A 53919-nucleotide genomic window follows, 5' to 3' on the forward strand; every position below is an offset into this window, starting at 1 on the left:
TCTCAATAACCAAAACCCCGCCAAGCAGAAATGCTCAGCGGGGTTTTGGCGTTTGAAGTGAGGCTTTCCGTTGCGCCTCCTGCTGATGGAACGCGGGGCCCCTGCTTTCACCAGGGTGACGGCCAAAGCCGTTTCTGCTAGTCCGAGGACTCCCATGCGCCAGTTGGAGGGTGTCGTGCAGGCCTATCGCTTCGGAGAGTTCGAACTCCGGCCCGGCGCGCGTCAGCTGAGCTGCGGGGGCGAGCCTGTGAGGCTTGGGGCGCGGGCGCTCGATCTCTTGACATATCTGATCGACCACCGTGATCGCGTCGTCGGCAAGGACGAGCTGATGGACCAGGTCTGGCCGGGGATCGCCGTCGAGGAGGCCAACCTCACCGTTCAGGTCTCTGCCTTGCGCAAGGTGCTGGGGCCGAAGGCGCTGTCGACAGTGAACGGGCGCGGCTATCGCTTCGTGCTGCCGATCCGGGTCGCAATAGTGGAGGCGCCCTCTGCCCTGCCGCCGCCGGCGCAGCCGTCGATCGTCATCCTGCCCTTCACCACGCGCGCCGGCGAGGCCGAACAGGACTATCTAGCTGACGGGCTCGCCGAGGAGCTGATCACCGCGCTGTCGAAGATCTCCAGTCTGGTGGTGATCGCGCGCGCCACCAGCTTTGCCTACAAGGGGCAGGAACCCGACGTGCGCGAGGTGGGGCGCGCGCTGGGCGTGCGTTATGTTTTCGAGGGCAGCGTGCGCAGCAGTGCGGGCCGCACGCGGATCGCCGCGAAGCTAATCGATGCGGCAACCGGACAGCATCTGTGGGCCGAGCGCTACGACCGGGCACTTGCCGACATCTTCGCGCTGCAGGACGAGATCACGCTCGCCATCGTCGCCGAACTGGAAGTCCGCCTGACGGAGGGCGAGCAGGCGCGGCTGCGATCCTCCTCGATACGCAATCTCGAAGCCTGGAGCTTCTGGGTGCGCGGACTGGCGCGCTATCATGGCCGCGTGCTGTCACGCGAGGGCCTGACGGCAACCCTGATGGACTGGCAGAAAGCCGCTGGCCTGGACCCTGGCTCGGCCACGATCCAGGCCATGCTCGGCATGCTCTATTACCTCGATGCGCGCTTTGAATTCTGGAACGACCGCGACATGGCGCTGGGCAAGGGCCTGGCACATGTCGAGACCGCCCTCGGCTTCGATGGCGATAGTGCCGACGCCCACATGGTGCGGGGTCTCCTGCTGCTGCTGCAGTTGCGCCATGAGGAGGCGGTTGCCGCCTCGCGGCAATCACTGGTGCTGGGGCCGGGTTCGGCCGATGTCGCGGCTTTCGGCAGCTTCGTGTTGGCCAATGCCGGGCTGGGGGCGGAGGCCGTGCAGCTGATCGAGCGCGCTATTCGCCTGTGCCCGTTCTATCCGCCTTTCTATCTGGGCCATCTCGGCCTCGCCTATCGCGCGGCAGGGCGAGCGAATGAGGCGATTGCGGCGTTCGAGGCCTATGACCGCGGCATCGCAGGGCGTGGCGTGACGGACCTTGCGATCCTCCACGAACAAAGGGGCGATGGGGATGCGGCCAAGGCCTGGGCGGCGAAGCTGATGGCGCAGTTCCCCGGCTTCACCATCAGCGGCTGGCGCAAGACCCAGTTCGGCAGCAATGCCGGTGCGATCGCCCTCGACCTTCGCTCGCTTCAGGCGCTCGGCCTGCCGCAGTAGCGGCGTTTCGCCATCGGATTTGGAACGTTTTGGATCGCTTAAGGACCCCGGGTCCGGCGGCCTGATACCCAGATGGCACGGCGGAAGGGATCGACCTCCGCTTCAACCCGAACCAGAGGAGATTGCCATGACCACCACCAGCTACATCACTGAGAGCGATGCCATCCTGTCGGCCCTGCAGAGTTACATGGACGGGGCCCGCAGCGGCAAGGGCGCCGAGATGAAGCCGGCCTTCCACGCGGATGCGACCATCTACGGCTATGTCGGCTCGGACCTGTTCGGCGGGCCGATCCAGAACCTCTTCGACTGGAATGACAGCAATGGCCCGGCCAAGGAGGTGCAGTTCTGGGTGAGTTCCATGGACATCACCGGCAGCTGCGCCAGCGTGCGGCTCGATGTCGACAACTGGACCGGCCATCGCTTCACCGATTACTTCAACCTGATGAAGTTCGGCACTCAGTGGCAGGTGGTCAGCAAGGTGTTCTACCTCCATCCCTGATCGGCTCACCCACGCCACGAGGTGCTGCCCGGTGAGGGTGGCACCTAAAACTTTGACCATCTGAACAAATCCTGTCATCCTTCCTGAAAAGACCAAGAACACTCAACTTCTGGAGGGAGCGACCATGGCGGATGTGAAGCCCGGCATTGCGGGCCACCGGCTGTCCGTTTCGGACTACGCCGTCAATTTTGGCGACATTCACCCCCCGCTCGATGCGCATGAGGCGCTTGTCGAGTCGGACCGCTGCTACTTCTGCCATGATGCGCCGTGCCAGGTGGCCTGTCCCACGGCGATCGACATTCCGATGTTCATCCGCCAGATCCAGACAGGGCACCCGAAGTCGGCGGCGAAGACCATTTTTGACCAGAACATTTTTGGCGGCATGTGCGCCCGCGTCTGCCCGACGGAGACGCTGTGCGAGGATGCCTGCGTGCGCATGGAGGCGGAAGGAAAGCCGGTGAAGATCGGCCTGCTTCAGCGTTTTGCGACCGATGCCTTCATGACCGACGCCGCCCAGCCCTATCAGCGTGCCAAGCCCACCGGCAAGGTGGTGGCGGTCGTCGGAGCCGGCCCCGCAGGGTTGGCCTGCGCACACCGGCTTGCGATGCATGGCCATGAGGTGACGGTGTTCGAGGCCAGGCGCAAGTCGGGGGGCCTCAATGAATATGGCATCGCCGCCTACAAGAGCACGGATGGCTTCGCGCAGAAGGAAGTGGACTTCATTCTTGGCATCGGCGGCATCACCGTCGAGCACGGCAAGACACTGGGCTCTGGCCTCGATCTCGCGCAGCTGCAGAAGGATTACGACGCCATTTTCCTCGCTGTCGGCTTGCAGGGCGTGAACGCGCTCGGTGCGGCGGGTGATGATGCATCCGGCGTGGAAGACGCCGTCGATTACATCGCCGAACTGCGCCAGGCTTCCGATCTCTCGTCCCTTCCCGTGGGACGCCGCGTCGTCGTCATCGGCGGCGGCATGACGGCGATCGATGCCGCCGTCCAGTCGAAGCTCCTGGGTGCGGAGGACGTGACCATCGTCTATCGCCGCGGACCTGCGCAGATGAAGGCCAGTGCCTATGAACAAGAAGTGGCGCAGACGCGCGGCGTGAAGATCAAGCACTGGGCCATGCCGAAGGCCGTGATCGTGAAGGATGGCAAGGCTGTTGGTCTCACCTGCGAATATACGGCCGAGACCAACGGCAAGCTTTCGGGCACGGGCGAAGCATTTGACGTTCCCGCCGACATGATCTTCCGCGCCATCGGCCAGTCCTACATCGACGTCACCGGCGGCAAGCTCGCTCTTGAAGGCGGACGCATCAAGGTCGATGACGAGAAGCGCACGAGCGTGCGTGGCGTCTGGGCCGGCGGCGATTGCATTGCCGGCGGCCAGGACCTGACGGTTGCCTCCGTCGACGACGGCCGCCGCGCGGCAGAATCCATCAACCTCTTCCTCAAGGCGTAAAGGACGAAGCCATGGCTGACCTTCGCTCGAATTTCATCGGCATCAAGTCTCCCAACCCGTTCTGGCTGGCGTCGGCACCGCCGACCGACAAGGAATACAACGTGGTGCGCGCCTTCAAGGCGGGCTGGGGAGGCGTTGTCTGGAAGACGCTGGGCGAGGAAGGCCCGCCGATCGTCAACGTCAATGGCCCGCGCTATGGCGCGATCCACGGGGCCGACCGCAGGCTGCTCGGCCTCAACAACATCGAGCTCATCACCGACCGGCCGCTGGAGGTGAACCTCCAGGAGATCAGACAAGTGAAGCGCGAATGGCCCGACCGCGCGATGATCGTCTCGATCATGGTGCCCTGCGAGGAGAGCTCGTGGAAGGCCATCCTGCCGCGCGTCGAGGAGACAGGCTGCGACGGCATCGAGCTGAACTTCGGCTGCCCGCATGGCATGAGCGAGCGCGGCATGGGGGCCGCCGTGGGCCAGGTGCCGGAATACATCGAAATGGTCACCCGCTGGTGCAAGCAGTATTCGCGCATGCCGGTGATCGTGAAGCTCACCCCCAACATCACCGACATCCGCTATCCCGCGCGCGCCGCGAAGAAGGGCGGGGCGGATGCGGTGTCCCTCATCAACACGATCTCGTCGATCGTCTCGGTCGACCTCGACAATTTCGCACCCATGCCGACGATCGACGGCAAGGGCAGCCATGGCGGCTATTGCGGACCTGCGGTGAAGCCGATCGCGCTCAACATGGTGGCCGAAATCGCACGCGATCCGGAAACGCGCGGACTTCCGATTTCCGCCATTGGCGGTGTCACCACCTGGCGGGATGCGGCGGAGTTCATCTCGATGTCGGCGGGCACCGTGCAGGTGTGCACGGCAGCCATGACCTATGGCTTCCGCATTGTCGAAGAGATGAAGACGGGACTTGCCCACTGGATGGACGAGAAGGGCTATGCCACCATCGAGGACTTCCGCGGCCGCGCGGTGCCCAATGTCACGGACTGGCAGTATCTCAACCTGAACTACGTGACCAAGGCCCATATCGACCAGGACCTCTGCATCAAGTGCGGCCGCTGCTATGCCGCCTGCGAGGATACCTCGCACCAGGCGATCTTCAAGGAAAAGGACGGCAAGCGCCATTTCGAGGTGAATGATGCCGAATGCGTGGCCTGCAACCTGTGCGTCGAAGTCTGCCCGGTGGACAACTGCATCACCATGGTGCGGCAGACCGAAGGCGTGGACCCGCGCACCGGGCGCAAGATCAACCCGGACTATGCCAACTGGACGACCCACCCCAACAACCCGATGGCGCTGAAGGCTGCAGAATAACCCGAAGCCTCGCCAGGCGAGGACCCACAGGGGTATACAGGCCAGCGGGACGAGCGCTTGCCGCTGCCCCAAAGTCAGGCTAAGTTGACAGTCATGCACGGGACGCCAACCAGCACCCTACCCGACGTGATGCAACGTTGCGACCATTGCGCGGTCAGGCATCAGGCCGTCTGCGGCGCCATGGACGAGGTGCAGGTCAAGAAGCTGGCGCAGATCGCGCACCGCAAGAAAGTGCCCGCCGGCCAAACCATCATCTCGGATGAAGAGCCGGTCGACTTCTTCGCCAACGTCATCTCCGGCACCATCAAGCTGACCAAGACATTGCCCGACGGCCGCCAGCAGATCGTCGGCCTGCTGTTCGCGCCCGATTTCCTGGGCCGGGCCTATTCCAAGAACAATCCGTACACGGCAGAAGCGGCGACCGACGTCGAGATCTGCACCTTCCCCAATGCCGCCTTCGAGCGGCTGGTGGGAGAATATCCCGGCCTGCAGCAGCGCCTGTTCCAGCACACGCTGGACGAACTCGATGCGGCGCGCGACTGGATGCTCCTCCTCGGTCGCAAGACGGCGGAGGAGAAGGTGGCAAGCTTCCTCTACATGCTGGCGCGGCGCAGCCTGCTGACCGGCTGCGTGCACAAGAACACGCTGGGCACCGCAGCCTTCGAGCTGCCGCTGACCCGCTCCGACATGGCGGATTACCTTGGCCTCACCATCGAGACGGTGAGCCGCCAGCTGACCCGCCTCAAGACGTCGAATGTCGTGCGTCTCAGCACCAACCGCCTGATCATGGTGCCGGACCTCGAGCGTCTTGCGCAGTCTGCCGGACAGGACAGCCATCGGCGTTGATCGGGGTCAAAGACCCGTGCTGCCATCCTGCCCATAACTCACACTGAACCGAGAGGATGAAGCGATGAGTTACAAGACAATCCTGGTCTCCCTCAATGAAGTGGGCCGCCTTGCCGAACTCGTTGCCGCCACCGTGACGCTGGCGCGCGAGACGGGTGCGCATGTGTCCGGCCGCTATGTGGTGCCTGCCGTGCAGGTCTATCCGTCGGTCGGCTTCGAGGCGGCACCCCAGGTGTTCGAGGGCAACCGCAGCTTCTTCAAGGACAATGGCGCACGCGTGAAGCAGGCCTTCGAGGCGGCGATGCAGCGCGAGGGTCTGTCGCATGATTTCCATCAGGTTGACGCGCGCACACCGGTGATCGCCGACGAGGTGGTGTCTTCGGGCCGCGTGGCTGACCTCGTGATCGTCTCCGCCACCAATCCGGAAGAGATCACCGGCGTCGAGCGTGACTTCGTCGAACAGACGGTAATGGCGCTGGGCCGCCCGGTCATCGTGCTGCCCTACAAGGGCAATGCCACGCTATCGCTCAACGAGGTGATCATCGGCTGGGACGGCGGGCGGGAGGCGTCGCGCGCTACTTTTGATGCCCTGCCGCTGCTGAAGAAGGCCGCCAAGGTGCGCGTGGTGCGCATCGACCCGCAGAAGGACCCGAGCCTGCGCGGCAGCGTGGCGGGTGCCGATCTTGCGGAGGCCCTGGCGCGCCATGGCGTGAAGGCGGAGGCGCAAGGCTACCCCACCGACGGGCAGGACGAGGGCCAGGCGCTGATGCGCTGTGCCGCGGACTCCGGGGCCGGACTGATCGTCATGGGTGCCTATGGCCACAGCCGGCTGGCCGAATTCATTTTCGGGGGTGCGACGCGCTTCGTGTTAAACCGCCTCGTCTGCCCCGTGCTGATGTCTCATTGAGGAGAAAAGAATGCTGACGAAGATCCGTCTCGAACTGGCCCGCGACCACGATCATCCCGAGGGCTCCCATGCCATCGGCTATGAATTCGCGGCGCCCCTCGACGGGAACGGCAAGATCGACGCCAATGAATGGCACAAGCGCCGCGCGAATTGCCGCGTGGTGCGCTTCCGGCCGGGCGAGGCAGACGACATCGGCCACCTGGTTCGAAAGGGTGGCGGCAGCTGGGCCTTCCACTATGACATCGCCTCCGACGAGGAAGACGACGAGGCGGGCTACCGCTTCGGCGACCATGCCTTCAAGGTGGGTGAATATGTCTCGATCCGCGAGGACGAGGACCTGCGGACCTTTCGCGTGGTGCGCGTCCAGCCCGTCTAATCGGCACTTGCTTCCAAGGTCTTAAGCCGCTACCCATCGCCCCGATTTCAATCCATCGGGGCGTTTTCTCATGGCGAGCTTCAATCTTTTCCTGCTTCCGGGCGACGGCATCGGCCCGGAGGTGATGAAGGAAGTCGAGGCGATCATCGCCTGGTTCAATGCTGAAGGCATTGCCAGGTTCGAGGTCGACCGCGGCCTCGTTGGCGGCTCTGCCTATGACGCGCATGGCCAGGCCATCTCCGACGCCGACATGGCCAAGGCCATGGCCTCCGACGCCGTGCTTTTCGGCGCCGTGGGCGGGCCGAAGTGGGACAAGGTTCCCTATGACGTGCGCCCCGAGGCGGGCCTGCTTCGCCTGCGCAAGGACTTAGGCCTCTTCGCCAACCTGCGCCCGGCCATCTGCTATCCCGCCCTTGCCGATGCCTCCTCGCTCAAGCGCGATGTGGTCGAGGGCCTCGACATCCTGATCGTGCGCGAGCTGACGGGTGGCGTCTATTTCGGCGAGCCCAAGACCATCACCGATCTTGGCAATGGCCAGAAGCGCGGCATCGACACGCAGGTCTACGAGACCTACGAGATCGAGCGCATCGCGCGCGTCGCCTTCGAGCTGTCGAAGACGCGCAAGAAGAAGGTCTCTTCCGCCGAGAAGCGCAACGTGATGAAGACCGGCGTTCTCTGGAACCAGGTGGTCACCCGCATCCATGCCGCAGAATATCCCGAGATCAAGCTCGAGCACGTGCTGGCTGATAACTGCGCCATGCAGCTCGTCCGCTGGCCGAAGCAGTATGACGTAATCGTCACCGACAACCTGTTTGGCGACGTACTCTCCGACGTGGCGGCGATGCTCACGGGTTCGCTCGGCATGCTGCCGTCGGCCTCGCTCGGCGCGCCTGACGCGAAGACGGGCCGCCGCAAGTCGCTCTATGAGCCGGTGCATGGCTCGGCGCCCGACATCGCCGGCACGGGCGCTGCCAACCCCATCGCCATGATCGCCAGCTTCGGCATGGCGCTGCGTTATTCGCTGGGGTTTGGCGAATGGGCCGACAAGCTCGACCAGGCGATCTCGGCCGTGCTGGCCAAGGGCATCCGGACGAAGGACATCGCGGGCGACCAGCCTGCCAATGCCACGACCACCCAGATGGGTGCGGCCATTCTGGCGGAGCTGAAGAAGCTGGCCTGAGGTTCTTCTTTCTCTTCACCTTCATCATCGCCGGGTCACGCCCGGCGATGATGAACATGGGGGTGGCATGATGGTGGAGAGTGAGGTTACTCTCGTTCAAAAATTGGGGGCTTCATGATCGATCTACTGGTGAAGAACGCAGTTCTGGCGGACGGGCGCAAGGTGGACATCGCCTGCGTGGGCGGCAGGATTGCTGAGGTCTCGCCGTCGATCACCGCTGATGCGCGCGAGACCATCGATGCCAAGGGCTACCTCGTGTTGCCGCCCTTCATCGATGCGCATTTCCACATGGATGCGACGCTGTCGCTGGGGATGCCGCGCTACAACCAGTCCGGCACACTGCTCGAAGGCATCAGGCTGTGGGGCGAACTGAAACCGCAGCTGACGCATGAGGCGGTGATCGAGCGGGCCATGCGCTATTGCGACCTCGCGGTCAGCCAAGGCCTGCTCGCCATCCGCACCCATGTGGATGTGTGCGATGATCGCCTGCTCTGCGTCGAGGCGCTGATTGAAGTGAGAAAGCGCATCAAGCCCTATATCGACCTGCAGCTCGTCGCCTTCCCGCAGGATGGCTTCTACCGCGACCCCAATGCCAAGAAGAACCTGCTGCGCGCCCTCGACTTAGGCGTCGATGTGGTGGGCGGCATTCCGCATGGCGAACGCACCATGGCGGATGGCGCGCGCAGCATGACGGAGCTGTGCGAGATCGCGGCGGAGCGCGGGCTTCTCGTCGACATCCACTGCGATGAGACGGATGATCCGCTGTCGCGTCATGTCGAAACCCTCGTCTATGAAACGCAGCGACTGGGGCTGCAGGGGCGCGTCGTCGGCTCGCACCTCACCTCCATGCATTCGATGGACAATTACTATGCCTCGAAGCTGATCGGGCTGATGGCGGAGGCGCGGCTGCATGCAACGCCGAACCCGCTCATCAACATCACGCTGCAGGGGCGACACGACACCTACCCCAAGCGCCGCGGCATGACGCGCGTGCCGGAACTGCGCGCGGCCGGAATCAACGTGTCCTTCGGGCATGATTGCGTGATGGACCCGTGGTACCCGCTGGGCCAGGGCGACATGCTGGAGGCGGCCTCCATGGGTATCCATGTGGGGCTGATGACCAACCAGGAGCAGATGGCCTGGGCCGTCGATGCCGTAACGGTGAACCCCGCCAAGGCCATGCAGCTTGAAGGCTATGGGCTGGAGAAAGGCTGCAATGCCGACTTCGTGGTGCTTCAGGCGAAGAGCCCGGTGGAGGCACTGAGGCTGAAGGCCAACCGGCTGAAGGTGGTAAAGCGGGGGAAGGTGATCGCCGAGACGCCGGAACGGGTGGCTGCACTGCACCTCGACGGGCGGCCGAAGACGGTGAACGGGGCGGATTACGCGCCGAGGGGCTGAGGTGCGTTACCGCGGACGCAGGCCCTCGACGAACAGCTTCGTCAACGTCTCTTCCGCCTTCAACATCACGTCAGGCGCGCTTCCCACCACGGCGTTCACCTGCGGTTCGAAGTCGGCGTAATGCTGGGTGGTGGCCCAGATGGCGAAGATCAGGTGGTGGGGGTCGACCGCGTTCAGTCGCCCGTCGGCGATCCAGCCGCGGATGATGGCGGCCTTCTGGTCGACCAGCTCCTTCAGAGGACCTTTCAGATAGGCGCCGATGGCGGTGGCGCCATGCAGGATCTCGTTGGCGAAGAGGCGCGAGGCCTTGGGGTTGTCGCGCGAAAGCCTGATCTTGGTGCGGATGTAGCGGGCGATCTCGTCGATCGGCTCGCCGGCGGGGTCAAGGCCGCGCAAGGGTTCCAGCCAGTCGTGCAGCGTGTGCTCCAGCACCGCGACGTAGATATCTTCCTTGCGCCGGAAGTAATAGAGCAGGTTGGGCTTGGACAGGCCGCAGCCCGTGGCGATCTGGTCCACCGTGGCGCCACGGAAGCCATAGGCCGAGAACACCTCCAGGGCGGCCTTGAGAATCAGCTCCTCGTTCTGGGCCTGGATGCGGGTTTTCCGTGGGATTGTCTTGGCGTCTCCCATGTCACCACCTTGTTAATTCTTGATCACTTGGTCAAGAGCGGATAGCTTTCGCACAAGCAACAAGATTGAGAGGGGAGGAGCGGAGTTGGCGGGCCCGGTCATTTCGGCGCGCGAGCTGAGCCTCGTATTCCAGACGGCGGACGCGCCGGTCTATGCGCTGTCCAAGGTCAATCTGGAGGTGGAGGACGGCGATTTCGTCTCCTTCATCGGACCCTCGGGCTGCGGCAAGACAACCCTTCTGCGCGTCATCGCCGATCTCGAGCAGGCGACATCCGGCACCATCACCGTCAACGGCATGACGCCGCAGGAGGCCCGCCTCAAGCGTGCCTATGGCTATGTGTTCCAGGCCCCGGCGCTCTACCCCTGGCGCACCGTCGAACGCAACGTCGGGCTACCGCTGGAGATCATGGGGCTGGACCATGCGGCGGAGCGGATTGCGAAGAACCTCGAGCTCGTCAACCTCAAGGGCTTCGAGAAGAAATACCCCTGGCAGCTGTCAGGCGGCATGCAGCAGCGCGTGTCGATCGCGCGTGCGCTGGCCTTCGACCCCAAGCTCCTGCTGATGGACGAACCGTTTGGTGCCCTCGACGAGATCGTGCGCGACAAGCTGAACCAGCAATTGCTGGAACTGTGGGGCCGCACCAAGAAGACCGTGGTGTTCGTCACCCACTCCATTCCGGAAGCGGTGTTCCTGTCCTCCAAGATCGTGGTGATGAGCCCGCGCCCCGGCCGCATCATCGATGTGATCGAAACCAACCTGCCACGCAACCGTACCCTCGACATTCGCGAGACCCCGGAGTTCCTGAAGCTTGCGCACCGGGTGCGCGAAGGGCTGAAGGCCGGCCATAGCTATGAGGACTGAGTGAGCGCTGCACCCGCCATCGCCGCGACGCCTGTGCCCCGCGAGAAGGGCAATGCCTTCCCCGTAACGGTTGTGTGCCTCGGCATCTTGCTTGCGTGGTATCTCGCCGCCATCCCCATGAACTGGGTGATCACCGGGCCGAAGATCGAAGCGGCGGGCGGCGGCCTTTCCAACATCCTCGCCTTCTCGTGGAACGATGCGCGGCCGGTGATCCCGGCACCGCACCAGATTGCGCAGGAGCTGTGGAAGAGCGTGTTCACCTTTGCGCCGTGGATGCCGAAATCGCTGATCTATCACGGGTGGATCACGCTCTCCTCCACGCTCTTGGGCTTCGTTCTGGGTTCGCTTCTGGGCGTGGTGCTGGCCATTGCCATCGTGCATGTGACGTTCCTGGCGAAAAGCCTGATGCCGTGGATCATCGCCTCGCAGACGATCCCCATCCTCGCCATCGCGCCCATGGTCATCGTGGTGCTGGGCTCCATCGGCTTCACAGGGCTGGTGCCGAAGTCGCTGATCTCGATGTATCTGTGCTTCTTCCCCGTCACCATCGGCATGGTGAAGGGCCTGACCTCTCCCGAGACGACACAACTTGACCTGATGCGCACCTATCACGCCTCCACGTCCCAGGTGTTGTGGAAGCTGCGCTTTCCGTCTTCGGTGCCGTTCCTGTTCACCTCGCTGAAGGTGGCAGTGGCCATCGCGCTCACCGGTGCCATCGTGGGTGAATTGCCGACCGGCGCCATCGCCGGCATCGGAGCACGGCTGCTGCAGGGCTCCTATTATGGCCAGACGGTGCAGATCTGGGCGGCGCTGTTCATGGGGAGCTTCCTCGCCGCGGCCCTCGTCTGGCTGGTCGGCGTGGCCGAGCGCTTTACCCTCAAGCGCATGGGGGTGAAGCCGTGACGAAGTCGCGCCTCACCGATATTCTTTATCCCGCCGTGTTCGGCATCGGCGTGCTGATCCTGTGGCAGCTGATCGTCAAGGGCTTCGGGGTTCCCGCCGTGCTGCTGCCCGCACCCTCCGACATCTGGAACAAGCTCATCGCCTCGCTGCCCATCCTGTGGGTGGACTTCATCCAGACGGTGCTGCGCGCCGTCATCCCCGGCTGGATCATTGGCTCGCTCTCGGGCTTCCTCGCGGCGCTGCTGTGCGACCGCATTCCCTTCCTGCAACGCGGGCTTCTGCCGCTGGGCAACCTCGTGGCGGCGCTGCCCATCGTCGGCGTCGCCCCCATCCTGGTCATGTGGTTCGGCTTCGACTGGCCGTCCAAGGCGGCGATGGTCGTGGTCATGACCTTCTTCCCCATGCTCATCAATGCCGTGGCGGGGCTTCAGGCCTCCGGCCACCTGGAGCGCGACCTGATGCGCAGCTATGGCGCCTCCTGGTGGCAGACGCTGGTGAAGCTCAGGCTTCCTGCCGCCATGCCCTTCATCTTCAATGCGCTCAAGATCAATTCCACTCTTGCCATGATCGGCGCCATCGTTGCCGAATTCTTCGGCACGCCCATCGTCGGCATGGGCTTCCGCATCTCGACGGAAGTTGGCAGACTGGGGTTGGACATGGTCTGGGCCGAGATCGTGGTGGCTGCCATCACGGGTTCGGCTTTCTACGGTCTCCTGGTGTTCCTCGAACGCCGGGTGACCTTCTGGCATCCGTCCTACAGAAGGTAGGCGGCGAACGACGTCAACAAAACCGGAGGAGACAGGGACAATGAAGAAATTTCTGATGGCGGCCGCGGCCGCAGGTGCGCTGCTGATGAGCGGCTCGGCCGCCATGGCCGAGGCCGTGAAGCTGCAGCTGAAGTGGGTTACGCAGGCGCAGTTCGCCGGCTACTACGTGGCCGCCGCCAAGGGCTTCTACAAGGACGCCGGCCTCGACGTGACCATCATGCCGGGCGGCCCCGACATCAACCCGCAGCAGGTGCTGGCCGGCGGCGGCGCTGACGTGGTCGTCGACTGGATGCCGTCCGCGCTCGCCACCCGCGAGAAGGGCTCGCCCGTCGTCAACATCGCGCAGCCCTTCGCCAAGTCGGGCATGATGCTCACCTGCCGCGTCGACACCGGCATCAAGACCCCGGCCGACTTCAAGGGCAAGACGCTGGGCGTGTGGTTCTTCGGCAACGAGTACCCCTTCCTGTCGTGGATGAGCCAGCTTGGCCTGCCCACCACCGGTGGTGCTGATGGCGTCACGGTCATCAAGCAGGGCTTCAACGTCGACCCGCTCCTGCAGAAGCAGGCCGACTGCATCTCGACTATGACCTACAACGAGTACTGGCAGCTGATCGAGGCCGGCATGAAGCCGGAAGAGCTCATCACCTTCAAGTATGAGGACCAGGGCGTGGCCACGCTGGAAGACGGCCTCTATGTGCTCGAAGGCAAGCTGGCGGACCCGGCCTTCGTCGAGACCATGGCGAAGTTCGTCAAGGCCTCCGAGAAGGGCTGGGACTATGCCCGCGCCAATGGCGATGAAGCCGCCCAGATCGTTCTCGACAACGACGCGTCTGGCGCCCAGACCATCGATCACCAGAAGCGCATGATGGGAGAGGTGAACAAGCTCACCGCCGGTTCCGACGGCACGCTGGACGTGGCCGCCGCCGACCGCACCGTGGCGACCCTCATGAAGGGCGGTTCCGACCCGGTCATCTCCAAGAAGCCGGAAGGTGCCTGGACCTCTGTCGTGACCGACAAGGCCAAGACGCTGCAGTAATGAGCGGGGCCCTCTCCCTCGTGGAGAGGGCCCTTCTTCTTTTTTGCGTTCGTTGAAGGAGAGAGCAGCCATGAGCACTTTGATCCGCGGCGGCACCGTCGTGAACCATGATCACTCGCAGCGCGCCGACGTGCTGATCGACGGCGGCAAGATCGTCGCCATCGCAACGAAACTCGATGCGCCGACGGGTGCCGAGATCGTCGATGCGGGTGGCTGCTACATCATGCCGGGCGGCATCGACCCGCACACCCACATGGAACTGATGTTCATGGGCAAGGTCTCGGCGGATGATTTCGAATGGGGCACCAAGGCAGGCCTTTCCGGCGGCACCACGATGATCGTCGACTTCTGCATTCCGGCCCCGGGCGAATCGATGCTCGCCGCCTATCAGGCGTGGCGGCACAAGGCCGAGAAGGCCTGCGCGGACTATTCCTTCCACATGGCGGTGACGCAGTGGTCGGCCCAGATCCACGACGAGATGGAAACCGTCGTGAAGACCTATGGCATCAACACCTTCAAGCACTTCATGGCCTACAAGGGCGCCTTGATGGTGAATGACGACGAGCTCTACAATTCCTTCCGCCGCTGCGCCCAGCTGGGCGCACTGCCGCTGGTCCATGCCGAAAACGGCGACGTGGTTGCGCGCATGCAGGCTGACCTTCTCGCGCGCGGCGTCACCGGCCCCGAGGGGCACAGCTATTCGCGCCCGCCGGAAGTGGAAGGCGAGGCCGCGAACCGCGCCATCATGATCGCCGACATGGCGGGCTGCCCGCTCTATATCGTGCACGTCTCCTGCGAGCAGACGCATGATGCGATCCGGCGTGCCAAGCAGGCCGGCCAGCGCGTGTTCGGCGAACCGCTGGTGCAGTATCTCGTGCTGGATGACTCGGAATACCAGAACAAGGACTGGGACTATGCGGCGGGCCGCGTGATGAGCCCGCCCTTCCGCAACAGGAAGCACCAGGATTCGCTGTGGGCGGGGCTGCAGTCCGGCACGCTTTCGGTCGTCGCCACCGATCACTGCTCCTTCACCATCGCGCAGAAGCGCAATGGCATCGGCGACTTCACCAAGATCCCCAATGGCACGGGCGGCCTGGAAGACCGGCTGGCGGTGCTGTGGAACGCCGGCGTGAATACGGGCCGCCTGACCAAGGAGGAATTCGTCGCCGCCACCTCCACCAACATCGCGCGCATCCTCAACATGTATCCGAAGAAGGGTGCCGTCATGGTGGGCTCTGACGCCGACCTCGTGATCTGGGACCCGAAGGCCACCAAGACCATTCGCGCCAAGAATCAGGTGTCGCGCATCGAGTACAACGTGTTCGAGGGCTACACCTGCACCGGCGTGCCGCGCACCGTGTTCTCGCGCGGGCGCATCGCCTGGCATGAGGGCGACATGCGGGCCAAGCCCGGTGACGGCGAGTTCGTCCGCCGCGAACCCAATGCACCCGTGAACGTGGCGAACGCCATCTGGAAGGGGCTGACGCAACCCAAGCCCGTGGCGCGACCCGATATCGTGCCGTGACAGCCTGAGCGTGTAATGGCAGTGTTCGGGTCCGAATCGAAACGGGGAGCTTGATATGCGGCGGATCGTGCTTTGTCTTTTCCTCATGCTGGGACTTGCGGCACCCGTCATGGCGGCCTCCTGCGGCAAGACCGGGGCTGGCTTTGATGCATGGAAAGCCTCCTATGCGGCGGAGGCCCGGGCGCAGGGCGTGGGCCCACGCGGCCTTGCTGCGCTGGCGGATACGAGCTACGCCACCGCCACCATCAAGGCCGACCGCAACATGCATTCCTTCAAGCTCGGGCTTGATGCCTTCATGGAAAAGCGCGGCGCCGCGACCATCGTGTCGCAGGGCCGCAAGAAGAAGGCGGCGAATGCCGCCCTGTTCAAGAAGATCGAGAAGAAATATGGTGTGCCGGCGGGTCCGCTCATTGCCATCTGGGGCATGGAGACGGCGTTCGGCACCTACATGGGCCACCAGAACACCATCTCGGCCGTAGCGACGCTGGCCTATGACTGCCGCCGCCCCGATTACTTCCGCGAGCAGCTGATCGCCGCGCTGACGCTGGTGGACAAGGGCGTGCTGTCATCCTCCTCGACGGGCGCGATGCATGGCGAAGTGGGGCAGACGCAGTTCCTGCCGAAGAACGTCCTTCTCTATGGCTCCTCGCTCAACGGCGGCGGCATCGACCTCAACGAAAAGTCCGACGCGCTGGCCTCCACCGCCAATTACCTGCGCGGTCATGGCTGGCGACCCGGCCTTGGCTATCGGCCGGGCGAGCCGAACTATGCCGCCTTGCAGGAGTGGAACGCCGCCAGCGTCTATCAGCAGGCGCTGGCCATCATGGGCAACGAGATCGACGGCAATTGATGTTCAAGAACGAGCAGAAGCACCCGTTCTACAAGCCGCTATGGGTGCGCGTGGCGATGGTCGTGTCGATCACGCTGTGGCTCGGCTTCGAACTCTGGCAGGCCAATGCCGGCCGCGGCTCCGGCCTGTGGCTGGCGCTCGCGGCAGGCATGCTCGGATATGCGGTCTACACCTTCTTCATCACATGGCCCAAGGACGGGCCGGGGGATGACGCGGCCCCACGCCCCTGATAGCGTGCCGGCCCTCACGAAGGGGTTTTGACATGGAATATCGCCAGCTCGGCCGCTCCGGCCTCAAGGTTTCGCTGCATTCGCTCGGCACGATGAATTTCGCCGGCACCGGCTTCTTCGAGAAGGTGGGAAGCCTCGGCCTGGCCGAAACCACACGCCTTGTCGACGTGGTGCTGGACCATGGCGTCAACCTCATCGACACCTCCAACGTCTATTCGACCGGACGTTCGGAAGAAGCGGTGGGCGAAATCCTGAAGGGCCGCTCGAGCCAAATCCTGGTGGGCACCAAGGTGCGCTTCACCATGGGGCCGGGGCCGAACGAGGTGGGCCTGTCGCGCTTCCACATCATCGAACAGTGCGAGGCAAGCCTGAAGCGCCTCAAGCGCGACCACATCGACATCTATTATCTCCACCAGTGGGACGGGTCGACACCCGTCGAGGAGACGATGGAGGCGCTGGACACGCTGGTGAAGCACGGCAAGGTGCGTTACGTCGCCTGCTCCAACTTCTCCGCCTGGCACATCATGAAGTGCCTGATGGCGTCAGAGCGCCACAACCTGCAGCGCTTCGTCTGCCAGCAGATCCACTACACGGTGGAGGCGCGAGAGGCGGAATATGAGCTGATCCCGCTGGGCCTCGACCAGGGTATCGGCGTGCAGGTTTGGAGCCCGATCGCGGGTGGCCTGCTCTCCGGCAAGTTCCGCCGCAATGCAGCGCCGCCGGATGTCTCGCGCCACCTGAAGGACTGGGGCGAACCGCCGATCCGCGACGAGAACCGGCTCTATGACATCATCGACACGCTGGTGAAGATCGGGCAAGCGCGTGGCGTCTCGGCTGCACAGATCGCGCTGGCGTGGCTCGGCAGCAGGCCCGGTGTTGCCAACATCATCGTCGGCGCGCGCACCGAGGCGCAGCTGAAGGACAATCTCGCCGCCGCCGAGTTGAAGCTTGACGCGGAGGAACTGAAGCTGCTGGACGATGTGAGCCTGCCGCCGCTCATCTATCCCTACTGGCACCAGAACAGCACGGCGTCTTCGCGGCTGGGCGCGGCGGATCTGGCGCTGCATGCAGCCCATCTCGCCCGGTCCAAGCCGCGCATGTGATTTGAAGGAGTTTTCCATGACGTCCCGAACCAACCTCACCATCAACCCGCAGCGCCTGTGGGACAGCCTGATGGAAACTGCGGCCTTCGGCGGCACGCCCAAGGGCGGCATCAAGCGTCTCACCGTCTCGGATGAAGACAAGCGCGTGCGCGACTGGTTCAAGGCCGAGTGCGAGAAGCTGGGCTGCACGGTGGAGGTGGACGAGGTCGGCAACATGTTCGCCACGCGTCCCGGCAAGCGCAAGGACCTGGCGCCCATCGCCATGGGTTCGCACCTCGACACGCAGCCCACGGGCGGCAAGTTCGATGGCGTGCTGGGCGTGCTCGGTGCGTTGGAAGCCATGTGCACGCTGGTCGATATGGGCTATGAGACCAATGCGCCGATCATGATCGTCAACTGGACCAACGAGGAAGGCTCGCGCTTCGCGCCCGCCATGCTGTGCTCGGGCGTCTATGCCGGCGTCTTCACCACGGAGTTCGCCTATTCACGCGAGGACCGGCAGGGCATCAAGCTCGGCGATGAGCTGGCGCGCATCGGCTACAAGGGCAAGGCCAAGGCCGGCGACATCAAGTTCCAGGCGATGTTCGAGCTGCACATCGAGCAGGGCCCGATCCTCGAGGCGGAGGCCAAGATGATCGGCGTCGTTACCGGCGTGCAGGGCATGCGCTGGTATGAAGTCACGGTGACGGGACAGGAGTCGCACACAGGCGCCACCCCCATGGGTCTGCGCAAGAACGCGCTCTTGGGTGCCGCCCGCATGATCGAGGCCATTCATCAGGTGGGCATGAACAACCTTCCCGGCGTTGCCTCGGTGGGCTTGCTGGAGAACCGCCCCAACAGCCGCAACGTGGTGCCGGGCGAGGTGTTCTTCACGGTCGACCTCCGCCACCCGGATGAAAAGGTGCTCGACAAGATGGAAGCGGAATACCAGACGGCACTTCCGAAGATCGCTGCCGAAACCGGCATCACGGTGGAGGAAAAGCGCATCTGGATTTCGCCTGCGGTGAAGTTCGACGCGCCCCTTATCGACTGCGTGCGCGAGGGGGCAGCTCAAGCTGGCTATTCGACGCGCGAGATGGCATCGGGTGCGGGCCATGACGCGGCCTATATCGCGCGCGTTGCCCCCACCACCATGGTCTTCGTGCCGTGCCTCGGCGGCATCTCGCACAACGAGGCGGAATCGACGACGCTGGAAGAATGCGGTGCGGGTTCACAAGTGCTGCTCAACGCCGTGCTCGCCTATGACGGCAAGCTGGCGTGAGGAACGACATTTCGGCGCGGGCGCGCGAGGTCGCGCTCACGCTCACATCATGGCCTTCCGTTACCGGCTCTGCTGACGAAGCCGCCTATGCCGGGAAGCTTGCCCGCTATCTCTCGCAGTTCGACACGGTGTGGACGTCTGCCATTCCCGATGATGCGCGCCGCAATGTCTTCGCGCTGAAGCGTGGGCGAACCCGCCGCACCATCGTTCTCACCGGGCACTTCGACGTGGTGCCGGTCAACGACTATGGCGCGCTGGAGCCCCTGGCCTTCACGCCCGAGCGCCTGCTGCCGGAGATCGTGGCAAGGCTGCGCCGCACGGGTGAAAATCCGCTGGCGCTGGCTGATTTTGAATCGGGCGAATTCCTGCCGGGCCGAGGCTTGCTCGACATGAAGGCCGGGCTTGCCGCGGGCATTGCGGCGATGGAAGCTTATACGGGTGATGCCAGCCTGCTGTTCCTCGGCGTCTCCGACGAAGAGGAACGCTCGGCAGGCGCGCGCGCAGCAGCACCGCTGCTATCCAATATCGCCAAGGAACATGACCTCGATATCGCGCTTGTCATCAACCTCGATGCGATTTCTGACCAGGGCGATGGCGCGGTGGGCCGCAGCGTGGCGCTGGGTTCGGTAGGCAAGCAGCTCGTCACCGCTTTCGTCATCGGCAAGGAAGCGCATGCCTGCTACCCGGAGGATGGAGCGAACGCCGCCTATCTCGCGGCGGAACTGCTCACCGAATTCGAGTTGGCACCTGAACTCGCCGAAACCAGCGGCTCCGAGATCGCGGCACCGCCCACGGCACTCCATGCCAAGGACCTGAAGTCGGGTTACAACGTCACCACGCCTGCGCAGTGCTGGCTTTACTGGAACACGCTGCAGCACCGCCGCTCGGCTGAAGAGGTGTTCGACATCTCGCTGATGCTCGCCCGCCGCGCCATGGCGCGCGCCGCGCACAGGCTCAGCCGCGACATTCCGGTGATGCGCTATGCCGAGCTGGCCGCGCGTGTGCCGCACCATGACGTGATGCGCATCGCCGCCGAGGTGGCAGCACATGAAGGGCTCGACCTTCCCGAGCGCGCCAAACTGGTGACGGCTGCGGTTTGGCAGGCGTCGGGGCTGACTGGACCCGCGGTGATCCTGGGCTTCGGCTCCATCCCCTATCCGGCGGTGTCGTTGTCGGATGCCGCACTGGAAGACGCGATCGTCACTGCCTGCGCGGCGCATGGGCTGGCGAGCCTGCGCTATTTCCCCGGCATTTCGGACATGAGCTTCCTGGGGCAGTCCTCGGGTGACCTCTCGGCCTGCGCCGCCAATACGCCGATCTGGGGGTCGAGTTTCGTGATGCCGGACTCGGCAGGTTATCTTTGCATCAATATCGGGCCCTGGGGCCGGGATTACCATCACTGGCTCGAAAGGCTCAATGCCCCCTATGCCTTCGAGACGCTACCGCGCGTGCTGCTCAGCGTGATTGATGCGGTGGCAAAAGGCCGCTAAACACCCCTCATTCTTAAAGGAGAAAACCACATGGCACTGAAGCGTATCGAACCCGGCAAGCGCATGAGCTCCGCCGTCATCCACGGCAACAAGGTCTATCTCGCCGGCTTCACGCCGGACAAGGCGCTGGGCAAGTCGGTGGCCGAGCAGACCCATGACGTGCTCACCCAGATCGACGCGACGCTCAAGGAAGCGGGCACTGACAAGACCAAGGTCATCAAGGCCAACATCTGGCTCACCGACATCACGACCTTCGCCGAAATGAACTCGGTGTGGGACGCCTGGGTCGTCCCCGGCCAGACCCCGGCGCGCGCCACCGTCGAGGCAGCCCTTGCCGCCCCCGGAATCGACGTCGAGATCATGGTCGAGGCGGCGCTGGACTAACTAGCGGCTATCCTCCCAGCCATACCAGACATAGGCGCCCTTCAAGTAGAGGGGCCGGAAGGCGGGCAGGGGGAAACGTGACAGGCGGCGCGTGAGCACGGGCGTAAGCTCCTCGCGCGCCGACTTTTTTGTGAGAAGGCGCGCGACCGCGCGGCCGCTCCATGAGCCCATGGCCACGCCATTGCCGTGATAGGCGATGGCCGTCCACACCGTCTTTTTCTCATCCAGCGCGCCGATGTAGGGCACGAGGTCGTTGGAGAGACAGACGAAGCCGCGCCAGAAATGGGTAATCTCGACCTCAGCCCAGGCGGGAAAAAGTTCGGCGAAGGCCTTGAGCAGCACGGGGCGATAGGCGTCGCCCCCGCCATCCGAGGCATTGGTGCCGCCGCGTCCGCCGAACAGGAAGCGGCCATTGGGCAGAAGCCGGAAATAATGCAGCAGCTTGCGTGAATCATAGGCCATCAGCGCGGAGGTCCAGCCCTGCGCTTGACGCTCAACTTCGGTGAGGGGGCGTGTCACGGCGATGCTGGAGAGGGCTGGCATGATGCGCCCGGCATGGCGCGTCGAGACGTCCTCCGGCGTATAGCCATTGGTGGCAACGATCACCTGGCCTGCCTTCAGCAGGCCGTCCTTGGTGTGCAGGCGATGGCCGTCGGCGGTCTCCTCCCAGCGGACCAGCTGCGAGCGGCCGTGGATCTTCGCGCCCGCCCCTGCGGCGGCCCGCGCCAGTCCGCGCACATAGTTCAGTGGGTGGACGCCGAAGCCCACGTCGCCCTTGAGGCCCGCGAAGAAGCCCGGGCCATCGAGGCCGCGTGCCTGCAGGTCGTCCTTGGAGAGGAATTCCGTGTCGTCGCCGAAGGTGTTCTTGAGAAAGGCCTGCTCATCGCGCAGCTCCTGCACGCGGCTCGGAAGGTGGGCTAGCGTCACTTCGCCCTCTCCGGTGGCCCAGGCATCGATCTTGAAGCGGTCAATGTTCTCGCGCACCAGCGCCACCGACTGGCGCATGGTCTCGTAATACTGCTTCGTGGCGGCAAGCCCGTAACGGCTGATCATCTTCGGATAGGACAGCTTGTGCGAGCCGATGCAGGCGAAGCCGCCATTGCGGCCCGAGGCGCCCCAGCCCACGTGGCCCGCCTCCAGCACGCGCACGTCGATGCCCTGCTGGGCGAGTTCGAGTGCTGCGGAGAGACCCGTGAAGCCCGCGCCGATCACCGCGACGGCGCAGGATTCCTCGCATTTCAGTGATGGGGTTTCGATGCCCAGCGGGTCGGCGGAAGCCTCCCAATAGCTGTCAACTGCGCGATCGAAATGGAAGGCATGCGGATGTGTGGTGGAAGCCATGATGGTGACTTGCTAGCATTGACCGGACACAAGATCAAAAGGGCGGATGCATGAAGGCGCTGGTGCTGGGAGCGGGGATCGTCGGGATCACCACGGCCTATGAGATGAACCGCGACGGGCACGAGGTGACGGTGATCGACCGGGAGCCGGAACCCGCCAATTTCACGTCCTTTTCAAATGCAGGACTGTTCGCGCCGGGCCATGCTTACGCCTGGTCATCACCCGCTGCGCCCAAGATCCTGCTGCGCTCCCTGTGGCGGGGCGACCAGGCGTTGCGCTTCAAGTTCTCCACCGATCCGCGCTTCTGGAAGTGGATGTGGCGCTTCTGGGGAGAATGCACGCCGGAGCGCGCGGCGCTGAACACCACCCGCAAGGTAAAGCTCTGCACCTACTCGCTCGACGTCTTCCACGACACGGTGAAGCGCACCGGCGTGGACTATGACGGGCGCACCGGCGGGCTGATCTATCTCTACCGTTCGGAAGCTGCACTGAAGGCCGCCTCGGCCAAGTCGCGCATCCTCTCCGACAATGGCTGCCGCATCGAGACGCTGGATCGCGATGGCGTGGCGGCACGCGACCCCGCTTTGGCGCCGGTGAGGGACAAGTTTGCAGGCGCGCTTTATGCCCCTGATGACGAGAGCGGCGACTGCCGACTGTTCGCGCAGAACATGGCGGCCTGGCTGAAGGACAAGGGCGTCACCTTCAAGTACGCGACCACCGTCACCGGTTTCGAGAAGGACGGCGACCGCATCAGTGCCGTCGTCACTGACAAGGGCCGGGAGACGGCAGACGCAGTGGTGCTCTGCCTCGGCGTCTATTCCCCGCATCTGGCGCGCGAACTGGGGCAGGACCTGCCCATCTACCCGGTGAAGGGCTATGCCATCACCGCCCCCATGGCGGGCCGCAACAATCCGCCCACCATCGGCGGCGTCGACGAGGAGACGCTCGTGGCCTATGCCCCCATGGGCGACCGGGTGCGGGTGACGGCGACGGCCGAGTTCTCGGGCTATGGGCGCACTCACAGGCCGCAGGACTTCGAGACCATGCTGGCCACCATGAAAACCCTGTTCCCGGATGGCGCCGACTGGAGCAAGGCCAGCTTCTGGGCGGGACTTCGCCCCATGACGCCGGAGGGCACTCCCATCCTCGGCCCCTCACGCATGAAGAACCTGTGGTTCAACACCGGACAGGGCCACATGGGCTGGACGATGAGCCATGGCGCGGCCCGTATTACCGCCGATCTGGTGGCCGGAAAGCGGCCCGCCATCGCTCTGGACGGTATGGTTGCCGCAACGTAAGCCTTGAACACATTCTCGCCGCTTTTCCGCCTATGGTGCGCCGCCAACGAAACAAGTCGGGTGTGTTGCAGGATGAAGCAGGTGCGTTTTGCCGCTGGGGCGGCTGTTGCCATTGTGATGGGATTGACGATGATGGGTCAGGCCGACGCTGCCCAGACCGGCAAGGCCTCCTACTACAAGCACGGTGCCCGCACGGCGAACGGCGAACGCTTCAACCCCAACGGCTATACGGCCGCCCACCGCACGCTGCCCTTCGGCACCAAGGTGCTGGTGACCAACGTCAAGACCGGCAAGTCGGTCATCGTCCGGATCAACGACCGCGGGCCTTTTATCAAGAGCCGCATCATCGATGTCAGCTATGGCGCCGCCAAGGTGCTGGGCATGACGGGTGCCGGCGTCGCCACGGTGAAGATCGTGCCGCTGAAGAAGTCCGCTGCCGCTCCCGCCGCTGCACCCGCCCCGATCGCCGCCGTCGAGACCGTGGCCGAAAACGTGGGCGAGGTCTTCTCGCTGCGCTAGGCATCTGGGAAATCGCCGCTGAATTGCGATTTCCGATCCTCCGTCATGCGATAATCTATTTCGTCGATCCGCGCGGTGCTGGCATTGTCCGGCGCCGGGATTTCGTTTGGAGGTGACGTTCATGGACAATGGCTCAGGCCCAGCCGGCGGCGCGATGCTGCGCGACCCGCGCTATGACATCCTGTTCGAGCCGGTGAAGATTGGTCCCGTCACCGCCAAGAACCGCTTCTACCAGGTGCCGCACTGCAATGGCGGCGGCTACCGCGACCCGTCGGCTGCGGCCGAGATGCGCCGGGTGAAGTCGGAGGGCGGCTGGGGCGTCATCTTCACCGAGCAGGTGGAAATCCACCACAGTTCCGAGATCACCCCCTTCATCGAACTCCGCATCTGGGACGAGGACGACATGCCGGGCCTCGTGAAGATGGCCGATGCCATCCACACGAATGGCGCGCTGGCGGGAATCGAGCTCGCCTATTCCGGTGCCAATGGTCCCAATCTCTATACGCGCGAGGTGCCGCTTGCGCCCTCGCATACGCCGATCCTCACCTTCACCAGCGACCCCGTGCAGGCGCGCGCCATGGACAAGGAGGATATCCGCAACCTCCGCCACTGGCACAAGCTGGCCTACAAGCGGGCCAAGCGTGCGGGCTACGACATTCTCTGTCTTTATGGCGCACATGGCTTCGGCGTCATCCAGCACTTCCTGTCGCCGCGCACCAACCAGCGGACCGATGAATATGGCGGCTCGCTGGAGAACCGCTCGCGCCTGCTGAAGGAACTGATTTCGGACGCACGCGACGAGGTTGGCGACACCTGCGCCATCGCGGTGCGCCTGTCGCTCGATGAGCTGGCCGGCGAGCAGGGCTTCTCCAACGCCCAGCTGCGCGACATGGTGGCGATGCATGCGGAACTGCCCGACCTGTGGGATTTCGCCCATGGCACCTGGGAAGCCTGTTCCGGCACCTCGCGCTTCAAGCCCGAGGGTGCGCAGGAAGACCTGATCCGTGGGTTGAAGCAATTGACGCCGAAGCCCGTTGTCGGCGTCGGCCGCTTCACCTCCGCCGACATGATGGTGCGGCAGGTGCGCCAGGGGCTGATGGACTTCATCGGCGCCGCACGGCCCTCGATCGCGGACCCGTTCCTGCCGAAGAAGATCGACGAAGGCCGCATCGAGGACATCCGCGAGTGCATCGGCTGCAATATTTGCGTGACGGGTGACATGACCATGTCGCTGTCGCGCTGCACGCAGAACTCGTCCTTCATGGAAGAGTGGCGCAAGGGCTGGCACCCGGAGACGATCAAGCCGAAACAGTCTGACGCCAAGGTTCTTGTCGTCGGTGCAGGCCCTGCTGGCCTCTCCGCTGCGCACAAGGTGGGCCTGCGCGGCTATGAGGTGGCACTCGCCGAAGCCACTGCCGAGCTGGGTGGCCGTGTCACGCGCGAGAGCAAGCTGCCCGGCCTCAATGCCTGGGCGCGCGTGCGCGATTATCGCCATGGCCAGATCGTCAAGATGACCAACGTCAACATTTATCGCGATTCAGCGTTGACGGCGGATGACGTGCTGGGCTTCGGCTTCGAACACATCGCTATCGCCACCGGTGCGCGCTGGCGGCGCGACGGCATCGCGCGTTACAACCTGCTGCCAATCCCGCTGGCGGCATCCACGCCGGTCTTCACGCCGGACGATCTGATGGCGGGCTCGCTGCCTTCTGGCGACGTCGTGGTCTATGACGATGACCATTACTACATGGGCAGCGTGCTGGCGGAACTGCTGGTGCAGAAGGGCTGCAAGGTCACCTTCATCACGCCTGCCTCGCGCGTGGCGGAATGGAGCTTCAATACGCTGGAGCAGGGCACCATCCAGGCGCGGTTGCTCGACATCGGCGTGAATGTGAAGGTGACGCGCGGGCTGGCCTCGGTGGAGGCCGACGGCATCACGGCACTCTGCACCTATACCGGCAGACCTGAGCGCATCGGCTGCGATGCGGTGGTGATGGTCACCGCGCGCCTGCCGGAGGATGGGCTGTTCCTCGCGCTGAAGGCACGCGCAGAAGAGTGGGCCGACAACGGCATCGCCTCCGTCAAGGTCATCGGCGATGCCAATGCACCCGCCGCCATTGCCTGGGCCACCTATGCCGGGCATCGCTATGCAGAAGAACTGGAAGCCCCAGCAATCGGCGATGCGCTGCCGTTCCGCCGCGAAGTCGCTCGCCTGAAGGATTGAACGCCATGACCATGCTCACAGTCGCCATCACCCAGATGGCTTCCGATAACGACTGGACGAAAAATTGCGACAAGGCGGAGCGTCTGGTGCGCGAAGCCGCAGCCAAGGGTGCCAGGCTCATCCTGTTGCAGGAACTTTTCGATGGCGACTACTTCTGCATCGAGCAGCACGCGAAGTTCCTCACGCAGGCGGAGGAGCTTGACCGTCACCCGACGGTGAAGCGCTTCGCGGCATTGGCGAAGGAGCTGGGTGTGGTGCTGCCCGTCAGTGTGTTCGAACGCGCCGGCACCGCGCATTACAACACCACCGTGTTCGTCGATGCCGACGGCCGCGAGCTCGGCATCTATCGCAAGAGCCACATTCCGGATGGTCGCGGCTATCAGGAGAAGTTCTATTTTTCACCCGGCGATACGGGCTTCAAGGTGTGGGACACGGCCGCGGGCCGCATCGGTCTTGGCATCTGCTGGGATCAGTGGTTCCCCGAATGTGCGCGTGCCATGGCGCTGATGGGTGCGGAAATACTGCTCTATCCCACCGCCATTGGCTCTGAGCCGCCGAACCCGGATTATGATTCCTCAAGCCACTGGCAGAACTGCATGCGTGGCCATGCGGCGGCCAACATCATGCCGCTCATGGCATCGAACCGTGTTGGCAAGGAGACCGCACCCGACGGGCGTTCCGACATCTTCTACGGCCGCTCCTTCATCGCCGACTATCAGGGCGAGAAGGTCGAGGAGATGGACCGCACGGAAGAGGGCCTGCGCCTGGCGAGCTTCGACATGGACGCGATCCGCGAGCTTCGGCGTTCATGGGGCGTGTTCCGCGATCGGAGGCCTGAGCTCTATGGTGCACTGATGACGCTGGACGGCAAGACGAAGAGCGCCGCCGTCTAGTCCACCACCACCGCTTCCGCCGCATGCCGCGCCGAGGAGCGCAGAGGCCGCTCCTTCATCCACAGGATGAAGACAAAAGCGATGCAGAAGCCGATCGCCGTGGCGGCGAAGATCGGCGTGAAGCCGCCGGCGGCCACGCTGCCCGCGGTGTGAAGTGCTGCCTCGCTGATGCCGGAGGCATTGAGCAACGCGCCGAAGATCGCCACCGTCACTGCGCTGCCGAGCTGGCGGAAGAAGTTCATCGTGCCGGTGGCGGTGCCGAGCTCATGGACCTCCACGGCGTTCTGGATCGCGACGGTGGTGGTGGGGAGCACGGTACCGAGCCCGATGCTGATGACGGCCAGCACGGTGGCAAACAGCCAAAGCGGCATGGCATCGGCCCACAGCGCCAGTGACGTGGCGCCAAGTGCTGCGAAAAACAGGCCGATCACCGGCACGCGCTTGTAGTGCACGATGCGGCCCATCAACTGCCCCGCGATGGTCGCTCCAATGACGGTTCCGACCATCAGCGGAATGAGGCCGAGGCCTGACTCCGTGGTGCTCATGCCGCGGGCCGACTGGAAATAGACGGGGAGGTAGATCGACAGCCCGATATAGGCGCCCATGCCGCAGGAGGCCGCCACGGTGCCGCGCGCCACCACGTTGTTGTTCAAGACCGAAAGCGGGATCAGCGGTTCATGCGCGGTGCGGATGCGCCAGACGAAGAGCAGCCACAGTGCCAGCGACCCGGCGAACAGGCCGAGGATGCGCGCCGAGGTCCAGGGATAGACGGTCCCGCCGTCATGCAGCGCCAGCATCATCGCCACCGTGGCCGCCACGAGCAGCACGGCGCCCAGCACGTCAAGCTCATGCGGCCGGTCATGGCGGGGCAGGCGTTTGAGGGCATTGTTGCTCATGAAATAGGCAAGGGCGCCCAGCGGCAGGTTGATCCAGAAGATCAGCGTCCAGTGCAGGTGCTGTGTGAAGAAGCCGCCGAGTGTAGGCCCGAGCAGGCTTGCCAGCAGGAAGACGCTGGCGAAATAGATTTGGTAGCGGCCGCGTTCCTTGGGCGCCACGATGTCGGCGACGATTGTCTGGGCAAGCGAGATGAGGCCGCCACCGCCAAGGCCCTGGAGCGCGCGTGCTGCGATCAGCCATCCCATGGAAGGGGCGAGCGCGCAGGCAACGGAGCCAACGACGAAGGTCACGACAGCCAGCGTCATCGCGGTGCGGCGGCCCTTGATGTCGCTGAACTTGCCATAGAGCGGCGTCACTGCCGTGGCGGTGAGGAGATAGATGCTCGCCACCCAGGATATGGCGTCGAAGCCGCCAAGATCGCTGGCGATGGCGGGAAGGGCGGCGGCGATGATGGTCTGGTCCAGCGCGCCCAGGAACATGGCAACGCCCACCCCGATCACGATGGTGCGGATGTCGGTATGCGACAGGAAGGCGCGTGGCGTGCTGCGGGTCATCAGGGTCCGTGATGGTGGGCGGGAAGTTTCGGTTCGGCTGGTCTAGTCCATGCCACGCCACATGGCAGGCGGCAATTCCGCAAGGCAGCCTCGCGCCCGGTGCAGTGATCCGGCGCTAGACCAGCCCAGGGCCGTCCAGCACTGCTACCGTGCTGCGGTAGGCGGCATCGAGGTGGGCCTTCATGGCGACAGCCGCCTTGGCGGAGTCGCGGCTGTTCAGCCCACGGATGATCTCGCGGTGCTGCTCCAGAGTTGCTTCCGCCTGTCCGGCGCGCGGCAGCATCATATGGCGGCAGCGGTCGAGCTGGGCCTTGGAAATCTCGATGGTGCTCCACACCCGCGGCAGGTCGCTGATCTCGGTGATGGCGTGGTGGAACGCATCATCCTGCGCGATGGCCTCGGCGAACAGCCGCTTTTCCACCGCGCGTTCGTGGCGGGCAAGAATGTCGTGGAGGCGGTCGGCATGTTCCTGGCTCATGTGCTGTGCCGCCTGGGCCGCACTTTCCATCTCCAGCGCGCGGCGGATGAGGAAGGACTCCTCGATGGCCTTGCGGTCCATCTTCGAGGCCCTGGTGCCAGACTGGGCGACGACATCGACGAGGTGCTCGTCGGAGAGCCGCTTCACCGCCTCGCGCACCGGCGTGCGGGAAACATCGAGCTGTGCTGCGATCGCCTTCTCGTCGATCACTTCGCCGGGCCTGATGACGCCGCTCAGGATCAGCCCGCGCACCAGCGGATAGATCTGGTCACGCAAGGGGCGGGAGCGGTCAAGCCGAAGTGTGGTCAGGTCCACGGGCATGGCTGTCATACTAATATAACAGTTCTGGACAGCAAGGCGGATTCGAGTCTAGCATCACAAAAAAGAAGCTAACCGCGTGGGAGGCAACATGGCGGGCAAGAACAATTTTCCCAAGCTTCACAATGCGATGTGGCCTGGGCTCGTCGGCAAGGGACCGGACTCGGAGCCGCCCATCGACCTTGATACGATGATCGCGCTCACCGCCAAGGCAGAGGTCAATGGCGTGAAGTTCGACGGCATCGACATTTTTCATGCTGCGCCGCACACAAACATCGACTTCACCGCTGACGAAGCGAAGGCGCTGGCCGACAAGGCCGCGAAGCACAACCTCGCCATCGGCTCCATCGTGGCGCCCGTCTGGCCGCCGGTGGGCGGCGGCTCCGCCATGGGCTCGGCCGAGGACCGCGCCAAGTTCGTGGCGAACGTGCGCAAGTCCTGCGAACTCGGCAAGGCGCTGCGCGACTTAGGGGTCCGCAAATATGGTGTCATCCGTATCGACTCGGCCTCGAGCCCGGCCGATTGGGCCAAGGACCCCGTGGCCAGCACCAAGCTGATCGCCCAGACCTGGCGCGAGGCCTGCGACGTCGCCAAGGACTTCGGCGAGCGACTGGCCGCCGAGGGCGAGATCTGCTGGGGCGGCATGCACAGCTGGAAGGCCATGGTCGATACCCTTGAGGCGACAGACCGCCCCGGCATCATCGGCTTCCAGGCCGACATGGCCCACACGCTGCTCTACACCATGGGCTACAATGCGCCCGAGGCGGCACTCCTGCCCGAAGGCTTTGACTGGAAGGACCAGGCCCAGCTCGATGCGGCCCTCGTCAAGATGACCGACATGCTCCGCCCCTGGACCATCGACTTCCACGTCGCCCAGAACGACGGCACGGTGAAGGGCATGGGCTACCATGACAAGACCGGCCGCCACTGCATGGTAACCGACCCCAACGGCCGCCTCGACATCGTGAAGCATGCCGGGATGTGGCTGAGGAACAAGGACGGTTCCCTCACCAAGACCATGAAGCACATCTGCTGGGATGGCTGCATGTTCCCGAATGAAGTGATGATGAAGCAGCAGACCTGGAACGACATTCTCGGTGTCATGATCAAGGTCCGCGATGCGCATGGCTGGGAGGGCTGATCGGATGGCGAAGAAAGCTCTCAACATCGGCATGGTGGGCTATGGCTTCATGGGCCGCACCCACTCCAACGCATTCTCCCAGGCGCCGCATTTCTTCGACCTCGGCTACAAGCCGGTGCTCAAGACGATCTGCGCGAGAAATGCCGATAAGGCCAGGGAATTTGCGGATCAGTGGGGCTATGAATCGAGCGTCACCGATTGGCGCAAGCTGGTCGACGACAAGTCGATCGACCTGATCGACATCGCCAGCCCCAATGACACCCACATGGAGATCGCCATCGCCGCCGCGCATGCGGGCAAGATGGTGATGTGCGAGAAGCCCTTGGGCCGCAACGCCGCCGAATCAAGAAAGATGGTCGAAGCGGTGGAGCGCGCCGGTGTGCCCAACATGGTGTGGTACAACTATCGCCGCGTGCCTGCCGTGACGCTGGCCAAGCAGCTCATCGACGAGGGCCGCCTCGGCAAGATCTTCCACTACCGTGCCAAGTTCCTGCAGGACTGGACCATCTCCAAGGACCTGCCGCAGGGCGGCCAGGGGTTGTGGCGACTCGACGTCGGCGTTGCCGGTTCGGGTGTCACGGGTGACCTGCTGGCGCATTGCATCGACACCGCCATGTGGCTCAACGGCGGCATCAGTTCCGTCACCGGCCTCACCGAGACCTTCATCAAGGAGCGCCACCACAACATCACCGGCAAGACCGAGAAGGTGGGCATCGACGATGCCAGCCTGTTCCTGTCGCGTTTCGACAACGGCTCGCTCGGCAGCTTCGAGGCGACGCGCTATGCCCGCGGCCATAAGGCGCTCTACACGCTGGAGATCAACGGCGAACATGCCTCGATCTTCTGGGACCTGCATGACCTTCACCGGCTGCAGTATTTCGACCACCGCGACGAGGGCCGCACGCGGGGCTGGCGCTCGGTGCACATCACCGACGGCGACCACCCCTACATGGCCAAGTGGTGGGTTCCGGGCCTGCAGATTGGCTACGAGCACACCTTCATTCATCAGGCCGCCGACTTTATCGACGGGTTGACGTTGGGCAATCCTGCCGCTCCCACCTTCCGTGATGCGCTGGCGACTGATCTCGTGACCGATGCCGTGCTCAAGTCGGCGCAGACCGGTCAGTGGGAGAGCGCCAAAGACTGATTTCAAGTTTGCATGAAGTTTAGGCACAAGTGGCTGTGCCACAGGTGTTGGAGAGGTTGAAAGGCGTCTTGCAAATCGTCGGAGACAGGTTAGTCTCCTTCGCCAAGAAGAGCCCAGAGGGCCGCTGAGACAGGGAATGGGAATGGCCGGAAGCAACGCTCCAGCACTGCGACTGTCGGGGATTTCAAAATCCTACGGCAAAGTACGCGCGCTCGAAAATCTGTCCTTCGACGTGGCCGAGGGTCGCTTCTTCGTGCTGTTCGGGCCCAGCTCGGTTGGCAAGACAACAACACTGCGCACCATCGCGGGTCTCGTCGCAACCGATTCAGGCCGCCTTGAAATCAATGGTCATGACGTCACCACCGCGCCCATCGCGGGCCGTGGCGTGTCCATGGTGTTCCAGTCCTTCGCGCTCTATCCGCATCTCACCGTCTACGAAAACTTCGCCTATCCGCTGAAGGAAGAGGGCGTTGGCCGGGAAGAGATCGACACGCGCGTGAAGGAAACCGCGGCGATGCTCAAGCTCTCGCATCGCCTCGAGCGCAAGCCCAACACATTGTCGGGTGGCGAGCAGCAGCGCGTGGCGCTGGGCCGCTCGCTGATCCGTCGCCCCAAGATCCTGCTGCTCGACGAGCCGCTCACCAACCTCGACGCCAAGCTGCGCCATGACATGCGCGCGGAATTGAAGCGGCTGCACCGCCAGTTCGGCATGACCATTATTTATGCCACGCCGGACGAGCTCGAAGCCCTGTCGATGGGCGAGGAGATCGCGGTGCTGCGCGATGGCGCCGTCGTGCAGCGCGGCACGCCGGACGAACTCTACGAGCAGCCGGTTGACACCTATGTGGCGGGCAAGATCGGCTCGCCGCACATGAACCTGGTGAAGGCGAGTCTCGCCGCCGATCTGTCGAGCCTCGACACGCCGCTTGGCAAGCTTATTGCGGGCCGCAAGCTCCATTCCGCCAATGCGGGCGAGGCCGCACTCGTCGGCATCCGTCCGAGCGACCTGCGCCCCGCTGCCGCGGGCGAGGCCGCCGTTCCATCCCGCGTCCACCTTATCGAGCCCCTGGGCGACGTGACCGTCGTCTCGGTCGAGGCCGGGGGCGAGACGCTGCGCATGGTGCTTCCCGAACAAGTCGCATCGGGCCTCAAGCCCGGCGACGCTGTTCCGATCGCCATCGACCTGAGCAAGATTCACATCTTCCGTGCCGCCAGCGGACAGGCAATGACCTGACGTTTTCGGCCTGAAGCCTAACGGTTAACCATGGGAGGAAACCTGACATGACCGTTGTTACGAAGATGAAAGGGTTCGCGGCCGCTGCAGGCCTCGCCGCAACCCTGATGACCGGAGGGGCGGCTCAAGCCCTTGCGGAAGAAGTGACGCTGACGATGGCGGTGCCTGATTGGCCGCCAACCCGCATCATGAAGAAGTTCTTCGACGAGCAGTACAAGCCGAAGTCCGGCAACACCGTGAAGCTCGACGTCGACTTCATTCCGTGGCCCGACTTCTACACGCGCGTCAACGCGTCGCTGACGTCCGGCGAGCAGAAGTACAACTTCATCGTCTCGGACTCGCAGTGGCTCGGCGCCTTCGTGGAAGGCGGCTATTACCGCAAGATCAACGATCTTCTCGACGCCGACCCGGAGTTCAAGAAGACGCTGATGAGCGTGCACCCCGCACCGCTCGCGGCCTATTCGACCTACCCCTACAAGTCGGAGAACTACTACGGCTTCCCGCAGTTCCCGGACGTTCTGGTGAACTACGGCCGCAAGGACATTCTCTGCAACGAGGAAGAGCAGAAGAACTTCCAGGCCAAGTACGGCAAGAAGCTTCCCTGCACGGGCGAAGAGCTCGACGCCATGACTTGGGATGACTTCAAGAACGTCGGCGAATTCTTCCGCCGCAAGAAGGGCGAGATGCTGGCCGGTGCGCCTGCCGAGGACGATTTCTATGGAATCGCCTTCCAGGCCGGCAAGGGCTACGACTTCTCGTCGATGCAGATCAACGGCTTCATCTGGCAGATGGGCGGCAACGTGTGGGATGAAACCCAGGCTCCGACCGGTCAGGCTGAAGGCGTGGTCAACTCTCCCCAGGCCGTCGCGGCCCTCGAGAAGTACCTGAGCATGCTTGAGTACATGCCGCCCGTCGCCAAGACCGGCACCATGGACATCTTCAAGTCGGACGAACTGTTCCGCGAAGGCAAGGTCGCGATGAACATCGACTGGATCGGCCTGGGCGAAGCCTCGCTCGATCCGAAGTCATCCAAGGTTTCGGACAAGCTGGTGTTCGGCCAGATGCCCGGCACCATGGGTCCGGACGGCAAGATGATCCGCTGGTCCAACATCGGTGGCCAGCCCTTCGTGCTGACCACCTGGACGACGCCGGAGCAGACCACGGAAGCTGTCGAATTCGTGAAGTGGTGGCTGTCTGACGACATCCAGCACCAGTTCGCGGCCTCGGGCGGCCAGTCGGCTGTGAAGTCGGTCTACGAAGACCCGAAGTACGTGACCTATCGTCCGTGGAACCGCGCCTGGGCCCCGCAGCTCGACTGGCAGAAGGACGTGTGGCACGTGCCGCAGTTCTTCGAGCTCCTGACGCAGCAGCAGGACCAGTTCGACCTTGCCATCACCGGCAAGCAGGACGCCAAGACCACGCTGGATAACGTCGCCAAGTTCCAGCAGGACCTGCTGAAGAACGCCGGCCTGATCCAGTAACACGCCTCAACCCCGGGTGCGGGGATGCTTGTCCCCGCACCCTTCTTTTCCCCTCCGGAATTCAGTGCCGATGACCTCCACGACAGCGACAGCTTCGCCGCCAGCCCTCATGCGCCTGTCCCCCGACAACTGGAAACTCGCCATTCTGGTCGGGCTCATTGTGTCGGTGATCGCTGCCATCGCACTGCCGGCCTCCGCGTCTTTCCTGGTCATTGGTGCCATGGCGGCCATGATCGCCGCCGCCTTCGTGATCAATGCCTATCGCCGTAAATATTACGGTGGGCTTCTCGTGGCGCCGGCAATCGCCGTGCTCTTCGTCATGAACATCTTCCCGCTGCTGTGGTCGCTGGGGCTTTCGTTCTACGCCTACCAGTCGAACCAGCAGTCGATCCGCTTTGTGGGTCTTGCCAACTATATCAAGGTCCTGACCAACGATATCGCGGCGCCCGCCAACTGGGCGGCCCTCGTCAATACGGCGATGTTCGTCGTGCTCACCGTCACTGCGCAGATGATCGTCGGCTTCCTGCTGGCTATGCTGTTCGCCAAGCAGTTCCCGCTGCGCAAGTACCTGCTCATCCTCGTGCTGACGCCGATGATGCTTTCCGTCGTCGCCTCGGGCGTGTTCTTCACCTATTACTATGACCCGACCTTCGGCATCCTCAGCTATGTGGTCAACGCCATCACCGGCGGTCAGTTTATCCTGATGAGTTCCAAGGTGGGTGCGGTGACAGGCATCGTCTTCGCCGATGCCTGGATGTGGTCGCCCTTCGTGATGCTTCTCGTGCTGGCCGGCCTCGTCTCGGTGCCGAAATACCTCTATGAGGCAGCCGCCATCGACCGCGTGTCCAAGTGGCGCCAGTTCTGGACCATCACCTTCCCCTATATCCGCGGCCTGCTCATGCTGGCGCTGCTGTTCCGCACCATCGAGGCCTTCAAGCTCGCCGACCTCGTCATCCTGCTCACCAAGGGCGGCAATGACACGATGACGATCTCGTATCACCTGATCCGTATCGCCAACGAGCAGAACAAGACGTCGGAGGGTGCCGCCATTTCCTACCTCATGCTGTTCATGGTGATCGTGCTGACCAACCTCTACCTCTACATCGCCAATCGCCGCAGCGAGGGAGCCTGAGCCATGACCGAACACAACTCCATCTGGGAGGCGCTTGGCTTCCGCAAGGCGAGTGGCGTAGGCGAGGCCGGTTGGGGCCGCACGCTGGCGGTTGCCATCGTGTCGCTCATCTACTTCCTGCCCGTTCTGTTCATCATCTTCACCGCCTTCAAGCCGCAGGATGCAGCCCTCTCGGTGCCGCCCACCCTGTCGCCCACCTCGTTCTTTGGGCTGATCCCCGACAAATACGTCTTCACGCCGACATTGGATAACTTCGGCTCTGTGTTCATGCGCTCCATGACCACGGGTGGTGCACCTGAAGCCACGGGCTTCGACCGCTACTTCTTCAACTCCATCGTCATTGCCTCGTCATCGGTGCTGCTGGCGCTGGTGATCGGCACGCTCGCCGCCTTCGGCTTCTCGCGCTATCCGCTGAAGGGCAACGACACCTATTTGTTCATCATCCTGACAACGCGCATGCTGCCGGCCATCGTGGTCATCATTCCGGTGATCCTGATGTTCCGCGTGGTGGGGCTGTCGGGCTCCTATACCGGCATCATATTGCTCTACACCGCCTTCAACCTGGCCTTCACCATCTGGATGATGAAGAGCTTCTTCGACGAACTTTCGCTCGACGTGGAAGACGCCGCCCGCATAGATGGCTCGTCGGACGTGAGGGTTTTCTTCAAGATCGCCCTGCCGCAGGTTGTCGCCGGCCTTGCCGCAACCTTCGTCTTCGGCCTCATTCTCACCTGGAACGAGTTCCTCTTTGCGCTGCTGCTGTCAGGACCTGACACGCGCACCGTGCCGGTGGCCATGAACCAGGCGGTCTCGTCTGGCGGCCGCGGCACTGACTGGACGCTGCTGGCGGCGATTGAAACCCTGTTCCTCATCCCCGTCTTCCTCGTCACCTTCTTCCTGCAGAACCATCTGCTGAGGGGCGTGACCTTCGGTACCGTGAAGCGCTGACATGTCGACGATTGAAATCCGAAAAGTCACCAAGCAGTTCGGCTCCTTCACCGCGGTGAAGGATGCCGATCTGAAAGTGGAAGCAGGCGAAGTGGTCTGTCTCCTCGGACCCTCTGGCTGCGGCAAGACCACGACGCTGCGCATGATTGCCGGCCTCGAGCGCGCCACCAGCGGAGACGTGATCATCGCGGGCCAGCGCATGAACGAGTTGTCGCCACAAAAGCGCGACATCGCCATGGTGTTCCAGTTCTACGCGCTCTATCCGGCCCTCACCGTGGGCCAGAACATCGCGATGCCGCTTCATTACGAGGGACTGTCCAAGGCTGATTCCGACGCCCGCGTCATGAAGGTCGCCAAGATCATGCACCTCACCGAGGTGCTGGACCGCATGCCGAACCAGATTTCGGAGGGTGAAAAGCAGCGCCTCGCCGTGGCCCGCGCCATCGTGCGTGATCCCAACTGCTTCCTCTTCGACGAGCCGCTCTCGCGGCTTGACGTCGAGCTCCGCCATTCCATGCGCGGCCAGATCAAGGAAGTGCTGACAGGCCTCTCCAAGGCGACCGTCATCGTCACGCATGACCAGCTCGAGGCACTTACCATGGCCAGCCGCATCGCCATCATGAAGGATGGCGTGATCGAGCAGGTCGGCACGCCCCACGAGGTCTTCGCCAAGCCCACCAACGTCTTCGTGGCAAGCTTCATCGGCACGCCGCAGATGAACCTTGTGGAGGCCGATCTCCGCAGCTTCGGCGACGGCAAGGCCGACGTCATGCTGGCAGGCCAGTCGCTCAGCATCGCGGCAGACCCCGCGGTCTCGCGCCTCAGGCCGTCGAAGGTCACCGTCGGCATCCGGCCCCGCGCCTTCTCCACCGTGCAGGACAAGGGTGGCGACACGATTGCAGCGCAGGCCGAATTGATCGAGCCGATGGGTGCGGAGACGTTGATCCATGCCCGCACCGCCTCGGGCGGTGACATTCGCGTGGTGGTTCCGCGCGACAAGCGGGTGAAGGTGGGCGAGGCGCTGCATTTGAAGCCCGATCCGCGGCAGACGCATTTCTTCGGCCAGGACGGCAAGGCGGTGCGCGCATGAGCAACCATGATCAGGGGATGACCCGCCCGCAGGCGCTGCGCCTCGAATTCTTCATCATCGGGCTTGGCATCTTCGCGCTGCTTCTGATCTTCCAGCCCTTCAGCCTGAAGCTCTTCGCCATCGGCAGCGTGCTGGTGGTCATCGCCGGGCTCATCAACAACCTGCTGCCCATGGCCCAGCCGGGCGTGAAGTTCCGCAGCGTCGTCACCGTCGCCATGGTGGTGGCGATGATCTTCTGCATCGTGCTGCTGATCTCGATTGGCGCTGCGCATCTCTATGGTGCCTTCTTCCTGAAGCCCCCGGATCCGAACACGCTGGCCGGCAAGGCGCAGTTGGCAACGCCGCCCTTCTGGCGCCAGCAGCTGGTGTGGGGCATCGCTGCCGTGGCGGCGGTGCTGGCGGTGATCATAACGATCATGAACAAGATTCGGGACTGACATGGCGAACGACGTTTCTGTGATCGGCCTCTACATCCTCGATGTTCTGGGCCGGCCCGTCACCCGCATTCCTGACCGCGGTAACGTCGACTTCATCGAGGAGATTCGCCTGACCGTTGCCGGCACCGCCGGCGGCACGGTGGTCGATACCGCGAAGCTTGGCCTGAAGAGCCTCGCCGTCGGCGCGGTGGGTGACGACGAGAAGGCCGACTGGGTGCTGATGACGCTCCAGAAGCATGGCATCGACACCTCGGCCATGCAGCGCATCAAGGGTGTTCCGACTTCCGCCACCATCCTCAACGTGCGCCCCAATGGCGACCGTCCTGCACTCCACGTGCGCGGCGCATCGGATCACTTTGACGTGCCAGCCTCCGCCTACGAGAAGGTTTTCGATGCGCCCATCATCCACCTCGGCGGCACCGGGCTTCTGAAGAAGCTCGATGGCCCGGCCTCCGTCACGCTGCTGAAGGAAGCCAAGAGGCGCGGCCGCACCGTCACCTTTGATCTGATTGCGGCGAGCGCCGAGACCATTGGGATCGTCGAACCGCTTCTCCCCTATATTGATTATTTCATGCCTTCGATCGAAGAGGCCAAGGACATGTCGGGGCAGGAAAGCCCGGAGGACTGCGCCAGGTTCTACCTCGACAAGGGGGCCCAATGCTGCGTCTTCACGCTGGGCGGCGATGGCGCCTATTACGCCCACAAGGATGGCACGCGCCTCAGGTCGCCTGCCTATGAGATCGAGGTGGTGGACACGACCGGCTGCGGCGATGCCTTCGATGCGGGCTTCATCGCCTCCCTTCACCACAAGATGGATGTGGAGACCTCGCTGCGCTTCGCCCAGGCTTCCGCCGGGCTCGTTGCCACCGGGCTTGGCTCTGACGCCGGGATCGTGAGTTTCGAAGACACAATCGACAAGATGAAGAACTGGAAGATCAAGCGATGAGATTTCAAGGCAGGCGTGCCGTCGTCACGGGCGGTCTCTCAGGCATCGGCGAGGCAGTCGCCAGGCGCATCACCGCCGAGGGCGGCAAGGTCGCCATCTGGGACATGCAGGGCGGTATCAAGACCGACATTTCCAACTGGGATTCGGTGCAGGCAGCGGCCGCCGAAACGGTGAAGCAGCTGGGCGGCATCGACATCCTGGTGAACAGCGCAGGCATCGCCGGCCCCACCGCAACCGTCCTCGACATCACCATGGATGACTGGCACCGCACCATCGCCATCAACCTCAACGGCACCTTCTACACAAACCGTGCCGTGGTTCCCCACATGATCGCCGGCAATTACGGCCGCATCGTCAACATCGCCTCGATTGCCGGCAAGGAGGGCAACCCCAACGCGTCGGCCTATTCGGCGTCCAAGGCGGCGGTGATCGGCTTCACCAAGTCGTTGGCCAAGGAACTGGCGAAGACCAACATCACGGTCAACAGCGTGACACCCGCCGCCGTGCGCACGCCCATCTTCGAGCAGATCGCCCAGAGCCACATCGACTTCATGCTGTCCAAGATCCCCATGGGGCGGTTGGGCAAGGTTGATGAGGTGTCCAGCCTCGTCTGCTGGCTTGCCAGCGAGGAATGCTCATTCTCGACGGGTGCGGTGTTCGACGTCTCGGGCGGCCGCGCCACCTATTGAGGCGCGCGGGCCGCTTTGTTGCGTCATATCGCCGTATAACCTCCATCGACCAGCAGGTCGTGGCCGCAGATCATGTCGGAGGCAGACGATGCGAGGAACAGCACGGCGTCTGCCACTTCCATCGGCATGCCGAAGCGGCCGCCCGGGATCTTGGCCTTCATCGGGTCGCCCTTCTCCGGCTGCCCCCACACCTGCGCGCCCATCGGCGTCAGGATCACGGTGGGGCAGACGGTGTTGATCTGGATGTTGTGCTTGCCCCATTCCACCGTCATCACCTTGGTCAGCATGTTGAGGCCCCCCTTGGAGGCGCAATAGGCGGCATGGCCCTCGAGGCCCACCACACCCGCCTGCGATGAAACATTGATGATCTTGCCCGCCTTGCGTTCGATCATGCCGGGCACTATCTCGCGCGCCAGCAGGAAGGGCGCGCGCAGGTTCACCGCCATGGTGGCATCCCAGTCGGCCACCTTCGCATCCTCCAGCCTGTCGATGAGGGCAATGCCTGCGTTGTTCACCAGGATGTCGATGTGGCCGAAATAGGCCAGCGCGTCATGAGCAGCCTTCACCGGGCCATCGGCTGTCGCCATGTCGGCCGAGATCGCCACGCAGCGCCGGCCCAGTGCCTCAACAGCTGCCTTCACCTCGGCCAGGCCCTCGCGGTCACGGCCCACGGCGGCGATGTCGGCGCCTGCATCTGCCAGCACTTTGCAAGTCTCGAGGCCAATGCCCTTGCTCGCCCCCGTCACCAGCGCGTGCTTGCCCTTGAGGCCAAATCTTTTCGTCCAGTCACCCATTGTCTCACCTCCGGTTTTTGGCGATCTTCATGTGGAGAACGCCAATGGTCAATGGCAAGCACAGGGAACCGCACATGCAGAGAATGGGACGCGTCATCAAGCTGAAGCCGGAGATCATCCCGGAGTACAAGCGCATCCACGCCGCCGTCTGGCCGGAGGTGCTGAAGGCCATCCGTGACTCCAATATCCGGAACTATACGATCTTCCTCAAGGAGCCGGAGAACATCCTCTTTGCCTATTGGGAGTATCACGGCACCAACTTCGAGGTCGACATGCGCAAGATGGCAGAGGTGCCGCGCATGCAGGAGTGGTGGAAGATCACCGACCCCATGCAGGTGACCTTCGAAACGCGCAAGGACGGCGAGTGGTGGGCGGACATGGAGAACGTATTCCACACGGATTGAGGTCGTGGCCTCACTCCACCCTCATCAAGCCCGCGTATGAAGAATACAGGAAAACTACTTCTTCCGCTTCTTGCCGAAGTAATTCCGCTCCAGTTCAGCAAACGCCCGCTGGTAGACGTTCTGCTCGGTGCGCGGGATCAGCACCACGTCGTCCTGCGGGCTTGCCACCCAGTCGCCGGTCCAGACGCCGAAGGTGGTGTTGTCCGCCGTCACTGGCCACAGTCGGGGCCCCGAGACATAGTTCATCCACGGGATCTCGCATTTGGTGATGCGGTAGGAGAAGCTGCGCGTGATGTCGTCAAGGTGCAGCAGCTCCTCGTTGAGGTGCCCGTCCCCAAAGCGGAAGTCGCGGATGCCGGACACCTTGTCGGAGCGATGGCGCTTCAGCATGTGCATCTTGGTGATCTCGCCATGCCAGCCGCCCATGCCGGCGAAGTCGCGCATGATCTTCCACACATCATCGACCGGAGCCTTGATGACGCGTGACGTCCACACCTTGTTGGGCTGAAAGCCCTTCCAGCGCTCGGCACCTTCCGGCTTCGCAGGCTTCGTCTTGGCGATCAGGTTGCCAAGCGACTTGAAGTTTCCGGCGAAGACGTCGTTGGAGACGATCTTCTGATACTTGGCCTCATCACCTGGCGCCTCGTCGAAAGTCGCTTCCCACTCGGCGAAGGTCTGGTCGGTGTGGGTGACAGGGTAGAGCCTGAGCGTGGCGAGGTAGTTTTTCACCGGGAAGGCCGGCGTCTCGAAATTATAGCTGAAGCAACGCTTCGCATCGTCCAACATCAGCAGGCGCTCGCGCACCAGCGCGCCATTGGCGAGGTGGAAGGAGCGGATGCAGCCAACGACGTCTGCGTCGAGGCCCTTCTCGATCTTGGAGGTGGTGACACCGCCGCCCGTCCACTTCGGCAGCGCGTTGAAATCCCGCACGATCTCCCACACGGTTTCGACGGGAGCCTTCAGGATGATCGATGCATAGGCGCGGGCCATTCTACTGTCCTCTGGTGATGTCGCGGAAATGGTGAACGGCGGCCTCGGCGAAGGCCGGGTCGTTGATGTGGGCGTCGATCTCGATGAGCTGGCGGTTGGGTGCCGCCTTCCAGGCCTCGCGGATTGCGGCGAACAGGGCGACATCGGCAGCCGGATCATGGAAAGGCTTGCCCGGCGCGTCGATGGCGGAGACACCGTGGAGCGGCAGCAGGAAGCGAACCGGGCCTTCCATGCGGTTGACGCGCTCGATGATCCAGCGACCGATGGCGGCATTCTCCTCCGCCGTCGTGCGCATCAGCGTCACCTGCGCATTGTGGACATAGAGGTTGCGATGGTCGAACCGAGGGGGAACGCTCTCGCGCCCGCCGAAGTTCACCATGTCGCAGGCACCGACCGAGCCCACCCAAGGAATGCGCGTGCGGATCACCGAGCCGAAGCGATCGTCCGTGCAGGCAAGCACGCCGCCGAACAGGTGGTCCGCCACTTCCGTCGTGGTGAGGTCCAGTGCCGCGGTGATGAGCCCCGAATCGATCAGCTTCTCCAGGCATTGCCCGCCCGTGCCGGTGGCGTGGAAGACAAAGCATTCGCAGTCGCTGTCGATCAGGTGGCGGACTTGCGTGATGCAGGATGTGGTCACGCCGAACATGGTGAGGCCCACGGCGCGCTTGGCTTCCTGCGTGGCGGGAACGCCGTTCATCGCCATGCCGGCAGCGGCGTGAGCGGCATTGCCGATCACCCGCCGCGTGATGGCGTTGAGGCCCGCAACATCCGCCACCGCATGCATCATCATGATGTCGGTGGGGCCGACGTAAGGGGCGACATTGCCGGATGCCATGGTGGAGACCATCAGTTTCGGCACGCCGATCGGCAACGCGCGCATCGCCTCCGTCACCATCGAGGTGTTGCCGCCGCCGCCCAGCCCCAGCACCGCGCCGATGTCGTTGCGCGACAGGAGATAGCGCCCGAGCGCCTCCGCCATGGCGGTTACTGCCTTGCCACGGTCGGCATGACCCAGCACGGCATCGGCACCCTGTGGGTGGTGCTTCGCCACCATCGCCGGCGTCACGTCGGTCTTCGCCGTGCTTGGCGTGGTGGAGATATCGACAAGCAGGGCAGGGGCGCCAGCGGCGATCACCTGCGCCACCGCGTAGCGGAGTTCCGCCTCCTTGGTGTCGCAGGTGCCGATGACGTAGACCGGCTTCACGCCCGCCTTCACGCCTTCGCCCAGCCCTGCTTCATGTTGCGGAAGCCGAGCTTGTAGACTTCCTCCGGCGAGGGCGCGAAGTCGCGCCACACCCGGGTGGCAGCGGCGAGTGCCGGCATCGAGCGGCCGAAGGCCTCGATGGTGAGGAAGCCATCATACTTCGCCTTCTTCAATGCCTTGTAGGTTTCAGCCCACGGCACATGGCCCTTGCCCGGCGTGCCCCGGTCATTCTCGGAGATGTGGACGTGCACCATGTGCGGGCGGATGGTCTTGATCGCAGCCACCGGGTCCTTCTCCTCGATGTTGGCGTGGAAGGTGTCATACATGCCCTGGACGTGCGGGTGGTCGACCTCGTCCAGATAGTCGTTCAGCTGCTGCATGATGTTGAGGAAATAGCATTCGAAGCGGTTCAGCGCCTCGAGCGCGAAGGTGACACCCTTCTTGCCCGCATGGTCGCCCGCCTTCTTGTGGAAGGAGAGGGCGCGCTTCCGCTCGGCTGCGGTGGCGGGGTTGCCGGAGAAGAAGCCCAGTTCCGAATGCATCGGTCCGCCGAGGATGGGGGCGCCCAGTGCGGCGCAACAGTCGATGGCCCATTTGGCGTAGTCGAGGGCGGCGGCCTGGCTCGCCTTGTCGGGTGACAGCGGGTTCTTGCCCTGGATGACGCTCACCACCGAGCGCTCGAGTCCGATCTTGTCCAGCAGTGCGCCGAGCCTGGCGTAATGGGCGGGGTCGCCCTCGAACATCGGAATCTCGACGCCGTCATACCCGGTCTTCTTCAGCGCCCGCAAAACGGGCTCATGCGCCAGCGTGACGTGCGGCGTCCACAGCAGCAGATTGAATCCAAGCTTCATTGACATGCCCTCCCAAGCACCGGCGCAGGACAAACCGTCTCGCGCCTCTTGTCAATTCCTGATATACGCCTTTCAAACGACGAACTGGAGGACCCGCCCATGAACAAGCCGCATGATCCTGCCAGCGCCACCAACGCCGCACTGCTGAGGGCCCAGGCCTTCATGACGCCTTCGCCTGTGCCGTCGATCTCGACCGAGCTTCTGGTGTCGGCGGATGGCGAACTCAATCGCGAGCTCCACAAGTTCCTGTTCGACCCGCCGTCGAACCCGGAGCTGCTCAAGGGCAAGAAGATCGCCATCTGCTGCTCGAACGGGGTGGAGGAAATCGAGATCGTCGGCGCCACCAAGTGGCTGACCGAGCATGGCGCCACAGTGCATGTGGTGGCCCCGCGCATCGGCGAGTTCCACCCGACCCTGGGCCTGCGCTTTCCCCCGCTCACCAAGACCCATGTGTTGGCCATCCGCCTGATGGAAAATGCCGGCTGGCTGCAGATCGACTGCTACATGGATGAGGCGAAGGTGGCAGACTACGACGCCTGCCTATTCCCCGGCGGCTGCTGGAACCCGGACTTCCTGCGCGCCGACAAGGACGCCCAGAAGTTCGTGCAGGACATGCTGGCCTCGGGCAAGCCCACCACCGCCATCTGCCATGGCCAGTGGGTGATGGTCAGTGCGGGCATCCTCAAGGGCAAGAAAGCCACCGCCGTGTGGAACATCCACCCCGACCTCGCCAATGCCGGTGCCACCGTGCTGGACGAGCCCTGCGTGGTGGACGGCAACCTGATCACCGCCCGCTTCCCCTATGACCTGCCGCGCCTCGTGGAGGCGCTGGTGAAGCAGCTGGTGAAGTAGGTCTGTTCGCCCATCTCGCATTCATCATCGCCGGGCTTGTCCGGCGATCTTTTTTGGCGGCCACTGAAGAGGATGCCCGGGTCAAGCCCGGGCATGATGAAGGAGGAGTTGGCGCTACGCTCAGCCGAACAGCACAGGTGCTGTCTCGATGATCGTGCGGAGGCCAATTCCCACGGCGATGATGCCGGCCAGAACCTGAAGCGCCCGGCTGGCCCAGGTCAGCGTGCTCGCCGTCCAGGACAGGGGTACGGCAATGACCGCCGAGAAGGCTGCCATGCCGGCAATCGAGCCTGCGGCGAAGACCAGCATGAAGGCAACGCCAACGTGAACCGAAGGCGCGCTGGATGCCGTGAGCGCCACCAGCGCGGCGGAGCCAGCCAGCCCGTGCATCATGCCGATGGCCAGGCTGCGGCCCCAGGCACCCTTTTGATGGCCATGGGCATGGGTGCTCAGTGCATGGTTCCTGACATCGCCCGCATGGCTGTGGGCGTGAAAGTGCACTTCGCCGGTGCGGTGGCGGTGGATGTGGAAATGGATGCGCGCCTTGACGATGGCATAGATCAGCCGCCCGCCCAGCAGTACCATCATGAGGCCGACGGCGAATTCGAGCCCGGTGGCCAGGCGGCCATTGAGGGTGAGTTCCAGCGCATAGACCGCGCCACCGAAGGCGCCCAGCGTCAGCGCATGGCCCAGTCCCCACATGCCGCCGTGCCGCACAATGCGGCTGAAGCCCCGTTTGTCGGCGGCGATGGAGGCAACGGTTGCGATATGGTCGGCTTCCAGCGCGTGCTGGAGCCCCAGAAGGAAACCGAAGACGATCCACGTGAACATGTGGGCATCTATAGCGGCTCGACCCGCGGCCCGCGAGGGCTGTTTACGGCAATGCGCGTCGGAATCCGGCTTTCACGCGTTGTCACATCGCAGCCGAGCGGCTAGCTTCCGGCCCGCCAGGCCGAGGACGGCCACCCCAGGGCACAAACGACCGGGCAGACACGCCGTGACCCCGGCGAGGTGAGGATCTTTTCTGATGAAGCTTCTGAACACCATGCTGACGAAGATCATCAGGACCGGTCCCCTCGAAGTGGTGGATGCGGATGGCAAAGTCCACCGCTACGCGGGCACGGCCGAGCCCTTTGTGCGCGTCAAGCTGCATGACCCGTCGCTCTACCGGTCGCTCGTCTGGAACCCTGACCTCAAGGCGGGCGAGGCCTAAATGGACGGCACGCTCACCATCGAGCAGGGGACGCTCCGCAATTTCCTGACGCTGTTCGCCATCAACCGGGGAGTCTCGCGCAAGCTTCCCATCCAGAAGCCGCTGCGGCGCATGGCCAAGCGCATGAAGTCACTGTGGCAGCGCAACACGCTGCTCCAGTCGCAGCGCAACGTGGCGCATCACTACGACCTGTCGAACGAGCTCTACAGCCTGTTCCACGACAGCGGCATGAATTACTCCTGCGCCTATTTCCGCTCGCCCGCCGACACGATCGAGGAAGCCCAGCAGAACAAGCTTCGCCATATCGCCGCCAAGCTTGACCTGAAGCCCGGCCAGCGCGTGCTCGACATCGGCTGCGGCTGGGGCGGCATGGCCATCTACCTCGCGCAAAACTTCGATGTTCACGTCACCGGTGTTACGCTGTCCAAGGAGCAGCTCGCACTCGCGCAGCAGCGGGCCGATGAGCTGGGCCTTTCGAGCAAGACCAGTTTTCAGTTCAAGGATTATCGCGACGTCGAAGGAACCTTCGACCGCATCGTATCGATCGGCATGTTCGAGCACGTGGGCATTTCCTATTTCCAGCAGTATTTCGGCAAGATCCAGAGCCTGCTGGCGCCCGGCGGTGTGGCGCTCGTCCACGCCATCGGCCGCAAGGGCGGGCCGGGCACCTGCGGCAAATGGCTGCGGAAGTATATTTTCCCCGGCGGCTATTCGCCCGCCCTGTCGGAAACCTTCGCCGCAATCGAATCCTCGGGCCTGTGGGTGACCGACACCGAAATCTGGCGCCTGCATTATGCTGAAACCCTGCGCGCCTGGTACGACCGCTTCGAAGCCAACCGCGGCAAGGCAGAGGCCCTGCTGGGCGAGACGTTCTGCCGCATGTGGGAGTTCTACCTCATCACCAGCGAGTTGAGCTTTCGCTACTTCAAGCACATGGTGTTCCAGATCCAGCTGGCCAAGGCCGTCGACACCTTGCCGCTGCAGCGTGACTACATGGTGGACAGCGAGCGGGAATTGATCGCGGCGGAGAGAAGCCACCCTTAGTTTCTGTCCCCCACGCAGTGGGGAGAGGAATATTCAGGAGAGGTGACAGCCGGGTTTCCTATGGCCTGCCACATACTCATCAGTGACCTGGCGCAAGCGCACAGGGCCGAGGCCGGGAAAGTGGTCCCGTGGACGATGTCGTCGAAGCCGGCGTATGTGCCGCAGTCAGTTCGCGGGCCGGTCGCAATGATTGAAGGTTACAGGCTGACCGAGGCAGGCTGCAAATGTCTCCGGCCCCGTGGTTGGTGAACCGATATAGAGAATTGCGCCATTGTTCTTTGCCGTGGCGTTCTTGGCGCAGACACGGTCATAGGCCTCCTGGGTGGTTGGGCACTGTCCGGGACCGAAGACCTGGAAGCTCGTGTCAGTGGTGACGACTGGGCAGGAGCAGATGATCTCTCCCTTCCCCACCTTCCCCCACAGCGATGAGGTCGTGCCGGTGGTGCTACCGAAACACAGACCGCCGTCGCACTGCGCGTATGAGCCGCCGCTGTTGCATGTGTAGAGCGCGAGTTCCTTGCGGGGGCTGATGGCGCCGGCGGGCGGGCTATAGGTGCTGACCACATAGCCCTTGAGCCCCGGCCGTCCCTTGTTGACCGTCGCGATGTTGCCTTCACGTGGAATGGCGTTGAACAGCGGATGATCGGCAGGGAACGGATAGTTCTGCCCCGCGCTCAGGCTGTTGCCGAACTTGAGCTTGCACTTGGCATAAGTGATTTCGTCGAAGTTTACAGTCTCGGCGCCGGCGCAAAGGGCATAAGGCTGCTTTACGAGATCGATCAAGGTCCCGAAGGGTGGGCAAGATACCTGCTCCTGTGCCCAAGCGGCCGAGCCTGCGACTGCCAGAACAGCCGAAACACCGAGTATGCAGAGCACCCGCTTGAATGAAAACACCGACATGCCGATGCACCTGCCAAAAGTTGCGAAGGACAAACCTTATGGCAGATGCCGTGAGCTGTCGATTTGGTGAAAATAATTAGGTAACATTGCGCGGGCGATGCGAGGCGCATCACCCGAGGTGACAGCCCGGCTTCCGGTGGCCGGCCACATACTCATCGATGAGCTGGCGGTAGCGGACCGAGCCAAAGCTGGGGAAGTGACCGCCGTGGATGATGGCGACGGGAAGCGCCCGCAGGCGTTCAAGCGTCTCGACATAGACCGGCACGTCGGAGTGATAGGCGTCGTCGATCAACGGGCCGTCATAGATGATGTCGCCGGAGAGGAAGGTGCCGGTTTTCTTCTCGAACAGGCCGATGCCGCCGGGCGAGTGGCCCGGCGTGTGGATGACCTCGAAGGCGCGGTCACCGAGGTCTATGATGTCGCCCTGTTCGAGAATGCGCTGCGCGTGGGCGGGCTTCACGTGGTACTTCGCCTGGTCCCAGCCTTCAGGTTGGACGATGAACATCTCGTCGGTGGCATAATGCGCGAGGATCAGGTCGTTCTGCGGGTCGGCGAGGATTTGGGCCTCGGCGGAATGCACCGCGCAGTGGCCGAACTCATGATGGCAGCCGATGTGGTCGAAGTGGGTATGGCTCGCGACACAGGTGATATCGCGCTCGGAGACGAGCGGCACGTGCGTACGCAGGCTGAAGTGGCCGAGGCCTGAATCGAACAGCAGGTCGCGGTCGCGGCCTCGCACGTGCCAGATGTTGCAGCGGAAGAAGGGCTTGATCCACGGTTCGTGGATCAGCGTCACGCCATCGGCGAAGCGCAGTGTTTCATACCACTCGGTGGGTCCGACGCGCAGCTCCATGGCTCAGGCCTTCAGCACGATGGCATGGGCGGGGTCAATGCCGAGCGACACGCGCTGGCCGGTGCTGAGCATCGTTTCGGCGGGGAGGCGGGCCAGCAGGTCGATGCCGTTCACGCGCGCTGTCACCCGCCTGAAGGCGCCCTGATAGACGACGTCCGAAACCTCGCCGTGGATCGGGCCGCCGAGCGAGACGTGCTCGGGGCGGATCGCCACCTGGGTCGCATCGGGCGGGGCGGGGAAGCGGCCGAGCGGGGTTTCGATCATGCCGTTCGCGACCTGCCCGGTGACGATGGTGCTCTCGCCCATGAACGTGGCGGTGAAGCGCGTGGCGGGCCGCGCATAGACGCGTTCGGGCGCGCCCTGATCCTCGATGTGGCCGTGGTTCATCACCACCACGTGGTCGGCCAGCGCCATGGCCTCTTCCTGGTCATGCGTCACGTGGATGAAGGCGGTGCCGACGCGCTTCTGGATGGCCTTCAGCTCATCCTGCATCTGGCGGCGGAGTTTCAAGTCGAGCGCACCCAGGGGTTCGTCGAGCAGAAGCACGGCGGGTTCGACGATCAGCGCGCGGGCGAGTGCCACGCGCTGGCGCTGGCCGCCGGACAGCTGGTGGGGCTTCCTCTCGAAGGCGGCGGCAAGGCCGACGACATCGAGCATGGCGCGGGCCTTGGCATCACGCTCCGCCTTCGCCACACCCTTCATGCGCAGGCCGAAGCCGACATTGCCGCCGATCGTCATGTGCGGGAACAGGGCATAGTCCTGGAACACCGTGGCGGTGGGGCGCTTCGCCGGCGCCATGGCCGTGCAGTCCTGCCCGCGGATCATCACGCGGCCCTGTTCGGGATTGAGGAAGCCACCGAGGATTGACAGCAGCGTGGTCTTGCCGGAGCCCGACGGGCCCAGGAGCACCGTGTAGCTGTCAGGCGCGAGATGGAGCGATACGTCGTCCAGCACCTTCGTCGGGCCGAAACTGTGGGAGACGTGGTCGATCGAGACGAGAGCCGTCATTGCGGGCGCTTTCGGAAGGCTGTGAGTTCAAAGATGATCGCGAGGATGATGGAGACGCCGAACACCATCGCCCCCACGGCGTTGGTCTTGGGGTTGAGGCCGGCGCGCAGCAGGTTCCAGATCTCGACGGGGAGCGTGGTCTCGAAACGGGTGAGCAGGAAGGAGATGACGAACTCGTCCCACGAGAAGGTCATGGAGAGGAAGAAGCTGGCGAAGAGGGCGGGCCACATCATGGGCGCAGTGATGAGCAGCAGGACCTTCATCTCGCCGGCGCCCAAGTCGCGCGCGGCGCGCTCGATGTTGGCCTGGTGATCGCCCATCTGGCTGTAGATGATGGCAAAGCAGAGCGGCAGGTTGATCACCACGTGGCCGATGCCCGCCGCCAGGAGCGACTTCGGAAGGCCGATCCAGTTGAAGAAGATCAGGAGCCCCATGCCGATGATGAGGTAGCTCACCGTGAGCGGCAGGGTGATCAGCCCGCGGAGGAAGGCGGATGCGGGCAAATGGAAGCGCGCGAAGCCCCAGGCGGACAGGAAGCCCAGCAGCGTGGCAACCGCCGAACTGATGAGCGCCACGACCACCGAATTGCCGAGGCCAGCGGTGAGCCGTGCATCCCCCAGCACCGCCGTGTACCAGCGCAAGCTCGGCCCATTGAAGGGCGGAATGGGAAACAGCGTGCCCTGGAAGGAGAACAGCACCAGCACGGCCACGGGCAGGAAGATGAAGCCGTAGAGGAGAAGCGCATAGGCGACTGCGATGGCGCGGGTCACTATGCCCTCTCGATCTTGAGCCAGCGGGCGCAGGCAAGATAGGCGACGGTGACGACCGCCATCAGGATGAGCGACAGGGCGGAGGCCGAGGCAAAGTCGCCGCGCCGGCCGATCTGCATCATGATGAGCTGTGGCATGAGCAGCTCGTTGTTGCCGCCCAAAATCTGCGGCGTGATGTAATCACCGATCGCCAGCACGAAGGTGAGGAAGGCGCCGACCATGATGCCGGGGAGCGTCAGCGGCAGGATCACGTGGATGAAGGTCTGGAGGCCGGAGGCGCCAAGGTCGGTCGCAGCCTTGCGGTAGTTGGGCGAGAGCTGTTTCAGATTGGCGAAAATCGTCAGTGTCAGGAGCATCACGAAGAAGTGGACGAAGCCGATGACCGTGGCGGTGCGCGTGTTGGCGATCTGGATCGGTTCGCTGAGCAGTCCCAGGTTCAGGAGGGTGGAATTGACCACGCCCTTTTCCGCCAGCACGAGCAGCCAGGAATAGGAGCGCACCACGTAGGAGGTCCAGAAGGGCAGCACGGCCAGCATCAGGGCCAGCCTCTGCCAGCGCTCCGGCACGATGAAGGCGAGGATCCAGGCGAAGGGATAGGCGAGCAGCACCGAGATGGCGGTGACGATGAGCGTCACCTCGAGCGAGTTGATCAGCGCATGCCAGTAGCTGGGGTTGGTAAAGAACTGCGCGTAGGCCGAAAGGCTTGCGCCGTCACCCGGTTTGGGGTGGAGGCTCATCACCCCCATTGCCACGAAGGGCACAACGAAGAAGACCAGCGTCCACAGCAGTGCTGGTGTGACGCTGGCCCATCCGATGCGTGATGTCGAAGCTTCGCTCACTGACCCTGGATCATGGCGGTCCAGAGGTCCTGCATCTTCTTGTCGAGGTCTTCCGAAGGTGCGGGATATTCCTGGGCGCGCTTCAGGAACTCAGGCTGCTCGTCGAAGCGCAGGATCTTCTTCTGGTCGGCGTTCAGTGCGGCCGCCTTGCTGGCGGGCATGCCCCAGTAGCACGACGAGGTGGCAAGCCGCGCCTGGCCCTCGGGGCTCATCACGTACTGGATGAACTTCAGCGCGTTGTCCTTGTTCTTCGAGTCCTTGAACATGGAAAGCGACTGCGACCAGAGGACGGCACCTTCCTTGGGGATCGAGAAGTTGAGGTCCGGATTCTCCTTGGCGATGCCGGCCGTCACCCATTCGCCGCCGCCGATCAGGATGTCGGCTTCGCCGGTGGCAAGCGCCGTCTGGCTGGCGACCACGTCGGTCACGGCCTTGGCATTGGCCTTCATCTTCTGCAGGACCTCCTTGATGGCGGGAAGGTCGGCTTCGGTCAGCTCTGAGGTTTTCTTGCCGATGGACATGGCAGCGAGGCCCATCACCGGCAGGTAGTAATCATAGATGGCGATCCGGCCCTTGTACTTGTCATTCGTCAGTACACCGAGCGTGTCCATGTCGGCGGCATCGACCTTGGCCTTGTTGAAGCCGATCGTGTTGTAGCCGAACTTCTCGGTGATGCCGTAACGCTTGCCGTCCACCACGGCATGGCTGTCCATCAGCACCTCGGGGAAAATGTCGGCCATGGGGAGCTTGTCCTCAGGCAGCGGCTCGAACAGGCCGCGGTCGACGCCGCGGCGGACGTCCACCGTGTCGATCACCATCACGTCCCAGTCGCCGGGCTGGGACTGGTCGACGATGGCGAGGCCGGCACCCGTGCCCTCGAACTCCTTGACGTTGACCTTGATGCCGGTGGCGTCCTCGAAGGGCTTAAGCAGGTTCGGGTCGGAATGATCGCACCAGACAAGGGCGTTCAGATCCGCGGCGGAGGCGGCGGCGTAAGATCCCATGAGGGCCAAGACAGCGACGGAGGCGCCGAAGAGACGGCGCGTGAGACGGTTGGTCATTTTGGCGTTTCTCCCTGTATCTTGAAAAATTGAACCAATTACAAAGTTGAGTCAATTCCAAATATCGGGCAGACTGCGTGAATGTCCGGCCTCCGCGAGCGACAAAAAGCCATCCGCCATGACCGCATCATCGATGCGGCGACGCGCCTGTTCCGCGAGCAGGGCTACGAGCACGTGAAAATGGAGGCGATCGCGACGGCGGCCGAGGTGGCGATCGGGACCATCTACAATTACTACCGCAACAAGGGCGACCTGCTGGTGGCCATCGTCTCGCTCGAGGTGGAGGAGGTTCTGCGCCTGGGCGAAGAGGTGATCGCCAGCCCGCCCGGCAGCGCCGAGGCCGCCGTGGATGCCCTCGTCGGCGGCTATGTGGAGCACTCGCTGAACTATCTCTCGAAGGAGATGTGGCGGCAGGCCATGGCGATTTCGACTACCCAGCCGGAAAGCCCCTTCGGCGAGACCTATGCCGACCTCGACGTGGCGCTGGCGGGCCAGACCTGCCAGCTCCTCGAAAAGCTGCAGCACCTGGGACTTCTGAACCGCACGGCGGATGCGGCGAGCCTGGGGGAAGTGATTTTCAACAATACGAACATGAACTTCATCGTGTTCGTGAAGGACGAGGCGATGAGCCTCCCGCAACTCCGCAGCCACCTCCGCCGCCAGCACAGGGCCGTCCTGGCGGGTTTCCGGATGGTGGCTGCGGGGGCCTGATGCTGTTTTTTCTTATATTAGATAAATAGTCCTTGACAGCGCGCGCTCCCTGGGGTATAAGAGGGTATTCTCGACAATTGGGTTTCACGGCCTGTCAGCCATCCGCTGGCGGTCTTCTCCCGCGTCTTTAGCAGGAGAAGAAGGGACCCGTTGCGGGACGCAACGGGGAGATGAGGGGATGCGGGCACCGGCGCTGGTCAGGAGCCCGGGTTCCCTCACCTCCTCCAACTTCGTTGGGGCCCCTTCCTCTCCCGCAATGCGGGAGAGGAAGGGGCCCCTCTGGCCCAAGCAACGCGCAAAGCTGGTGCATTCCCTTTGCACTGGCCTTTCTGCTATCACCGACCATCGCTCGGAGGAGATTTGACCGATGAACAAGCCCGTGAACCTGGAAGGCGCCGCCAACTGGGAGCCCTCGCCCAACAATCTTGAACCGTTCTGGATGGGCTTCACGCCCAACCGCGCCTTCAAGAAGCGCCCGCGCATGATCGCCCGTGCCAAGGACATGCATTACTACGACATGACCGGCCGCCCGATCCTCGACGGTTCCGCTGGCCTCTGGTGCTCCAACGCCGGCCATTGCCGCGGGCCCATCGTCGAAGCCATCCAGAAGTCGGCCGCCGAGCTCGACTTCGCGCCGACCTTCCAGTTCGGCCACCCCAAGGTGTTCGAACTCGCCTCCAGGCTTGCCACCATGGCGCCGGGCGACCTGAACTATGCCTTCTTCTGCAACTCGGGCTCGGAAGCCGCCGACACCGCGCTGAAGATCGCGCTGGCCTATCACCGCGCCAATGGCGAGGCGAGCCGCACCCGCCTGATCGGCCGCGAACGCGGCTATCACGGCGTGAACTTCGGTGGCATCTCGGTGGGCGGCATGGTCGCCAACCGCAAGTGGTTCGGTGCGATGCTCGCGGGCGTCGACCACCTGCCGCACACCTATAAC

At 63.7% G+C, this 53919-nt stretch carries 51 protein-coding genes and 3 pseudogenes; 39 read left to right on the forward strand and 15 right to left on the reverse strand.

Annotated features, from left to right (window positions below):
- The first annotated feature begins 154 nt into the window (after positions 1-154).
- The 9 genes from WCJ41_RS06990 to WCJ41_RS07030 all read left to right on the forward strand — a co-directional run bounded on the left by WCJ41_RS06990 (position 155) and on the right by WCJ41_RS07030 (position 9677).
- Positions 155-1690: a winged helix-turn-helix domain-containing protein gene (locus WCJ41_RS06990; protein WP_336905126.1), complete on the forward strand. Its 1536-nt coding sequence runs from the start codon at positions 155-157 to the stop codon at positions 1688-1690.
- Positions 1691-1817: 127 nt separating this feature from the next.
- Positions 1818-2189 carry a nuclear transport factor 2 family protein gene (locus WCJ41_RS06995; protein WP_336905127.1) on the forward strand — a complete coding sequence of 124 codons (372 nt, stop codon included), beginning with the start codon at positions 1818-1820 and terminating at the stop codon, positions 2187-2189.
- Positions 2190-2313: 124 nt separating this feature from the next.
- Positions 2314-3648: an NAD(P)-dependent oxidoreductase gene (locus WCJ41_RS07000; protein ID WP_336905128.1), complete on the forward strand. Its 1335-nt coding sequence runs from the start codon at positions 2314-2316 to the stop codon at positions 3646-3648.
- An 11-nt stretch (positions 3649-3659) separates the two neighbouring features.
- Positions 3660-4970 carry an NAD-dependent dihydropyrimidine dehydrogenase subunit PreA gene (preA, locus tag WCJ41_RS07005; protein ID WP_336905129.1) on the forward strand — a complete coding sequence of 437 codons (1311 nt, stop codon included), beginning with the start codon at positions 3660-3662 and terminating at the stop codon, positions 4968-4970.
- 93 nt (positions 4971-5063) lie between these two features.
- Positions 5064-5816, forward strand: a complete 753-nt coding sequence (locus WCJ41_RS07010; protein WP_336905130.1) for a Crp/Fnr family transcriptional regulator — start codon at positions 5064-5066, stop codon at positions 5814-5816.
- A 64-nt stretch (positions 5817-5880) separates the two neighbouring features.
- Positions 5881-6723: a universal stress protein gene (locus tag WCJ41_RS07015; RefSeq protein ID WP_336905131.1), complete on the forward strand. Its 843-nt coding sequence runs from the start codon at positions 5881-5883 to the stop codon at positions 6721-6723.
- Positions 6724-6733: 10 nt separating this feature from the next.
- A complete protein-coding gene (locus WCJ41_RS07020; protein ID WP_336905132.1) occupies positions 6734-7099 on the forward strand; it encodes a hypothetical protein in 366 nt (121 codons plus the stop codon).
- A gap of 70 nt (positions 7100-7169) precedes the next feature.
- The gene (leuB, locus tag WCJ41_RS07025) at positions 7170-8279 is read left to right on the forward strand and encodes a 3-isopropylmalate dehydrogenase (RefSeq protein WP_336905133.1); all 1110 of its coding nucleotides are present in this window, start codon (positions 7170-7172) and stop codon (positions 8277-8279) included.
- Positions 8280-8393: 114 nt separating this feature from the next.
- Positions 8394-9677, forward strand: a complete 1284-nt coding sequence (locus WCJ41_RS07030) for an amidohydrolase family protein (protein ID WP_336905134.1) — start codon at positions 8394-8396, stop codon at positions 9675-9677.
- Positions 9678-9683: 6 nt separating this feature from the next.
- Here the strand turns inward: WCJ41_RS07030 and WCJ41_RS07035 are convergent, their stop codons facing one another.
- Positions 9684-10307 carry a TetR family transcriptional regulator C-terminal domain-containing protein gene (locus tag WCJ41_RS07035; protein ID WP_336905135.1) on the reverse strand — a complete coding sequence of 208 codons (624 nt, stop codon included), beginning with the start codon at positions 10305-10307 and terminating at the stop codon, positions 9684-9686.
- Between the two features lie 85 nt (positions 10308-10392).
- On the opposite strand from WCJ41_RS07035, the gene WCJ41_RS07040 reads away from it, so the two are divergent.
- The 11 genes and pseudogenes from WCJ41_RS07040 to WCJ41_RS07090 all read left to right on the forward strand — a co-directional run bounded on the left by WCJ41_RS07040 (position 10393) and on the right by WCJ41_RS07090 (position 20718).
- A complete protein-coding gene (locus WCJ41_RS07040; RefSeq protein WP_336905136.1) occupies positions 10393-11169 on the forward strand; it encodes an ABC transporter ATP-binding protein in 777 nt (258 codons plus the stop codon).
- Positions 11170-12072 (forward strand): ABC transporter permease, encoded by a 903-nt coding sequence (locus WCJ41_RS07045; protein WP_336905137.1) that lies wholly within the window; start codon positions 11170-11172, stop codon positions 12070-12072.
- Positions 12073-12101: 29 nt separating this feature from the next.
- Positions 12102-12839 (forward strand): annotated as a pseudogene (locus WCJ41_RS07050) (ABC transporter permease); the annotation flags it as partial.
- A gap of 40 nt (positions 12840-12879) precedes the next feature.
- The gene (locus WCJ41_RS07055) at positions 12880-13875 is read left to right on the forward strand and encodes an ABC transporter substrate-binding protein (RefSeq protein ID WP_336905138.1); all 996 of its coding nucleotides are present in this window, start codon (positions 12880-12882) and stop codon (positions 13873-13875) included.
- A gap of 70 nt (positions 13876-13945) precedes the next feature.
- The gene (gene hydA / locus WCJ41_RS07060; RefSeq protein ID WP_336905139.1) at positions 13946-15400 is read left to right on the forward strand and encodes a dihydropyrimidinase; all 1455 of its coding nucleotides are present in this window, start codon (positions 13946-13948) and stop codon (positions 15398-15400) included.
- Between the two features lie 55 nt (positions 15401-15455).
- Positions 15456-16250: a lytic transglycosylase domain-containing protein gene (locus WCJ41_RS07065; RefSeq protein WP_336905140.1), complete on the forward strand. Its 795-nt coding sequence runs from the start codon at positions 15456-15458 to the stop codon at positions 16248-16250.
- Complete coding sequence (locus WCJ41_RS07070; RefSeq protein WP_336905141.1) at positions 16250-16480, forward strand: DUF3329 domain-containing protein; 231 nt, start codon at positions 16250-16252, stop codon at positions 16478-16480. Before WCJ41_RS07065 ends, WCJ41_RS07070 begins: the two co-directional genes overlap by 1 nt.
- A 32-nt stretch (positions 16481-16512) precedes the next feature.
- On the forward strand, positions 16513-17583 hold the full coding sequence (locus WCJ41_RS07075) for an aldo/keto reductase (RefSeq protein ID WP_336905142.1): 1071 nt from the start codon (positions 16513-16515) through the stop codon (positions 17581-17583).
- Positions 17584-17599: 16 nt separating this feature from the next.
- Complete coding sequence (locus WCJ41_RS07080; RefSeq protein ID WP_336905143.1) at positions 17600-18844, forward strand: Zn-dependent hydrolase; 1245 nt, start codon at positions 17600-17602, stop codon at positions 18842-18844.
- Positions 18841-20334 carry a M20/M25/M40 family metallo-hydrolase gene (locus tag WCJ41_RS07085; RefSeq protein ID WP_336905144.1) on the forward strand — a complete coding sequence of 498 codons (1494 nt, stop codon included), beginning with the start codon at positions 18841-18843 and terminating at the stop codon, positions 20332-20334. Before WCJ41_RS07080 ends, WCJ41_RS07085 begins: the two co-directional genes overlap by 4 nt.
- A 30-nt stretch (positions 20335-20364) precedes the next feature.
- On the forward strand, positions 20365-20718 hold the full coding sequence (locus WCJ41_RS07090; protein WP_336905145.1) for a RidA family protein: 354 nt from the start codon (positions 20365-20367) through the stop codon (positions 20716-20718).
- Here the strand turns inward: WCJ41_RS07090 and WCJ41_RS07095 are convergent, their stop codons facing one another.
- Complete coding sequence (locus WCJ41_RS07095) at positions 20719-22059, reverse strand: FAD-binding oxidoreductase (protein WP_336905146.1); 1341 nt, start codon at positions 22057-22059, stop codon at positions 20719-20721.
- A gap of 50 nt (positions 22060-22109) precedes the next feature.
- Here WCJ41_RS07095 and WCJ41_RS07100 point away from each other — a divergent pair, with 50 nt between their 5' ends.
- The 4 genes and pseudogenes from WCJ41_RS07100 to aguB all read left to right on the forward strand — a co-directional run bounded on the left by WCJ41_RS07100 (position 22110) and on the right by aguB (position 26993).
- Positions 22110-23357, forward strand: coding sequence for a D-amino acid dehydrogenase (locus tag WCJ41_RS07100; RefSeq protein ID WP_336905147.1), 1248 nt, complete (start codon positions 22110-22112; stop codon positions 23355-23357).
- Positions 23358-23474: 117 nt separating this feature from the next.
- Positions 23475-23780: pseudogene (locus WCJ41_RS07105) on the forward strand (septal ring lytic transglycosylase RlpA family protein); the annotation flags it as partial.
- A 217-nt stretch (positions 23781-23997) separates the two neighbouring features.
- Positions 23998-26100: an FAD-dependent oxidoreductase gene (locus tag WCJ41_RS07110; RefSeq protein WP_336905148.1), complete on the forward strand. Its 2103-nt coding sequence runs from the start codon at positions 23998-24000 to the stop codon at positions 26098-26100.
- A gap of 5 nt (positions 26101-26105) precedes the next feature.
- A complete protein-coding gene (aguB, locus tag WCJ41_RS07115) occupies positions 26106-26993 on the forward strand; it encodes an N-carbamoylputrescine amidase (protein ID WP_336905149.1) in 888 nt (295 codons plus the stop codon).
- Here the strand turns inward: aguB and WCJ41_RS07120 are convergent.
- Together WCJ41_RS07120 and WCJ41_RS07125 are read right to left on the reverse strand one after the other, a co-directional pair.
- Complete coding sequence (locus WCJ41_RS07120) at positions 26990-28444, reverse strand: MDR family MFS transporter (protein WP_336905150.1); 1455 nt, start codon at positions 28442-28444, stop codon at positions 26990-26992. The two genes, aguB and WCJ41_RS07120, sit on opposite strands and share 4 nt — an antisense overlap.
- A gap of 115 nt (positions 28445-28559) precedes the next feature.
- Positions 28560-29252 carry a GntR family transcriptional regulator gene (locus WCJ41_RS07125; RefSeq protein ID WP_336905151.1) on the reverse strand — a complete coding sequence of 231 codons (693 nt, stop codon included), beginning with the start codon at positions 29250-29252 and terminating at the stop codon, positions 28560-28562.
- Positions 29253-29331: 79 nt separating this feature from the next.
- Here WCJ41_RS07125 and WCJ41_RS07130 point away from each other — a divergent pair, with 79 nt between their 5' ends.
- From WCJ41_RS07130 to WCJ41_RS07175, 10 genes are all read left to right on the forward strand, one after another.
- Entirely contained in the window at positions 29332-30381 is a 1050-nt protein-coding gene (locus WCJ41_RS07130) for a TIM barrel protein (RefSeq protein ID WP_336905152.1), read from the forward strand.
- A 4-nt stretch (positions 30382-30385) separates the two neighbouring features.
- A complete protein-coding gene (locus tag WCJ41_RS07135; RefSeq protein ID WP_336905153.1) occupies positions 30386-31528 on the forward strand; it encodes a Gfo/Idh/MocA family oxidoreductase in 1143 nt (380 codons plus the stop codon).
- Between the two features lie 142 nt (positions 31529-31670).
- Positions 31671-32762 carry an ABC transporter ATP-binding protein gene (locus tag WCJ41_RS07140; RefSeq protein WP_336905154.1) on the forward strand — a complete coding sequence of 364 codons (1092 nt, stop codon included), beginning with the start codon at positions 31671-31673 and terminating at the stop codon, positions 32760-32762.
- A gap of 47 nt (positions 32763-32809) precedes the next feature.
- A complete protein-coding gene (locus tag WCJ41_RS07145) occupies positions 32810-34243 on the forward strand; it encodes an extracellular solute-binding protein (RefSeq protein ID WP_336905155.1) in 1434 nt (477 codons plus the stop codon).
- A 70-nt stretch (positions 34244-34313) separates the two neighbouring features.
- Positions 34314-35375 carry a sugar ABC transporter permease gene (locus WCJ41_RS07150; protein ID WP_336905156.1) on the forward strand — a complete coding sequence of 354 codons (1062 nt, stop codon included), beginning with the start codon at positions 34314-34316 and terminating at the stop codon, positions 35373-35375.
- 3 nt (positions 35376-35378) lie between these two features.
- Positions 35379-36323, forward strand: a complete 945-nt coding sequence (locus WCJ41_RS07155; RefSeq protein ID WP_336905157.1) for a carbohydrate ABC transporter permease — start codon at positions 35379-35381, stop codon at positions 36321-36323.
- 1 nt (position 36324) lies between these two features.
- Positions 36325-37413: an ABC transporter ATP-binding protein gene (locus WCJ41_RS07160; RefSeq protein ID WP_336905158.1), complete on the forward strand. Its 1089-nt coding sequence runs from the start codon at positions 36325-36327 to the stop codon at positions 37411-37413.
- Positions 37410-37850, forward strand: a complete 441-nt coding sequence (locus WCJ41_RS07165; RefSeq protein ID WP_336905159.1) for a hypothetical protein — start codon at positions 37410-37412, stop codon at positions 37848-37850. The genes WCJ41_RS07160 and WCJ41_RS07165 overlap by 4 nt, the downstream gene beginning before the upstream one ends.
- Before the next feature lies 1 nt (position 37851).
- On the forward strand, positions 37852-38796 hold the full coding sequence (locus WCJ41_RS07170; RefSeq protein ID WP_336905160.1) for a sugar kinase: 945 nt from the start codon (positions 37852-37854) through the stop codon (positions 38794-38796).
- A complete protein-coding gene (locus WCJ41_RS07175) occupies positions 38793-39485 on the forward strand; it encodes an SDR family NAD(P)-dependent oxidoreductase (RefSeq protein ID WP_336905161.1) in 693 nt (230 codons plus the stop codon). Before WCJ41_RS07170 ends, WCJ41_RS07175 begins: the two co-directional genes overlap by 4 nt.
- Before the next feature lie 23 nt (positions 39486-39508).
- On the opposite strand, the gene WCJ41_RS07180 is transcribed toward WCJ41_RS07175, so the two are convergent.
- Positions 39509-40279, reverse strand: a complete 771-nt coding sequence (locus WCJ41_RS07180; protein WP_336905162.1) for a glucose 1-dehydrogenase — start codon at positions 40277-40279, stop codon at positions 39509-39511.
- A 74-nt stretch (positions 40280-40353) separates the two neighbouring features.
- On the opposite strand from WCJ41_RS07180, the gene WCJ41_RS07185 reads away from it, so the two are divergent.
- A complete protein-coding gene (locus WCJ41_RS07185; RefSeq protein ID WP_336905163.1) occupies positions 40354-40683 on the forward strand; it encodes an L-rhamnose mutarotase in 330 nt (109 codons plus the stop codon).
- Between the two features lie 54 nt (positions 40684-40737).
- Here the strand turns inward: WCJ41_RS07185 and WCJ41_RS07190 are convergent, their stop codons facing one another.
- Genes WCJ41_RS07190 through WCJ41_RS07200 form a run of 3 tightly spaced genes read right to left on the reverse strand, consistent with a single transcriptional unit; the run spans position 40738 to position 43728 of the window.
- A complete protein-coding gene (locus tag WCJ41_RS07190) occupies positions 40738-41673 on the reverse strand; it encodes an SRPBCC family protein (RefSeq protein ID WP_336905164.1) in 936 nt (311 codons plus the stop codon).
- Position 41674: 1 nt separating this feature from the next.
- Positions 41675-42877, reverse strand: coding sequence for a Tm-1-like ATP-binding domain-containing protein (locus WCJ41_RS07195; RefSeq protein ID WP_336905165.1), 1203 nt, complete (start codon positions 42875-42877; stop codon positions 41675-41677).
- A gap of 8 nt (positions 42878-42885) precedes the next feature.
- Positions 42886-43728, reverse strand: a complete 843-nt coding sequence (locus tag WCJ41_RS07200) for a sugar phosphate isomerase/epimerase family protein (RefSeq protein WP_336905166.1) — start codon at positions 43726-43728, stop codon at positions 42886-42888.
- Between the two features lie 99 nt (positions 43729-43827).
- Here WCJ41_RS07200 and WCJ41_RS07205 point away from each other — a divergent pair, with 99 nt between their 5' ends.
- A complete protein-coding gene (locus tag WCJ41_RS07205) occupies positions 43828-44580 on the forward strand; it encodes a DJ-1/PfpI family protein (protein ID WP_336905167.1) in 753 nt (250 codons plus the stop codon).
- 120 nt (positions 44581-44700) lie between these two features.
- Here WCJ41_RS07205 and WCJ41_RS07210 read toward each other — a convergent pair whose 3' ends face one another.
- Positions 44701-45411 (reverse strand): urease accessory protein, encoded by a 711-nt coding sequence (locus WCJ41_RS07210; RefSeq protein ID WP_336905168.1) that lies wholly within the window; start codon positions 45409-45411, stop codon positions 44701-44703.
- Positions 45412-45607: 196 nt separating this feature from the next.
- Here WCJ41_RS07210 and WCJ41_RS07215 point away from each other — a divergent pair.
- Positions 45608-46837, forward strand: a pseudogene (locus WCJ41_RS07215) (cyclopropane-fatty-acyl-phospholipid synthase family protein).
- Between the two features lie 165 nt (positions 46838-47002).
- Here the strand turns inward: WCJ41_RS07215 and WCJ41_RS07220 are convergent.
- The 6 genes from WCJ41_RS07220 to WCJ41_RS07245 form a co-directional block, all read right to left on the reverse strand.
- Positions 47003-47737 carry a hypothetical protein gene (locus WCJ41_RS07220; protein WP_336905169.1) on the reverse strand — a complete coding sequence of 245 codons (735 nt, stop codon included), beginning with the start codon at positions 47735-47737 and terminating at the stop codon, positions 47003-47005.
- Positions 47738-47846: 109 nt separating this feature from the next.
- Positions 47847-48590, reverse strand: a complete 744-nt coding sequence (locus WCJ41_RS07225; RefSeq protein WP_336905170.1) for an MBL fold metallo-hydrolase — start codon at positions 48588-48590, stop codon at positions 47847-47849.
- Between the two features lie 3 nt (positions 48591-48593).
- The gene (locus WCJ41_RS07230) at positions 48594-49598 is read right to left on the reverse strand and encodes an ABC transporter ATP-binding protein (protein ID WP_336905171.1); all 1005 of its coding nucleotides are present in this window, start codon (positions 49596-49598) and stop codon (positions 48594-48596) included.
- Positions 49595-50368: an ABC transporter permease gene (locus WCJ41_RS07235; protein WP_336905172.1), complete on the reverse strand. Its 774-nt coding sequence runs from the start codon at positions 50366-50368 to the stop codon at positions 49595-49597. Before WCJ41_RS07235 ends, WCJ41_RS07230 begins: the two co-directional genes overlap by 4 nt.
- Positions 50368-51207, reverse strand: coding sequence for an ABC transporter permease (locus WCJ41_RS07240; protein WP_336905173.1), 840 nt, complete (start codon positions 51205-51207; stop codon positions 50368-50370). Before WCJ41_RS07240 ends, WCJ41_RS07235 begins: the two co-directional genes overlap by 1 nt.
- Complete coding sequence (locus WCJ41_RS07245; protein ID WP_336905176.1) at positions 51204-52211, reverse strand: spermidine/putrescine ABC transporter substrate-binding protein; 1008 nt, start codon at positions 52209-52211, stop codon at positions 51204-51206. Before WCJ41_RS07245 ends, WCJ41_RS07240 begins: the two co-directional genes overlap by 4 nt.
- Positions 52212-52349: 138 nt before the next feature.
- Between WCJ41_RS07245 and WCJ41_RS07250 the strand changes: the two genes are divergently transcribed.
- A complete protein-coding gene (locus tag WCJ41_RS07250; RefSeq protein WP_336905174.1) occupies positions 52350-52979 on the forward strand; it encodes a TetR/AcrR family transcriptional regulator in 630 nt (209 codons plus the stop codon).
- Positions 52980-53346: 367 nt separating this feature from the next.
- Positions 53347-53919, forward strand: a 573-nt coding sequence (locus tag WCJ41_RS07255) for an aminotransferase class III-fold pyridoxal phosphate-dependent enzyme (protein WP_336905175.1), incomplete at its 3' end; no start/stop codon positions are given.

The sequence above is a fragment of the Aestuariivirga sp. genome, assembly GCF_037139295.1.
Classification (GTDB): domain Bacteria; phylum Pseudomonadota; class Alphaproteobacteria; order Rhizobiales; family Aestuariivirgaceae; genus Aestuariivirga.

What these genes read in the sequence shown, in the direction of transcription:
- WCJ41_RS06990 (WP_336905126.1), top strand. Translation starts at nt 155, where the DNA reads ATGCGCCAGTTGGAGGGTGTCGTGCAGGCCTATCGCTTCGGAGAGTTC.
- WCJ41_RS06995 (WP_336905127.1), top strand. Translation starts at nt 1,818, where the DNA reads ATGACCACCACCAGCTACATCACTGAGAGCGATGCCATCCTGTCGGCC.
- WCJ41_RS07000 (WP_336905128.1), top strand. Translation starts at nt 2,314, where the DNA reads ATGGCGGATGTGAAGCCCGGCATTGCGGGCCACCGGCTGTCCGTTTCG.
- preA (WP_336905129.1), top strand. Translation starts at nt 3,660, where the DNA reads ATGGCTGACCTTCGCTCGAATTTCATCGGCATCAAGTCTCCCAACCCG.
- WCJ41_RS07010 (WP_336905130.1), top strand. Translation starts at nt 5,064, where the DNA reads ATGCACGGGACGCCAACCAGCACCCTACCCGACGTGATGCAACGTTGC.
- WCJ41_RS07015 (WP_336905131.1), top strand. Translation starts at nt 5,881, where the DNA reads ATGAGTTACAAGACAATCCTGGTCTCCCTCAATGAAGTGGGCCGCCTT.
- WCJ41_RS07020 (WP_336905132.1), top strand. Translation starts at nt 6,734, where the DNA reads ATGCTGACGAAGATCCGTCTCGAACTGGCCCGCGACCACGATCATCCC.
- leuB (WP_336905133.1), top strand. Translation starts at nt 7,170, where the DNA reads ATGGCGAGCTTCAATCTTTTCCTGCTTCCGGGCGACGGCATCGGCCCG.
- WCJ41_RS07030 (WP_336905134.1), top strand. Translation starts at nt 8,394, where the DNA reads ATGATCGATCTACTGGTGAAGAACGCAGTTCTGGCGGACGGGCGCAAG.
- WCJ41_RS07035 (WP_336905135.1), bottom strand. Translation starts at nt 10,307, where the DNA reads ATGGGAGACGCCAAGACAATCCCACGGAAAACCCGCATCCAGGCCCAG.
- WCJ41_RS07055 (WP_336905138.1), top strand. Translation starts at nt 12,880, where the DNA reads ATGAAGAAATTTCTGATGGCGGCCGCGGCCGCAGGTGCGCTGCTGATG.
- hydA (WP_336905139.1), top strand. Translation starts at nt 13,946, where the DNA reads ATGAGCACTTTGATCCGCGGCGGCACCGTCGTGAACCATGATCACTCG.
- WCJ41_RS07065 (WP_336905140.1), top strand. Translation starts at nt 15,456, where the DNA reads ATGCGGCGGATCGTGCTTTGTCTTTTCCTCATGCTGGGACTTGCGGCA.
- WCJ41_RS07070 (WP_336905141.1), top strand. Translation starts at nt 16,250, where the DNA reads ATGTTCAAGAACGAGCAGAAGCACCCGTTCTACAAGCCGCTATGGGTG.
- WCJ41_RS07075 (WP_336905142.1), top strand. Translation starts at nt 16,513, where the DNA reads ATGGAATATCGCCAGCTCGGCCGCTCCGGCCTCAAGGTTTCGCTGCAT.
- WCJ41_RS07080 (WP_336905143.1), top strand. Translation starts at nt 17,600, where the DNA reads ATGACGTCCCGAACCAACCTCACCATCAACCCGCAGCGCCTGTGGGAC.
- WCJ41_RS07090 (WP_336905145.1), top strand. Translation starts at nt 20,365, where the DNA reads ATGGCACTGAAGCGTATCGAACCCGGCAAGCGCATGAGCTCCGCCGTC.
- WCJ41_RS07095 (WP_336905146.1), bottom strand. Translation starts at nt 22,059, where the DNA reads ATGGCTTCCACCACACATCCGCATGCCTTCCATTTCGATCGCGCAGTT.
- WCJ41_RS07100 (WP_336905147.1), top strand. Translation starts at nt 22,110, where the DNA reads ATGAAGGCGCTGGTGCTGGGAGCGGGGATCGTCGGGATCACCACGGCC.
- WCJ41_RS07110 (WP_336905148.1), top strand. Translation starts at nt 23,998, where the DNA reads ATGGACAATGGCTCAGGCCCAGCCGGCGGCGCGATGCTGCGCGACCCG.
- aguB (WP_336905149.1), top strand. Translation starts at nt 26,106, where the DNA reads ATGACCATGCTCACAGTCGCCATCACCCAGATGGCTTCCGATAACGAC.
- WCJ41_RS07120 (WP_336905150.1), bottom strand. Translation starts at nt 28,444, where the DNA reads ATGACCCGCAGCACGCCACGCGCCTTCCTGTCGCATACCGACATCCGC.
- WCJ41_RS07125 (WP_336905151.1), bottom strand. Translation starts at nt 29,252, where the DNA reads ATGACAGCCATGCCCGTGGACCTGACCACACTTCGGCTTGACCGCTCC.
- WCJ41_RS07130 (WP_336905152.1), top strand. Translation starts at nt 29,332, where the DNA reads ATGGCGGGCAAGAACAATTTTCCCAAGCTTCACAATGCGATGTGGCCT.
- WCJ41_RS07135 (WP_336905153.1), top strand. Translation starts at nt 30,386, where the DNA reads ATGGCGAAGAAAGCTCTCAACATCGGCATGGTGGGCTATGGCTTCATG.
- WCJ41_RS07140 (WP_336905154.1), top strand. Translation starts at nt 31,671, where the DNA reads ATGGCCGGAAGCAACGCTCCAGCACTGCGACTGTCGGGGATTTCAAAA.
- WCJ41_RS07145 (WP_336905155.1), top strand. Translation starts at nt 32,810, where the DNA reads ATGACCGTTGTTACGAAGATGAAAGGGTTCGCGGCCGCTGCAGGCCTC.
- WCJ41_RS07150 (WP_336905156.1), top strand. Translation starts at nt 34,314, where the DNA reads ATGACCTCCACGACAGCGACAGCTTCGCCGCCAGCCCTCATGCGCCTG.
- WCJ41_RS07155 (WP_336905157.1), top strand. Translation starts at nt 35,379, where the DNA reads ATGACCGAACACAACTCCATCTGGGAGGCGCTTGGCTTCCGCAAGGCG.
- WCJ41_RS07160 (WP_336905158.1), top strand. Translation starts at nt 36,325, where the DNA reads ATGTCGACGATTGAAATCCGAAAAGTCACCAAGCAGTTCGGCTCCTTC.
- WCJ41_RS07165 (WP_336905159.1), top strand. Translation starts at nt 37,410, where the DNA reads ATGAGCAACCATGATCAGGGGATGACCCGCCCGCAGGCGCTGCGCCTC.
- WCJ41_RS07170 (WP_336905160.1), top strand. Translation starts at nt 37,852, where the DNA reads ATGGCGAACGACGTTTCTGTGATCGGCCTCTACATCCTCGATGTTCTG.
- WCJ41_RS07175 (WP_336905161.1), top strand. Translation starts at nt 38,793, where the DNA reads ATGAGATTTCAAGGCAGGCGTGCCGTCGTCACGGGCGGTCTCTCAGGC.
- WCJ41_RS07180 (WP_336905162.1), bottom strand. Translation starts at nt 40,279, where the DNA reads ATGGGTGACTGGACGAAAAGATTTGGCCTCAAGGGCAAGCACGCGCTG.
- WCJ41_RS07185 (WP_336905163.1), top strand. Translation starts at nt 40,354, where the DNA reads ATGCAGAGAATGGGACGCGTCATCAAGCTGAAGCCGGAGATCATCCCG.
- WCJ41_RS07190 (WP_336905164.1), bottom strand. Translation starts at nt 41,673, where the DNA reads ATGGCCCGCGCCTATGCATCGATCATCCTGAAGGCTCCCGTCGAAACC.
- WCJ41_RS07200 (WP_336905166.1), bottom strand. Translation starts at nt 43,728, where the DNA reads ATGAAGCTTGGATTCAATCTGCTGCTGTGGACGCCGCACGTCACGCTG.
- WCJ41_RS07205 (WP_336905167.1), top strand. Translation starts at nt 43,828, where the DNA reads ATGAACAAGCCGCATGATCCTGCCAGCGCCACCAACGCCGCACTGCTG.
- WCJ41_RS07210 (WP_336905168.1), bottom strand. Translation starts at nt 45,411, where the DNA reads ATGTTCACGTGGATCGTCTTCGGTTTCCTTCTGGGGCTCCAGCACGCG.
- WCJ41_RS07220 (WP_336905169.1), bottom strand. Translation starts at nt 47,737, where the DNA reads ATGTCGGTGTTTTCATTCAAGCGGGTGCTCTGCATACTCGGTGTTTCG.
- WCJ41_RS07225 (WP_336905170.1), bottom strand. Translation starts at nt 48,590, where the DNA reads ATGGAGCTGCGCGTCGGACCCACCGAGTGGTATGAAACACTGCGCTTC.
- WCJ41_RS07230 (WP_336905171.1), bottom strand. Translation starts at nt 49,598, where the DNA reads ATGACGGCTCTCGTCTCGATCGACCACGTCTCCCACAGTTTCGGCCCG.
- WCJ41_RS07245 (WP_336905176.1), bottom strand. Translation starts at nt 52,211, where the DNA reads ATGGGATCTTACGCCGCCGCCTCCGCCGCGGATCTGAACGCCCTTGTC.
- WCJ41_RS07250 (WP_336905174.1), top strand. Translation starts at nt 52,350, where the DNA reads ATGTCCGGCCTCCGCGAGCGACAAAAAGCCATCCGCCATGACCGCATC.